Here is a 57671-nt window from a genome sequence, read left to right on the forward strand (position 1 = left end):
CGAAGTTGACCCGAAGAAACGTGCAGTCGTTCAAGCTCGCGGTAAGGCGAACCGCTCAGCCTCCGGCAAGCCCCTTAAGCTTCTGCATGAGTGGGCCGGTCGGGAAGGATTAGACGTGGCTATTTCAAAGTGATGCCGGATTGGTAACGGGAAGTCGGCGTCTCGTCAGTAAACCTCGTGGAAAACTGGGCGGCACTCCTTCGCTCCGATGGCGAGTTCGCACCGCTGTTCAGCAGCTAATCTTTGGATGGCAGGTTGGGGATGAGAGTCCGACATCGGACTGCCTCAGTCGGGGTCGTGCGCTATCCTCCCAAACAATTTGTGAAACCCGGTTCGGCGCTGGCCTCCCCTTGTGGAGAGGCCAGATATCCGTCTCCCGCTTCACTCCCGGCCGGCTTCAGTTCCAACTGAACACAATCATTCCCTGGCCGCCGTTGGCGCCGCCCGTGCCTCCGGCAGGAATTGGCGGTGCAAAATCGGCGCTGCCGCCACCCCCTCCCCCCGGCATCACACCGGAGGTTGCCGGCGTTTGCTGGAGTTTGGTCCCGGCGTTCTGTGAAAACGCTGTAGGGTTGGCGATAAAGAACTCCGCTCCCCCCGACCCGTGAGTGTGAGCGGCGTGGCCTGCTTCCCCCCCGTCCCCGCCCCTGCCCGAAACGTAGATCGTCCCCGCCGTCGGCGCTGGCGTGGCAGAAAGAATCCTGGCCGACGACCCGAATTGCCCATTCGCGCCGGTCACCGAGTAGGTGCCAAGCGCCAACTGCGCCGTCGTCAACGCATCGAAGGTCCCTGCGTAATTGTCGTTCACCGGCCCGTTGTTTCCCGCGCCACCATGCGCGGCGAACTGGAACAGCGTGTTGTTGTAGCTCACGCTGGTAGACGTCCCGGGCGAGCCCCCCGCGGCGCCCCCCGCTCCGCCCTGCCCGATGGTGTAGTTGATCTGCCGGATCACGCCCGGTGCAGCCGCTGGCATGGGGATCGTCACGCGGAAATAGCCGCCGCCCTGCCCGCCGCCCAGGCGACTGCCCCCACCGCCGCCGCCCCACGCCTCAATCGTCATTTGCGTCACGCCGGCAGGCACCGTCCAGGCGCCCGACACCACAAAGGTCAGATAGTTCGCGTGATCGCCCTGCGCAGACAGCGGCAGCGCGGTCAGGAAAGTAAGAACTGCAATTCGCTTCAGAGTCATATCGATATATCCTCCTGAGTCACTGTCAAACCCGATTCCCTACCTGCTCCAGGCCACCTTCATCTGCGCCAGAATGCCGTCCGCGTAATCTGCCTCGCCCTTTACGTTCGGGTGCGCGGTGGCGTCGATCCGGCACATCTCGCGCCCCTTCCAGTCCTTCGGCCACAGCGGCTTGCAATAGAGCCGGTCGCGCTCCATATACATTTCATCCTCATTCCGGTGAAACCAGAGGAAGCTCGTCGGTAGCTTCCAAAGGTGTGTCCCCCGGGTTCCGTAGGCGTTCTGCGGCAGGTCCGGAATCCCGGCCGCGAGGTAAACCCTGCTCGTCGCGGTCGCCCTTCCCGCAGGAACCGGCGTAACCTCCGGGCAGCTTTGCTCCACGCCCGGCGCAACCGGATCCAGCGGAGGCACGAGCCGGCCGTTTGCCCCCGCCGCCGCCCACTCGAAGCAGCGGTTCGTTTGCCGCAGGAACACGTCGGACAGCTCGCCCCAGTCCCCCAGGCTCTTCGGCTGCGCCAGCAGTGGCGAAACGCCATCCGCCTTGCCGTCTTCTGCAAATTTCGCACGCTCGCGGTTCAGCGCGTCGATCGCCTTCTGCTCTGTAAGTACCTGCCCGGGATCCATCACAGCCGGAAAGTGGCTCGCCGTCGAAATAATCCGGAAGTATGGAAGCAGCACTACAGTCGCGTACGGATACCGCGCTTTGGCGTTCGCCAGCAACTGCGCCACCGGGCCCGAGCACAGGGTATAGACACGCCGTTCAATTTCTTCCCTCGACGTCCAGTTCAGCGGAAAAGGCAAAGCGACTTGTTCCCCGTTGACATCGTTGATGCAGCCGTCCACCAGCACCAGCTCGACGTCCTGACTCCCCATCCCGGCTCCGGTCGACTGCTCCAGCACGTTTGGCCGGCCCGCATTCACATCCGCGACGGGCACGTTGTTTAATAGCGGATAGAAACAGCCTCCACAGCCGCCCGAGAGCAGTGCCCCCGAGTGTGCGTACGTCGTCAGCTCGACCGCGCGTCCGGTGGCGTCCGCCAGCCGGTGTGCGACCAGCGACACGAATTTATGTTCGTTGCGGTCGCCGTTACCCCACACCACGGAATCGCCGAACGCAATAATCTTCAGCGTGCCGGCCGGCGCTGGAGCCAGCGGGTTCACTAGCGAGACAGGAGTTCCGGAGGACGGCGGGAACGGGCCCAAAATACGTGTTTGCAGCACTTGCGCTCTAATCGAGCAGCAAGCGAGCAGGCACAACGCAACCGCGGCCCATGGCGAGACTCTCATCAGCATTGCTCCGTAAGTGGAAAATGCAGGGACCCGGGCCGGACTGTTCCTACGCTCTCACAAAAATCATGCCGTGTATTCAAGAAAAGATGGCAATTTATATTTATTCTTCACGGCAAAATGCGGACGGCAACCCCGCCTCGATCACCATCCGTTCGCCACAAACGAGGTGATGAAATCCCAGCCTGTGCGCGTGCAGAAAATAACCTCCATCGCCTGGCAGCCTGGGAAGATTCTTGAGTGGCCGCCCGATTGATCCGTAGAGAGGATCCCCCACCAATGGATGGCCTATCGATGCAAGGTGAATCCTGATCTGGTGCGGTCGCCAGGAGTATAGATCAACCTCAAACGTGGTCGTGTCGGCGTTGCTTACAAGCAGTTTCGCCCACATCCAAACATTTTCCTTAACATTCTCCGCTCATGAGCGGGGCGAACGGTCTGTTTACGCATAGAGCTAGAGAATGAAGTCGCTGCATTTGTCCCATAGGCCGGGTGTGCGCGTATTGCCGCCACCGGTGCGTCCCGATTCAACATGCCGTGCGAACTTGGCACCTGACCGTAACCTGAACCATTGGTCGAGTAGTGAGAAGTCGCAATAGCGGAAGTTCATATTCCGTGAGTAGGGCATGGGCATCAAGAGTTCCGCATGTCTGGTGATGAGTGCCGCGGCACATTACGATTATTATCGGACACAAAGCTTTTCTTTTGTTACAGTTAGTATAACACGTCCCCGCTCTATGAAAAGATCCCCTGATGTGCTGCTGGAGTGAAGAGCGTTTGGCGATACTCACTTTTCGGCGCGACCATAGGGAGTCATAAAAGAATGATTTGGGCCATCCTGTCCCAACACCTACCTCCCCTTCTGAGGTTGTATGTGCGGGATCGCTCCCGGATAGGATATGTTGGCGAGGCGAGGTCAAAGATTGGGAACGAATTGGATAGGTCTGGCTGCGAACGAACAACCCTGGCAAGACCATAGAAGCAGTCCCTGGTATATCCCGTTGGTATGCGTGCGGGACGATGACAAAACACCCTTTGCGGTCACTCCATGCACATTGATTTCTCTATCTCTTTGCAATCTCGGGTTTTTCTTTGACATTGCGACAAGCATCTTTCCTTCTCTTCTTTATTACATAGATCATGCATACCGTTTGAACCGGTATGCATTTGACCATCGGATGTCGCATTCGTTGCAGATATTGCAGAAGAGTGCCTTTCGCGGCCAAGACTTCGGTGATTTCGCTTCCTACCCGATGAAAGTCATCGTAATTCAAGGAGACGTCGACGAGGAATGCGTGTCCACCTGCGCGCAAATGGTCGTGAAACCGTTGGTCATCTGCGAAGCCGCTTATCAGAGTGCTGTTGAGCAAGCCGGCTGTCTCTGTCTGAACCTGGAAGGTCTTTCCGCGCCAAGCCTCAACGAGGCGATCGGACAACTTGTTAATACGGAGCCTATCAATCTGGAAGAACCGGGGGATTCAAATCCCTTTCTGCTCCCGTATCAGAGCGTGCGCAGCCACCCAGAGCGTCACCATTTTGCCTCTCAACAAGAGCCCTATCCAAGGAGCACTTTTCAAGCGGAAGAACCCAATGACAAGCTACTCAATCAGTTGGTGCGAGCTATACCCTCAGGGAACAAAACGCCTCATCGAGTGGAGGATAGGGTATCGCTGCTGATCTCAACGACCCAAGAGATCTTCAAGTGCAAGCTGCTAGATAGCATGTTGATGGCGGCTGAGAGCGGAAATGCGATGATTCCTGGGGAGCTACAGGAAGACTTGAACGAGCTTCTAAACACCGGTGATCGTGCGGCGCGACAGAGGCTCATGGCTGGAATCGAACCATACTTGCCATCAGCAGATCGAAGTTTAATCCTTTGCGTTCCCTGTCAGAACAAGACGATTCCTCAAGCGTATTTTGGAAAGCAATTTCCCACGAGAGTCATAGATATCCTTTACGCCGCAAAAGATAGAAACTATATCGTCCATTCCGATCCGAGACGTTGGCATGGTGAAGCCGAAACGGCGGCAGCTCTCGCTCTGACCCAGTTTCTTGCAATGGAATCGGAGTTCTTCACGAAGATGACTACTCTTTGGGGACTCGCCGAAAAGCGTCCTGTTATCCGCGTTCCGCAGATCTCTAGTGGTTTCTATGGAAAGTTGCGGGAGATTCGGCGGGTCTTCGACGGAGGAAATATCGTTGCTCTCAATAGAAGGGTGGAGGCGTTCGGCGTAGAGCTCGCCAGCGCTCTGCCGGAAGAGTTTATCGACCTTCTTCGGGACACACCAAGGGAACTCAGGATCATTTCAGACATGCCTCTGGAGTGGATGATGATCGATGGGGTGCCTTTAATGTATCGCTGTCAGGTATCACGGTTCCCCATGACACCGGGAAACTTCCTGTTGACTCATTACCTGCAGACCCAGAACGTCCTAATCCTAGATAAAAATGCAGGCAATCGCGTTCTGATTCTCAACTGCCTGGCGAAAACGGACAAACTGCACATTTACCCGCAGAAGTTGCACGAGGTGCTGCAGGAAACAGGTATCACTCATGAGTACGCGGTGGTTTCCAACCTCGAGGAGTACAAAGCGCAGCTTCGCGAAAAAAAGCCATTCATCTTGTTGCACTGCGGGCATGGATCCTATGACAGCGCCGAAGATCTCGGCTATCTCCATTTCGGCGCAGAGAAAGCAAAGGTCTGGGACCTCACCGATACAGCTATACCTCCTATCGTCATGCTCGGGGCTTGTGACACGGCAGCTCTAGCCGAAACACACAATACACCTTCCAACGCATTCTTGGGGCTCGGTGCACGGGCCGTTCTGGCAACATTCCTCGCTGTTCAAGCAGATCGCACGATTGAACTGTACGTCAGAGTCCTAGCCAACCTGGACGAAGCAATCTCCGGAGAGCTTGGACTGGAAAACTGGGCGCAGGTCGTTTCGAAGACGATCATCCTCAACCGTTATCTTGATTTCCTTCATGCCTTCACTCAAGATCAAATCAGACGCCGTCGGAAAGAGATCGACTCGAGGGTTTTTTTTGAATATCCACTGCGTTGGAAACGAGATGGATTCAAAGATTTTGCGGACGGATACAAACGCTGCCCTCAACTACTGGAAGACTCAATACGCCACTTCGATGCGGAGTGCGCTGATGACTTCCATCGGTTCGTGGCAACGAACAAGGTGCTGATGCACACCATGTTCTATACCCATTTGGGTTCTCCTGAAACAATACACATCGTTGGCGAAGAGGAGCGGAGAGACTCTGAAGGGGACTCAGTAGATTACTGGGAAACCCGAGAGCGAGAGCTCTCGGCATCATAGGTGCTCAAGATACCAGAGTGGATTGTTTCACCGCCTCCTGCTGAGTGAAGAACCACTCTGAAGCGCGGACTACTCCCGATATGTCGGCTTATCGTCAGCAACCGCCCAACACTACTCGCTATTCAGAGGCAGCCCAGGGATCGGCGTGGAACGCACAAGGATCTCAGGGCGGTTGTTCCGTGCATTGGTGTAGCTCCTCATCCTGAGGTCGCGTCCCTGACACGACTGCTCTAATGATTGGGACGGGGCGGTGGTGTCCGATCCGGGATGTGGCAGACGAGGGCGCCATTTACTCCCGGTTCATCCATCATCTTGCTAAGGTTTTTGCGGGTCCACTCGGCCATCAGTTCTCCCCGCGCATCTCTATCTGGTGTTTGATTCATCAGTAGCTTCCTCCGTGAAGCTGCATGGGAGAGTAACATAACCGGTTTCAACCCAAGGCTGAACCCCTTCTCCCAGGCCTAGCGGAAGAACCATTTGCTAAAGGCATGTACGCCCCACAGAGCGCTGAAGCCGAGCGCCCCCAGAAGTAGTGGTCTAGCAACTCTAGCTAAGTCATTCTTGAGGTTAGATGAGAAGGTTGCTGGCCCATGACTCTTTCGGGCAACCGGCAAGTCTCGTTTTTCCGTGCGGCTGCGATGCCAATCGACCAGTGAGTAAAGCGTCGGCCAAAACCCTATATACAGCGCGTTGATAATCGCGCCGAACATACACATCAAAATAAATATGACGAGTACCACGAATATCGTCTCAAGCACTTGTACCCCGGGCCATCTCGTCCTGATGTAGTGCCATGGGTCCACAAAGATCAGCGCGTTCACTGCTACAACAAGCACAAGGCCGAGGCCGAGGTCTCTTCCATCGGTCGAATGCTTCGGTATCGTTGGCTGCTCCTTGCGTCCCCACAACCTAGTTCACCTTGTCCTTCGCCACCTGATGAAACCCCGCCGCCAGTAATTCCTCCGGCTCGACCTCGGTAAGCCAGAACACGAGCATCCGGTCCCGCTGGTCGAAGTTGCTGGCCCGCACCTCATCGGCCTCGGTGATCGTGAGCAAGCCTAGCAGCGACAGCTCGGTGACGCACTCCTCGCGCGAGTTGTACAGGACGCTCCAGCCCTGCGCGGGCTCGATGATGAGGACCATCGCGTGATAGAAGTTGCTGGGGCGTGGCGTGATGATGAGCCGGGCGTCCATGGGGTGATAGTACGCCCGTCTGATCAACACCTCTGCCTGATCGAGGTAGCGGGCGTCCAACGTTGCTGACCCTCACTGAAGTATCTCCGCATACTTTCCGCCATCAAACTCATACAACTTTCGTCCATCCGTTCTAACCAACCCTTGGGCCGCAATCGCAGTCCCGGACTCTTGCACTGCGATGTCGAAGAAGCCTTGATGTATCGACTTCATGAAGCGAACAACCGACTTTGTCTGAGCACAGGGATCGTGTCCCACCTCAGTTTCAGTGTCCGTAGAGCCACAGCTCCCGAGATTGTCCGACTCCGTGGTGAGGGACAATACAGGCCGAAAGTGATCTGAAACAGGTGCGATGAACACCTCATTAGCATTGGTGATGCCTTGGCCTCCATCCTCAAGTGAGATTTCGAAGCCATGGACATCGGACCCATAGAGGACTGCGAGAGCCTTGCCCGCGCTCCCAAAAGCGCCGGTTTGTGCGATGTCATTGTCCACGATCTCAGCTGTCCACCCCCTCTGGGTCTGAGAGAATACGAACGCATCTACCTGAGCACCACACGCATGGCAGTCTTCACCATCGGCAGCAGCAGAAGTCACAAGCAGATGCTTGCGGATGCTCTTTTGCACGTAGGTGCTGTCCAGAATCACGATTGCATGGCCCGGTGATGACTCTCCGGACATGTTCTTAGTGTGAACCACCGATGATTTAGTCGCGGGGTCGTAGTTGCCATAGACGACGCTTAGGGCCTTTGACATCTTGAACTCGCCAGTGATGGCGTTAGGTGCATTTGGAGGACTCGTCAGGTAATGGCGACCGACTACAACACCGACCATGACTCCAGTGATTAGTAAACCGATGCCTGCAGCCTTCCTCATGAATGTGACGCCGCTAACCGGTGACGGCTCTTGCAGAGTTGGATGACCCGCAGGTGACAGTATTTTGGAAACAAGGATGACCGAAGCAAGCATGAGCGTTGCCGTCAGGACATAAAGACCCGCCCCCGGCTTCAGTTGCACAGCGTTCGCGGCGAGTGTTTCGAGTTGTTGAGTCAGACCAGAGAAAGGGTTGTCTGATGGCAGAGTTGCGGTAGCACTTAGTTGCTGGTGTAGCCAAGAATGCATGTCTGAGTTAGCGATGGTCAGATGCAGGGTAGCGGCTAATGCTGCTAGTCCTCCCACCACCGAGAGGACTCGGGTGGCGGCCTGAGATGGCGCAGAGACGCAGCAGATCAGAGCTAGCACTGCGCACCCGAAGGCTAGACCTATCTCGATGGCGACGAGCGAGACATAACGTATGGACGCCGGAATCTCCAAAGATGGGTTTGCAGCTATTGCGGATTTATCCTCGGTATGTTCGAGGTCCATGACCCTGGGTGTCTCCGCATTCCCGTTACCAAAAGACGAGACCGCCTGGTTGATCTCTCGACCTTTGTTCATGAGGTCATACCCACTGAAGTCCTGACTTCCGAGGATAGGAAGTTGGAGGCTTGCCAGCGGCAGAAAGAAAGTGAGAAGTGCGATCAGGAGAAGCGTCCCAACGATCCATCGGTCTGGGGTTCGGGCGTGTTGCAGACGCGCTATTGGCGTCGAATGTGCAGCGTGTGGATCTTGACTAGGCACAGCCCAGCCGCCATCAGGTGTAATGGACACGTTTACCTCATGCAGGCGTAACAAACTCGTTGATGCGCAATTCTACTCCGTAGTCTCAGAATTATCTTGCCGTTGTATCGCTCTGGCGAGAACATGACGTCATCTTTAGCCGGAGGGAGATTCCAAATTCAAGGCGAATGGACATGCTTGATGACGGCGATGAACCTGTATAGATTCGAAAACTACGCTGTGGTCTCTGTAATGGACTCCAGTGGCACAGAGCAATGCCACCTCATAAAGGACGATGAAGCGTGCGCAGAGGAGTGCGGCAGTCCTAACCAAATTATCCGGCTCTTATACGAACGAAAGGTCTCGTTGGACGGAGTCGAGAAGTGGTCAGCAGGACAGCGCGCTATGGCAGCCATTGTTGCCGAACGTCTTCTAGGCGACGGGACCGGGTCTGCCGCTCAATAGCGCCTAGGCGCCAGATTTGTAGTTGCCGAAAACGCGACCTCGCTGGAGCGTTGGTCGCCGGTGACGAGAAGGGCGTTTCTCGGTCCTTATTTCTCCATGATGAGAATCCTCCACACCGTAGCGGCGGTTGATCATGCTTGTTTCTGGATCGACTCGAGGTCGGCAGTGGCGAGACCATGCAACACCTGTTCATAGAACGCAACGGGCGACATAGCGTCTCGGTTCAGAAGGCCGTCTGCTCACAGACAACTTTCATAACGGAACCCATGGATCATTGGCCTGAAGAGGTTTCGCAGACAAGCCGAAAGCAACACGCTGGAACTCGGCATTATCCCCTGGAGAGAAAACGGACGTAATACTTGAGGGCTTTGCTCAAAAAGAGACAGCAGCCCATCGTGCAGAACTCTTGAATGTGACCGTTACACCTGAGTTTCAATTAGTAGTGCACTTAAGATTCGCTATTGAGGTGAATTACTTTCCAGCCTGCACGCGAAGCACCTGCACCGGGCCAATAAGTCCAGACGGAAACAGCGTCGAGTTGGCATTATATGGCGTGAAGTCAGTGTAGGTGTACTTAGTTGCGTTCGGCTGCTGATCGCCGATCAGCCGATTGACCCAAGAGTTAATGACCGTTATCGTGATCGAATTTGATCCAGGTTTTAGACTGGAGGTGACGTCGAATCGATAGGGGTTGTGCCAACCAACGCCGAGTTCCTCGCCATTGACAGTGAGTGTGGCTAGGTTTTTGACCTCTCCAAGATCCATGAAGATGTGTGAGCGTTTCGAGAACCAGCCTTTTGGAGCTTGAATTGCTTTAGAGTACGTGGCGGCTCCGGAGAAATACTTCACTCCGTTCACTGAACTCGTCGACCAAGAGGTGAGTTGAGCCAGCATAATCGACGTGGGGGCTCCTCTGTGTGGCTGGAAGTTCAACTTCCATGGACCTTCCAAGTTCGCCAACTTCGTTTGAACAGTGGAGGGTGCAGTGAAGGATTTTGCCGCCACTCGATGACGAAATACTAAGAAGACAGATTCCCACGCGCTAAGGCGCATTGGCACTGCCGTCTCGCCGTCGACCATACGGTAGGAAAGAGCTTCGGTAGAACCGCTCTCCGCGCGCCAGAGCTCAGGCTTTCGACCTGTAACGCGAAATCTAGCCTCGAAGCGTTCATCGTGATCGCTCCGATTGTCGACGAAATAAATATCTGCGTTAGACGAGGTGCGGTGTATGAATTCAATGCGAGAGTCCGACCGCGACTTCGTATAGGTAAAGTCCGGCACCGCGTGCAAGGCTTCCAGCGCAGACGAGGCATCGGAGCCTGCATAAACTTTACCCTTACCCACAGTGTGAACTCCGCGTCCATCACCAAAGAGGTCCGTGAGCAGGCGAGTGAATTCTGTTGAGCTATCAGCAAGGCTGGGGGTATCCACAGGCTTCGGTCCGGCCAGAATGGCGCCATCGCTGACGAGCGAGTAGATCGAGCGAAGAACAGGCAATGACATGTGACGCGTATAGGGGTCCAGAACGAGCAACCTGTATCGCATACCGGATCGCGTGGTGATTTGCCCAGCTGTCACGCTGACATCGTGGACTAATCCATCGGCATCGATGTAATCAAATCCGTATTCGGATGGAACGTTTGGAGCCCTATCGCGGAAGATAGCTGTGATGTTGGAATCCTCGCCATAGAAATAGAGGACGTCTGCTGCAAATCTTCCTTGCTGCAGCATGAAGGAGTTCCGCGCTAGATAGTCGATCCAGGGTCGCGCCTGCTCTGCCCACGTCTCGTTGCGGTTGAACCATTGACCGTAGATCCCTAGAGTGAGACCGGGGATTTTATCTGCGACCGGCTGGTGAGTAGACTCATGAATCACGATCCTGTTGATCCCGTTTAGAAACTCCTGGTCCACTGTAGGCTTGAGGGTTTCAGGGGAGTACGCCCAGGCTTCTACCTTCGCAGTCATCGACTCAGCAGCAGCGATATTCTGCCCGTATATGTGTGCAACCGATGCCGATTCGCGATCGTCCGCGTTATAACGGAAGGATTCAGTGTGGACTCCGATGGGCTGCGTCCACATAGCGCCCATGGGAACATCGGCTCGCTTCTTCACCTCCATGCCGTCGCCGATGAAGGCGCGATCTCCTTCGTGCGATTCGCCATAGTGCTGCAGATTGCGCTCTTTCAGCGACGCATGGATCTGGCCGTAGTGTTCGTCTGCGGTTAGATCAGCAATCGTCTTTCTAAAATCCCACAGGAACCGATCGCTCGCGCTCGCACTCTCCACGACGTGCCCAGCCAGGACCGGCAACCAAGGAGTCGGATCGTATCCACGAAGTTTCTGGAACTGGGTGAGCATATCGTCTGTCCAGTTTTGAGTGCCTGCCTCCCAACTGTCTGTAATCACTGCGCGAATGCCACGGCTTCCCATCTCTTGCGCGCCAACAGTATCGCGATAGCTGTTGAGATAGTTGTCCAGATAGTTCTTCACATAACGGTGATCGAGCTTATCCACTTCAAGGCCGGTGGCCTCGGCTGTTGCTGGATGGTTCGTCGTCCCAATGAGAGAGTAGCCGATGCGAAGGATAGTCCACTTGCCGGGTGGTGGTGACCAATCGAGTGTGCCATCTTCATGGAAGCGGGAAGTGAGATCGATGACTACTGATTTGGACACAGTACTGCTTAGGTCCACTGAAGGAGTGGCAAAGCTATAGAGATCAAGCATCTGCTGAAACGCCGCTTTTTCTTCGAAGTGATGCACGCGCGCGTCTGTATGCAATCGAAATTCGTTGATCTGGACATCTTCATGCGCTCGTCCGCGCTGATCAAAAGAGAGCCGGAAGAACCTTGCTGTGGTGGGTGCAAACGTGAGCGTCTGCTCTACCGCTCCACCCGCTGGAATAGGAGTGACGAGGCGATAGCTCAAACCATCGTCGCTGGCCTCGAGTGCCGCACCTGTTGGAGCGCCTCGTGCCTCTCTACCGACTGACAAGGTGATGGAACGGATTGTGATCGGAGCGGGATACTCCGCCTGCAGCCATGGCCCGTCATCTTTATCTCCGCTTTGGATCATGACGAAGGTAGCCGCATTGTCATCAGCGAGAAGATCTGGCGTCGCTATCCGGCCTCGGCCGGTCGACATCGTGGGCATCACGAAAGCGGCTTCGTCGATAGGTCTTTTGAATGCGACGACTTTCGCGTCTGCGTAGAGTGCGGGTTCCGTTATGTGAGGGTCGAAGGCAGGCGTGTTTTGGAATTTGCCCGTAATGGTTGGGGGGTGGATTAGCTTGCCGGTGTACGGCTTCCCTCCCTCGATCGAAGTCTCGCTCCACACATACTTCTTCATTGCCTCACTGGGAGGCACCCAAGGTCCACCTGTCTCGCTCCAACCTGGGCTCCCAGCGATCCCGAGTTCCATGCCGAAGCGATCGGTCAGACTTACCGCGTATCGAAAGTCGTCCTTCCATTCCGGAGTCATGTACTCGATGCGATGATCGACGATCTTCGGAGTTGCCAGTGCAGCATCAAAGACTTGCACACCACCCAAACCGATTCGATGCATCCACTCCAGGTCAGCGCGAATTCCTTCCTTTGAGATGTTGCCGTTCATCCAGTGCCACCAGACAAAGGGGCGCGCTTCAGGTGGTGGGTTCAAGAAGCCGTCGCGCAGCGGATCAGGCGGTGTTACTGCCGCCTGCTGAGCGAAAGCAGTGGCATTCAAGAGAGCAATCAGCAGCATCCTCATGGGCTCCGCCTTCCAATTCTTTCGGGACTAGCGCACTTCAAGGTCAACCTTGCCAGTCACATCTTGATCGAGGATCCACCAGTCTCCTTCATGGTGCGCCGGAACAACCTGATCACCCTTATAGACGCCGAGGGAGCCTTGTAGCATCGGGAGTTTGACTCTTGCTTTCAGTCCCAACGGAAGCTCCGCGGAGAGACTGAATGCGGAAGCACACTTCCATGCAACATGGATCGGACCTCTCGGAGTGGGCACCACACCTTCAGCAAACTTGAGGTCTCCCGTATGGGGAGCGATCTCGGCTTCTTCCCATCCAGGCTTGATTCGTTGTACACCAAGAACAAATCGAGGAAGCAGATTGGCAGGAGCTGCACCCCATGCGTGGTTCCAGTCCTGATTCGGCTTATAGCGCTGGTCCCACGCCTCCCAGGTGATTGTCGTTCCACTCTCCACCATATGTCTCCAGCTGCGATCGCCTGGTGCGATCATCTCGTCGAGAGCTGCCTGTGCTTGTCCGTTTTCGAAGAGTCCTTCCATCAAGAACTGCGCAGCATAGGGTGAGCCTCTCATGCCGCTTTGTGCAAGCCATTTCGCTATATGGGGGCGCTTCGCTGGCGGGACTAGCCCGAAGTCGAGTGGAAAGAGATTTGCGTGAAGTGCGCTGTGGCTCGTACCGATGCCATCGTGGTACAACCCAGTCTGATCGTCGAATAAGGTTTTCTGGAATGCGGCTAGCGACTCAATTTGCTGTTGAGATAGCTCTCGTGCGTCATCCTGCTTGTTCAGCGCGAGTGCTAGCTGGCGCATCTCGTCCATCGCCCGCAAGTGGAACGCATTGACCACTGTGTTCACGGAGGTGAACACATAACCGTCGCGTTCCCCGATTGGCCAGTCGACGATATCACCGTGCGCAATCTCCGCCGCAGTGCTGTGAACCAGTCCATCGGAACCAACGCGCTCCGTCAGCAACTTGGTCTTGAGCAAATCGTAGTTCTGAGCCAGCCACGCTCTGTCGGAGGTCTGCATCCAGTCGGCGTAGGCGATGAAGATCATTTGCGGAGCCCACTCCGTCGGCCAGGTTGGATACTGAATTAGTCTCTTGAATGTATCCCGCTCCATCTGCGAGCTTGGGTCGCCGGCGTAGTAGTCCAGCTGATTTTGATACGCATCCGCTTCATACGCCAGACGCTCGCGATCCCCGTCGACAAAGATGCCTGCGAAGGTTGTCGCTTTGATGGAATAGTGACTCAGATCCCAGACTCGATCCAGCATAGGGTTTGACGAGTGAAAGCTAGCGGCACTGTCATCCCAGGTACTGTCGAAGGAAGCTCGCCGCAGGACCTGATTCGTAGTCAACTCGCCGATCCATCCAGAAAGCTCGACCCAACGGAACGGCGTGAGTACTCCCATGGAGACTGGCGTTTGTACCGCGGGTGACTTTGTGTTGCGCGGATCGGGCCGCGGCGCAACGATCATCGCTTGTCCGTTCAAGACGAGCTTCACCTCGGAATATCGGACCGTGCCTGGAGGTGTACGGTCCACGCGCCCGTCCCGTATTGACTCACCAAATCGAACGGTAATTTGTTCTTTGTCTGTCGGCGTTGGAGTCAGAAGTAAGTTGCCAAATGCCACGCGCCCAAAGTCCAGAAGGTAATCGCCGTCGGACAGCTTCACAATGGAGACTGGTTTCTGTTCGTAGAAAGCGACTGGGGCTGCTCCCGCTATCTTCGTAAAGATGATGCCGACTAAGGGAAGAATCCCAGTCACGAGCTTCCTAGCTAACGCTCTGCGTCGCGCGAGGCACTGTCTAGCTTGATGGATCATATAAATTCTTTAGCACCCCGACGGTATAGCCTGCCATCTCACTTTACCTTCTACGGCGCACTCAGCCCCGCATGGGCTGCAGCGTGGCTGAGTGCAGATCCGTTAGAAGTTGAACCGAGCAGTCAGTTGTCCGATACGGGCATCATTCGCCTGGGTCGGAAGAGTTGTGCCTACCTTGACGGCGCCGTAGTTGGAAGCGCCGATGCTGGTTCCCGGTCCACCAAATTGTGGACGGTTGAGGACGTTGAAGAAGTCACCACGAATCTCGAAGCTCATGCTTTGGTGGAAGATAAACTTCTTGAAGACGTTCGCATCCATCGTGGGCCACAGCGTGGCGCGTGAGTCGATGTACTGCGGATTGGTGACATAGGTGTAGGAGTAGCGCTGGCGATATGCGGGATTGGTTGCTGGAGAGGTATTGTCACAACCAGCTGAAGAACTCGACGTTGCGACCGTCTGCCCCGCGTAGTTCTCATAGCAGGTGTTGAACTCTCGAGCCCAGTTGTGCGGTGCGAGTACTGGATTGCCGATTTGATAGACGTTGCCGGGTTCAGAGATGAGGCCACCGTTCTGCGCACGGAGGACAGTACTCACCTGCCATCCACCCAAAACGAGCCGTTCGGCATAGTTCAGCTTCTCGAACCTTGGCAGCTCGAGTGTACCGAAGAGGTTGCCGTTCAGGGATGCCCCCGGGTCAGTGAGGCGTGCCAAAGTCGATCCCGGTCCGAAGTTATTCAGATAGGTCGTCTGGTTGATTAGCTTGTCCCAGGTGAAGTTGCCCTGAAAGGAAACGTGATGTTTCATCGGCTTCGATACCTGAATCTGCAGGGCGTCGTAGCGTTGTCTTCCAAGAGACGAACCGAGCTCTGTAACGCCGCTGAATTCGGGATAGGGTACCAACAGTAGAGCTCGCGAGATCGTCGCCGCATTGAGTGTGTTGTTCGTTGGAACTTTGCCCGCCATCGGATTCGCTACAGCGCTGTTGAGGTACGTTTGGTTCGCGAGCGCTCCAGCGCCGTCAGTACCCGTGTAGTAGTACTGTTGCGGAAGGGCATCAAGGTTCTGCGAAACTTCCAGCTGGCGCGCACGCTGCCCGACATACGCGATCTGTACGGAAAGATTGCCGAGGAACTGCTGCTGCAGGTTGGCTGTATATTGCATGCTGCTTGGCTGAACGTGGTTGGGGTCGTAGAAACTTACGCTTGTACCGATGCCGGTAGCGAGTCCGGCGTTCGAACCAGTGGGCAGCAGGACGCCGTTCGGAAAGGGATTACTGGCGCTAGCCTGCGGCAAGGGAGAGCTGGTCGACGTTCCGTTGCTGGTTGTCGTTTGATTGAAACCGGCGCTGGTCGGGCTCTCCAGGGTATTAAAGTAGATGATGCCGTAGCCGCCGCGGACTACAGTAGTCGGCGTGACTTGGTAAGAGAAGCCCACTCGCGGCTGCCAGTTATTCAGATCCTTCTTATAGGGATAGGGATTGCTGCTCGAGGTATACAGCAGGCCGCCGTTTAGGGTCAGACTCGGAACGCTGCTTTGCAGAGGACTGGCGCAGGTAAGACAGAAACCCGCAACCTGCTTGTTGTAGCGTTCGCTGAACGGCGATTCATAATCCCAGCGGACGCCCAGGTTGACAGTGAGCTTGTCCGTCACACGCCAATCGTCCTGTGCGAACGGGGCGATATAGATCTGCTTGAGCGCGTAGGCGGGAGTGATGTTGTAGCCGACAGTGTTGAACGTACCAAGGAGCAGGCCAGCCATATCATCTCCAGAGTTTGCATCCGAGTTGATGTAGTTTTGCTGCGTAGAGGTCCGGTTCAGTGTGTAGCCGGTGAAGCCGCTCTGCGGGTTTTGCACGTTGTAGTGGATCAGATTGCCTTCGAATCCGAACCGGACCGAGTGGCGGCCCCAGGTCTTGGTAAGCGTCTCTTCCAGCGAGCCGGTGAGATTTGTGCTGACCTGCCCGCTCGCTCCTGGCGCCAGGCCAGAGTAGTTGTCCGTCGTTGTCGTGATACCTGGGAAGGAAAGATAGGGCATGTTGACGGTATTGATGCCCAGCCCCCCAAGGTTGAAGTTGGAGTTGCCTGGGTACGTCAAGCCGAAGGGGTGCCAGATGACGCCTAATCGGGAGTCAAGCACCATCGTTGAGCTGAACTGGTGAACGTCATCCAGACTGCCGCCACGGTTGTTGCGATACACGGAGTATCCGTAACCGCCGAGCGATGCACCGCTCGCGCTTGCCGAGAGATAGGGAGGAATGCCATTGGTGTAACCCTGGAAAGGATAGGATTGCGTGAGTCCACTGCGGAACAAAGTGATGTTCAATTTGTTCCTCGATCCGATTGCCTGGTCGAAGCGACCGATGATCGAGGGATAGCTGGAACGGTACGATGTCTGATTCGACGTGTAGTTCGTGATCGCAGTCGCACCTGCGCCAGCGATATTGGGCTGCGGATAGTAGTTCATCAGTGCAGCTCCCGTCGCGTTGATGCGCGCAGTGGGAATCTGATTGTTGGCGAAGTAAGCAGTACGAACGTTGCCGACCACCGGTGAGTTTGGATCGTAGATCTGGATGCCGTTGGTGCAGAGTCCTTGTGGGTTGAAGACCGAGCACAGGCCCGAGAAGTCGCCCATACGTTCTGCCGCCGTAGGTACCCGCGAGCTGAAGTTGAGAGCAGTATGAGTCTGGTAGAACTCGTAGGAGAGCATGAAGAAGCTCTTATTCTGGCCGTTGTAGAGTTTCGGAATCCAAACAGGGCCATCCACTACAAATCCTGTCTGGGCCACCTGATTGTTGTTGCGGTGGGTTGGTGCAGTTGGGTTGAGCGCACCGTTCTGGTTAGGCACGCGCTCGTAGTTGTTGGCATCCAGATAGGTATTCTGGAAGATATAGTAAGCCGCACCATGTAGCTGATTGGTGCCACCGCGTACAACGGTGTTGGTGACGGTTCCGTTACCGTGACCCACCTGGGCGTCGAAGATCGACGTCTGGACCTTGACCTCCTGGACAGCTTCAGGTGAAGGCACGAATCCAGTGTAGCTAGCGCCTGAGAACCGCTCCGCCGGATCATCGGGAATGCCGTTAAGCGTGAGCCGGTTATGGCCGCCATTACCGAGTGATGATATCTGCACGGCAACACCCGAATAAGGGTTGGTGTATTGGCTGGCTTTTACCTGAAAGTATTCGTTCGTCGAAATGCCTGCCGCCAACGTGGCCATCACGAAGGGATTTCGCCCGACATTGGGCAAGTCAGTCACTTCTTGCTGGCCGAGGGTTGTGGCGATGTTAGCTGAGCCTGTATCGATGAGAACGTTGGAATCGGCGCTGACTTCAACGCTTTCAGTACCTCCGCCGGCATTCAGGGTGATGTTCACTACCTGGAGTTCACCAGCCGTGAGAACGATGCCCATCCGTGATTCCACCTTGAAGGTGGGCGCGGTGGCTGTCACGGTGTAGGTGGACGGGTTTAGATTTTGAAGCACAAAAGCTCCATCAGCACTCGAGGAGACTGTTGTCTTGAAGTGAGTGGTGACGTCCTCAGCGGTCACGTGAACCCCCGGGATCTTTGCGCCGCTCGGATCGGAGATTTCACCTTGAATGCTGCCAAGATATTTTTGTGCCGTAGCGCGGGGCGTGAGGGCGGTCAGTGCCGCCGCAGTCGTGAATAGGAGTACGGCCGCTTTCCAGGCTCGTGGAACTAAGTTCATTTTGCGCCTCCAGTGGCGTTGGATCTGCTTCGGCCTGCCAAAGAGTCTGGTTTGGGACCCGGTTTCGGCGTGATAGTGAAGCGGGGCCATCCTCCTAGCTGCACATAACGATCGCCAAGTTAATTCACCGGAAGAAAACCGCTAGGCTTAACTGTTAAGGGGGATTAGGTCTTTTACTTGCAGCTAGTTAGTGCTTTGCGCATGGTCAAATGATTCGCGCTAAGCTCTCAGAGTTCATGACTTCTGCATGCCTTGCTTCGGCAGTGGTAGACTGTCGAACTGATCTGCAATGGCGTTAGAATCACTCACCCCCGAAGCTTCTGAAGTCATGACGTCGGTTCAGAAGGACGACCTGATCGCGCGTGTTGCTGCATCTGCAACCTTCCGCCGCGCTCTCCGGCTGCGCGAGTTTCTTCTCTATGTGGGTAAGGCTTCGATTCGGGATGGAGTATTGGAGCTTCGCGAGCAGGATATTGGCGTCAAGGTATTTGGTCGGTCACCGGACTACGATCGTAGTGCTGACAACATCGTGCGCGTAAACGCGACAGAACTGCGGAAGCGCATTGATCTCTACTTCACCGGAGAAGGCTCGGGCGAACCTTTTGTTTTTCAGATTCCGCGCGGCGCTTATAAGTTGGTCTTCAGCCGACGGCTCCTAAGGGAGCCAGCGCTTCCAACTGGAAATCAAATCGAACCGGAGGCCGTGCCGTCTCCAGTTCTCATTGCAGAGCCTGCGGCTTCCCCGGCGACCCGTGGCTGGATGTGGCTTTCGGTTGCTCTCGGTTTGCTTTCCTTGATCTTGGCCGTTGCGCTCATCCGTGTTCACCAGAGCTCGGTAATGGATGCAGATCGGCGGCCCGCCGTCATGCAATTCTGGCGGTCCTTCACGCGGGACAAGGAGCCTGGAACGCAGACTGACCTCGTTCTCTCCGATGAAAGCTTGAGCTTGATGCAGGATATCCTGCGGCGGCCTATTAGCTTGTCAGAATATGTGGACCGCAGGTACGCTGACACCATCGATGCCTCTGCGGTGAGCGAAGAGCGCAAGGCAGATGTTCGTGAACTCCTAGGCCATAATCTGGTCACCTTGGGGGAAGTTTTAGCGGCACGCCAGATCATAGTGCTTCCCGGACTTGCTCAGCACTTCCACGTCACGGTGCCCCGACTGTATCCGCCGGATCTCATGAAGCGCAATAATCTGTTGATTATTGGAGGAAAGAAGTCCAACCCCTGGGCTGGGTTCTTCGAAGATCAACTGAATTTCACCTTGGAATACAATCCGAAGACCGGCCAAAACTTCGTCCTCAACCGCCATCCGGCCAATGGTGAGGCAGCCAACTACTACGCAGACGGTAGTTCTGTCCTTCCAGGCGGGATCGCCGTTTTGTCCTACATCCCCAATCCGACGAATACGGGGGAAGTCCTGCTGCTTACGGGAAGTGATTCTGACGCTACCGCGGCCGCTGCGGAGTTCATCACATCAGAGAGTTCTATTCAGAATTTCCTAAAACGAATCGGACGTACGCAGCTCCCTCACTTCGAGTTGGTTCTTCGCACAACTCGATTGAATGGAACATCGTTCTCTTCGGAGATTGTCGCAGACCGAGTACGCTGAGACTATCTTTGCGGTTTTGATAGCGCATCGCTCTATGCAAGCTTCGCCACGGACATGGACAAACACGTAGTTACTGCGCATGATCGACAGCTCTAACATGGGTCTGAAGGAGATCGCTGATGGATGCGGGTCGCAGACCGCCGATGCGATGCGGCGCAGGTTCTTACGCGTCCTCTGGATCACACCTCGTTAATATCTGCAGCGGTTCAAGAGGGGAAGTGAGCCTTTGGAAGTTGTCGATGGTGTGGCACCCGAGAAAATTGAGAACAACAAGACCCCGATGATCAGTACAGATCGATTGGCATCTGTTTCCTGCCGCTCAACGAGCCAGAACAGGCCGATACGCGTTTCCAGCCGGAAGCGGCTCGAACGGATACTCGGCGATGATTCACTTGTTATGAATCATCCCTAACGGGATGCGAATCAAGAGATGCCCTTGTAAAGCGCTTCCCCCCGTGAGATGGACACTACGGATTCCGCTCCTCCAGCATCTGGATTCCACGCTTGATCATGCAGGCGCATCTCCAGCGCGCACCTCTTTTATCCGGCTTGCCTATTTCGTTGCACCTCGTCATCGTCATAGGAATTCCGACCACTTCAACGTTCGGTTAGTGCCATTGCGCTCGGTTGTAATCTTCGGTGGCGGCAGCCGCACAGGCCCAACCCCTTTCTTATTAGGTGGCGGGAAGCGAATTAGGTGGAAGATGATCTCCTGAGGTGACTCGCTTATTTCCGGTGATTGCTCCTTCAGCCTTGTGTAGAACGCGTGAAGCAGATTGAGGCGATTCAACTTTCTTGCGTATTGTTTGTGGTCGTCAGGGCTGTAGGCTTTCGCTTCTAGCAAAATAAGATGGGACGTTCTTTCTTCACGATCGTACGCAACTATAACCAGATCAACGTCCTGTTGGTTCCCCATGACGAGCCAAACTTCCGTTGCACCGTCGTTGGTCATGGGCATATTGCATTGGACCGGCTCACCCCCTACAAAGTCCAACAGCGCCCCGGCCAGCCAGTCGAAATGAAAGTCCGTAGCCCACCAAGCATCATATAGAGACTCCCTGCGAATATCAGCATGTTCGGCCAGCCAAGCACAAAAGTTTTCCCCTAAACTGGGAGATTTCTCGTAACAGTCGAGGATGTGGCGAATCAGGAGGTTGCGCTCTTTCCGATTGAACCTCTCAAGTGTGTCCACGAGCGTTTTCTTATCTTCCATGGATCAGAGCTTAAATCATGGATCAGACCACCGATCGCCCGGTCTTCGTCGGACACCTTGACTGAAAACGCCCATGCCGAGCCGGGGCCTTTGCCGTGCAGATGAATGCCAAGACTGATGCGCGACGTATCACCTTCCACTGCCAAGGGTGTATAGCAACGTTGCTTTCCATCTGCGGTGATACTGATCTTATCGCCCGGCAAGACTGCGGTTTTGAAAGGTGTATCGCACACAAGTTCAATGACACGAAAATGCTGCGACACCTGCTCCACCTTCACTACGGTCGCCTGGGTCACGGGCCTCTTGGTGACATATTTCTTCAGTATCGTCAGAACGGTCGACATAATCTGCTCCCCTTAGCGAACGACTGATTGCATGAGACGTTCCCAGTTTCCATGAGCGAAGAGTTCCTGATCCTGCGAAGAGAGGCTGGATTGCTCTAGGAAGGCACGTCCTTCTCCACCGGGCCGATATTGATAGGGGTAGTCGCTCGAAAACAGGATGCGTTCAGGCCCTACAGCAGTTATGGCGCGGTGCAGATAGTCGTGGCTCCACATGCCGCTCGGGGTGACGTACAGATTCTGTTTGAAGTAATCCTCGATGGGGCGTTCCAGCTTCGTCACACGCGCAAGCGACTTGAGTCGTTCGAGGTAGAAGAGGACGACCTCTCCCCAGTGGCCCAGGATCACCTGCAGATGGGGAAAGCGGTCGAAAGTGCCGGAGAGGATCAGCCGAACGAACTGGATGCCGGCTTCATAGTGCCAGCCGATGCCGAAGGTCGCGAAAGACATATCAACCCGCTCGTTAAAGCCTGAGTAGAGGGCCTCCCGAACAGAAGCCTGCGGAATCTGCGGATGGATGAACAGTGGTACACGAAGCTCCGCTGCGGTTTCGACCAAGGGAAGGAAGTCGGGATGATCCAGATTCTTGTCGCGCGTCCGGCCACACAGCATGGAGCCACAGAAACCCAACTGTTTTACACAGCGTTCCAACTCCCGTGCCGCTTCCTGCGGTGCGGCCATGGGAAGCACGGCAAAGCCCTGGAATCGGGTGGGATGCTTAGCGATTGTGGCCGCTACAAGATTGTTGGTTTCCTGTGCCAGTCCAACGCTCTCCTCTGGCTCAAGGTTGTGGAGAGCGGGTGTAGTGAGGGAGAGGACCTGCACATCGATCCCGCTCTCATCCATCAGAGCCAAACGTCCTTCGCCCAGATCCTTAATTCGTTCTCCTATTTTACCCTGCTCGAAGACCGCCGTTCCTTCCGAACCGATGGTCGATGCATCCCACGCAGCGATTATCTCTGGAGTTAGGAAATGTTCCTCAATGCTGACGATCTTCATAGAACCTCATTTCCGCGTAGCAGGGATCACTCGCTCATTTAGTCTTGCGAGAACCTTTCATACTGTTTGGGCTACTCACGTCTGAACTGTGGGTTTCGGCTAGGAGAAGCCAGGCGCTAAGCCCAAACTCGAAGCCGCTGGCTGGTTTGTTCTGGCCGTGCACCTTACCTGCCTCCAACGTCGCTGCTCCATGCAGTAGGGCCCAGAGTGCGACCGCGGCCTCTCCCGCATGTGTCTCTCCCGTGATGCGCTGCACTTGTTCGACAGTAAAGGTCCACAGGCTCTGGCGAGGCGAACCGACATGATCAGGCGTATGAAAACTCATGAAAACTTCGTAGAGATTACGATCGTTCTTTGCGAAATGCAGATAGGCGTCAGCCATCCTGCGGATGCTCTTGGCCGCATCCGCAGGGTGCGTCGCTTTTCGCAAAACCAACTCTAATCGGCGGGCGCATTCGTCCGCGAGAGCTCCCTCAAGTGCTGCCCGGTCGGAAAAGTAGCGGTAGATTGCGTTCGGCGCGAGGCCGAGAGTAGCCGCTATCTTTCGCAGAGACAGATTGCGAATGCCGTCGCTCGACAGCTCATCAAGGGCGGCTGAGAGGATGGCGTTTCGGTTTGTCTTGGAAGGAAACGGCATTGTGAGCAGTGTACACCTTTACCGGGAAGCGGATGAGGTGTACAGTGAACACCATGAAGATGGATGGTGTTCATCTTCGGCACGCGAATGGAGCAAGCATGGACAAGTCTAAGGATGTCGTGATTACAGGCGTATCAACCGGTATAGGCCGGGAGACAACAAGGTTGTTCCTTTCGAAGGGGTATCGAGTTTTCGGCACGGTGCGAAAGCAAACTGATGCTGACCGTCTTCAAAAGGAAATGGGGGATCGCTATGTGCCCCTCATCATGGATGTCACGGACGCGGATGCGATTCAACGAGCGAGGGAGAAAGTAGAAGCCATGCTCGGGTCCAACAGGTTGGCAGGACTGGTCAACAATGCCGGAATTGTTGTGAGCGGACCGCTTTTGTATCTGCGGCCAAGCGAGTTCAGACGCCAGCTTGAGGCCAACATGGTGGGCCCGCTGATGGTGACGCAAGCCTTTGCTCCGTTGCTTGGTACAGACGACAAGAAAACGGGGCCGGTAGGACGCATCGTAAATATCAGTTCGACGGTAGCGAAGGTTGTACCGCCTTTCCTAGGTGCGTATGCCGCCTCAAAATGGGGACTTGAGGGAATGTCGGAGGCTTTGCGCCGTGAACTTATGTTGTTCGGTATCGATCTTGTAATCATTGAACCTGGTGCGGTGAATACCGCGATGTATGACAAGGGTGAAACCGACGATCTTAGCGAGTTCAAGACGACACCTTATTGGGGAGCAATCGAGAACTTTCAGAAGTACATTGTGGCAGAGGGACGCAAAGGGCTCTCCCCCGAACGGCTGGCCAAGGCGGTGTATGTAGCACTGACCGCAGCAAAGCCAAAGACCAGATATGCGGTTGTGCCGCAACGCTTGAAGAACTGGACGCTGCCGAGGCTGCTTCCAGACCGGGCGGTCGATAAGGCAATCGCAAAGCAGATGGGATTCGTCAAAAAGTAAGCGCAGGCAAGTTGCCCACCACAACGGGGGAGATCAGTCAGCGTGGAGTATCCAAGATTCGGAAGATCTGCTACGGCGAGAACAGGCCAACGCACTCAATAATGCCGGTTGGCGATGAGCGCATTGGCGATAATGCGTTGACTGAAGATCATTTGAGCCGACCTGAGTATTCAGCCGGACCGAACCGCAAATCAACTTCGAGACAATGTGAGCACGAAAGGCAGCCTAACATTCTTGATGTTGGGGTCACCCGCAATGGCAAACACTCTGCCTAGCAGCCAATTCTCAACCGGAAGCAGTTTGACCTGAAGTGTCCTGGCCGCGGTTCTCACCGCATCCGGCGAATCGATATTCCCGGTACACAAGCCTGTAAACGCTTCACCCTCCGACCTCAACTCTGTGACTACCTCCGCCCGGCTGCTCCCTATTGCCAGAGTGGCCGCATTGTCCGACTGGATTCTCAGTTCTACCGGCATATTGGCACCACCGCCTTCGAGCGTTCCTTGCCAGCGTCCTCTCCATGCCATAGTCGCAACGAAGGGTCTGCTCGGATAGCCGCAGTCTTCTATAGGTCGACGCCAGTCCGGCAGGTAGTTCGTTAGCACTTCGTCGCACACGCTGCTGGCTAGCTCCCACCCGTTGGACCGATTCGTGACGACGACGCAGGCCAAGTCCTTCGATGGGACAAAGCACATCCTATTGGCGACTCCCGGATCCCCGCCGCTCTTGAAGAAGAAGGGAACGCCGGAGGTGGTGCGGCTCCTGAACCAGCCAAATGTTGTCGCTACACCCGAAGGCCCCGTGAAGACGGGCCGATGCAGTTCCTCGATGTTCTTCTCGCTGAGAATCCCCGCTTGTCCCATCGAACCTCGTCGCATATTGAATACAGCGAAACGGGCAAGATCGTGAGCGCTTGCATACAACTCGCCCGAAGCAGGCGTGGATGTGTTGTAGTGGGGAATAAGACGGCCATGCGCATCGTAACGTGCCGCACCACTCTTAACTCGGACCGTATCAGTTCCGAAAAAGCTGTTGTTTAGACCAAGGGGCGCCAGGACTCTTCGCTGCATAAGGGGACCCAACTCGGTCTGCGTGAGGGCCAAAATAATTGCATTGAGGGCCGCAAATCCGAGATTGCTGTACTCATAGCAGATTCCCGGAGGGTACGCGAGTCGGCCGTATGTTCGAAGAAGCGTCCTGGAACTGGGGACGAGTCTCTGTTCTTCCGGTCCGTAGCACTCAAAAATACCAGGCAAACCACTAGCGTGCGCACCGAGCAACCGCACATTCACCGCTTCCGCGTTGCGAGCGGTGCCGACGAGTTGGCATCCAGCGAGATATTTATTCGCGGGCTGGTCCAACGCTAGTTTGCCCTCAGCCACCAGCGTCATCATCGTGGTCGCCGTGAACGGCTTGGTGATGGAGGCCAGGCTGAACGGGGTATGAGGTGTCGCCTTGACGCCCGCTTCCCGATTCGCCCAACCAAAACCTTCCTCCCAAACGACCCGGCCGCCCTGTACCACTGAGACAGCAACTCCAGTCGCGGCCTCGTGGCTGATTGCCTCCTGAATCCGACTGCGTATCGGATCGAAACTTACCTCGCCAGCCTCATCATGGAAGATCGTTGTACCGGCGTTCTGCTTCTCTGCCGTCAGGGTCCCGAGCGACGCCGAAAGCATCCATCTCAATGCTTCGCGACGGCTTGGGTGCATGTTCATGCGCATCCTCTTCTGCGCATAGCTCGCTTCTGCGCAGGATCTTCTAGTTATATCTGGTTGAGTGTCAATCTGTTGCCTCGGGCTGCACTGGCGACCATACTTAGATTGGCAGCGCTACGCTGGCTAGGGTCTGTCAATCTGCCCTCGATTAACCTTCAGTTGGTGCCAACAGGCCGACACACGTTTCCAGCCGGAAGCAGCTCGAATGGATACTCGGCAATTTAGCGTGAATTGACTATGACAAGTTGGGATTTTCTAGTTGTTTCAAGATAGGAACCGTATCGGCTTTGTCTCCTGGCCCATCTATCGGGCCAATGTACCTGTTTGCAAAGTAGCAAACTCTTGTTTGGCCTGCTTGAGGTACGTTGCATAGGGATCGGCGTGGGCCCATAGAGCAAAGAAGTGTTGGTAAGCATCGATTGCCGCCGCGCGATCGCCTTCGGAGGCAAGAGTCTCGCCAAGGCCGAGCCACGAGAGCGTGTAGTCCACTGATTCTGATTCGATCTCGCGATGAGCGATGACCGCGCGATATTCCTTTTCTGCCAAAGAGAACTGGCCGGTGGATCGATACAGATCGCCGCGAAACTTACGTGTGTAAAGATCGCGGTCATCAAGCGGACGCGTTGCTTCCATGAGGGCAATTGCTTGCTGGGCATGATGATTAGCGAGTGCGCTGTTCGCCTCCACGAGTGGTCCAAAGTAATGCCGGGATAGTGTTCCTTGAGGATACTTAGAGCGCAACGCCTGCAGATCCGCCTCCGCGGTCTTGAAGTCGCCCGCCTCTGCCAACCCCACCAGATCGTCGCCGTCCTCGGGGTCGAGGGGCACGCTGCGAAAGACGCGGATGCCATTCTCTCTGTCGCCAGCCTCGATAAGATTCATGCCAATGCTTTTCGTGACAGCGTCCGCAAGTCCAGAAAGACCCTGCTGACGAAGTAGAGCTGTCAATTCTTCAAGCTGGCGACGGGCATCGTCGAAGCGGCCTTCTTCGATAGCCATGTAGGCCTGTTCCATGCGGCAATACGCAGCCTCCGGGTGGGCCTCGATCCACGTTTGCTGCGTACGTAGAAGTTCAGGATCCTGGAGCAAAACAGCGATCTTAAAATAGCCAGAGCGGATACGATCTCCATCCAGCTTGTGCGCAATGGCGCTGTCGAGCGTAGCGCGCGCGCCTTGTAAATCTCCAGAGGTCATCTGTCCGAAGGCAGCATCCTCATAAAGGGCCTGGTTTATCGGCATGAGCGCCAAAGCCTTCAGTCCAGAGGCCGCTGCATCGGCGTGGTGGCCAAGGTCCCGCTGCACAATATAGAGCCCATTCCATGCCTGGACGGAGTGAGGATAAAGCTCGGTCCAACTGCGGAAGTTTCTTGCAGCTGCGAAGAGATCCTGGGTGGAGTAGGTTTCGTAAAACGCGGTAATAGCCAAACGAACGGGCTCGCTCGCAGTGTCTTTTACCTCGTAGGCCTTCATGACCGCTTCACGACCGTTTACAAAGTCATTGGTGGAGAGGTAGTAGACGGCGAGACTGTAGCGCGCTGCGGCAAAGTTCGGATCGAGTTGGAGAGCGCTTTTCAGCAGCGTAATGGCGTCGGCAAACTTACCCTGGTTCGCAAGAAGAAGTGCCTGGGTATAGTCCTTGAGCGCCTCCAGAGACGCGGTGTTTCCTGGGAGGAGCGGCGTGTCGAAACGGGCGATGCTGCGGCGCGATTCACCCAGCTTTCGGCGGAGACTCGCAGCAATTCTGTCGATGCTGCGAGGCAAATCTTCCGGCTTGTCCGCTTCGTATTTGGCTGAGGCTACCGCTAAGCCATCGACGCAGTTACTGGCTTCCTCCGTGATAAGGAAGTGTTGCCCAACCTTCGCGATATTGCCTGACAACACACCCTGACTGTTCGTGCGCTCGCAGAGCTCGCGAGCCATCGCCGGCGTCATGACGTCACCAGGTTTGTGCATCATCTGCGTCAAGGTTGCTTGAACGGTTGAGTCCGGAACCACCGATACATAAGGACTCTGTGCCAGATCCATGCGGAGAGCCTGGGTCAAAGACTTATCGAGGATGGCGTCGCCTGTTGTGCCCTCTATGGGGACGAGTACGACCTGCACCGGCGCACCGCCCGACCGGTCGAGCCAATGTTCCCAGCCCAGCCAGCCAGCCGCGCAAACCGACAAGACGACGATCGATGCACCAGCGATCCAATAGATACGCCTCTTTACGGAAAGAGGGGCTAGCGGCGGTTGGGTGACGTTGCCGAACAGGAAAGCCGACTCCGGCGTGTCCATCTCTTCTTCGATGGTGATCCGGGTAACGGATTGCGTGGCTGTGACGACCGTCTGATTCGGAGTCGGCAGCTGCTCCTGAATCGCAGCTGCAAAGCGATAGCCGCGTCCAGCGACCGTCTCGATGATCTTTGTTCCGGATGTGTGCCGCGAGAGGGCTTTTCGCAACAGGAAGATGTGTTGGGTCAGGTTGCTCTCTTCGACGAACGACTCAGCCCAAAGCGTGCGCAGCAATTCGTCCTTCGACACTACCCGATCGGCATGATCTACCAGATACAGGAGCACGTCGAAGGTTTTCCGATTGAGCGGTATGGGCTCGTCACGCCAACTTAGCTGCCAGCGGGCGCGATCGATTTCATACCCCTCAAACTGGACTGAATTATTCCCTAAACGAGTCATGAGCAGACTGAGCGTTCACAGTGTGGCGATGATCCGGAGTTTCAAGGCGCCGTGGTGGACGCCTTGGAAAATTCGCCGAACTGAGCGAAGCGTATTTATATCGTTCGTGGAACCCGACACAGCCAGTATAGCAATGCCAAATCTGCACGATCGAAACCCGGATTCCTGCTTGACCAATCGATACTCTCTGCTGGGTTGTGTGTAGAAGCGAGGTCTACGTTGACCTTGACAGGCCAAGCCACTCTTCCGGCGTTATTCGGAAGGCTTATATCAGGTGGGTACTCATAAATGGGATGGGAGCTGGACTAACGAGTCTCTCCCTTTTTGCCAGCAGATATTGAAGTCACTGGTTTCGCAGTGCACCTGCAACCGGGCTCGGACCCAGGCCAGGATCTCTTGGCGTCGACCAGCAGACCTAGCCTGATGTCGTATTGCCTTCCACTGGCCAAGCGATGAGCCGCGTCGCGCCTCCGATCTGCCGTGGAGGCATGCTGCGGATCTTCCATGCAGGGGGCGTCGCCATGCATCCAGATAGCGTGGTTCGTGCCAACAAGCGACTGCTTACCCTGTGACTCTAGGATCTCTTTTGTTTTCGGTGTGCGTTGAAACCAAGCCATGGTGTTTCCCTGAATCTCTCTTCTGTTCATTCTTTCACTGCAAGCCGTAATGACCTAACCGCCGTTCATGCTCGTCTCCTGGTTTGGCCTGAGGGTGCCCGTACGGCTTTGTCTTCACTGAGTAGCCCCGCATGCCGCCCCATGGGGACCGAACCTTCACCTTCGACGCCGGGGTTCACCATATCCGGGTCAGAGAAGCAAACCCTGAAGACCGTGCCGTTAGAGCGTGACCGTATGGAGCTATAAACCTTTACGGAGCCGCCGTACTTCGCGACAAGCTGATATGTGACCCATAAACCAAGCCCGGTGCCGGCCTCTCCCTTGGTGGTGAAAAGCAGTTCTCCAAGGCGACCGATGGCCTCGCGAGAGATGCCGTTCCCGCGATCGGCCACAGTGACGGTGATCTTGCACCTTTTTGCATCACGGATACGGACGATGAGCTGTCCACCGCTCGGCATGGCGTCGATGGCATTGGCGATCAGGTTGGAGAAAGCCTGGCGCACTTCGCCTGGGTAAGCGAGAAGGGTTTGTGAGGATCGATACTGCCGAATCACCTCAATATGCCGCATGAGGAGGCGAGTCTTATACAGAACCAGAATGTTTTCCATCACCTCGGAGGGAAGAACCTCCCGTACGGTCTTCGAGTCCCGGTGATAGTGCAGCATCTGCTTGGTGATCTCACCGACGTGATGCAACTCTTCCTCCGCCATGCGGAAGCATTTGCGCGTCTCCTCTTCATCCGAAAGGTTGCGTTGACCGATATAGAGAAGGTTCGAGATTGCCTCTAAAGGATTGTTGATCTCATGGGCAATTGATCCCAGCAACCGCCCCACCGCGATGCTCTTCTGGCACGAGAGCAAGAGCCCTCTGGCCTGGGCCAGTTCGTCTTGAAGCCCCTTACGCTCCCGTGCGGTCTGCACGGCTCGCATCGAGGAGATTGGCAGCCGGTTCATCTCCTCCGGAGTAATCACATCCCAGACAGCCAAACCATGGTCCCGAACGAGACTCGCCCTTTCGCCTTCCGAGGCGAGAAGAATGATTTGAACCTCGGGATGGGTATCGCCAAGGATGCAGAGTGTGTCTTGGGACAGATCCGAGGCTGAACAAAGAAGCAGGTCTACATCCCCGCTCTCGATCTCCCGGAGCATGTCCTCGAAGGTTGCGATGTGAACGAGAGTGATATCGGCATATCGCCCGAGGGCGTTCTTGGCGGAGAGCGATCGCTCACTCTGAGCTTCGAGTTGAACGATCTTCATCTTCATGGAGCTGTTTCCCTTCCCAAAGATCTACGTCTAAGCGTCCATCCAGGAATTCGTTCAATTCCACCAAAATCCTGCGCGGCCCGGATCGATAGATCACCCGGTCCGCGAGCGTATGAGATGGGATGTCAAGTTCAGGGCTGACGAGCATCGCAACGCACTCGGAAGGGCGGAGGGTTTTCACAATACCGCAAAGCTTTTCGCCTTGTGCCAAGCCTACGTTGGTCGCATCGATCAAGACCAGATCTGCGGGATCCTTCAGCGTCTCGCGTACGGCCTCTTCCGAGCCACATGCAGTGAAGACAATGGCTCCGCTATCTTCGAGGAGCATGCGGCGCGTTTCGATCAAAACCCTGTCGTCATTGATGACCAGAATGCGAGGTTTGTTCATGAGTGTCTCAAGCGTTTGGATGCAAGACCGGACGACGAAGCTGCATGACGATGAGGTCGAAACCGACGGGGTATCTCAATCGAATACGTTGCGCGAACTTTCTTCTCCTTTCCCTGCTTAACGCCGTACCTAGCGGGCAGGGATCGCCAGACGCCCTTCGTCGATCAATACGACGAGATGTTCGGCCACGAAGAGCAGATCGCGTTTCATCAGCCTCACCGGAACGGCCTCACCGATGGCGGAGAGGACGCGGATACCGGTAGCATCCAGGGCGACTCTCGGCTGTGAAAGCATGGACCGGATGGCCCGGATGCGTGTTTCTACCCGGAGCGGATCTTAGACAGGTGGGCGTCTCCACAGTGACTTCCCACAAAACAGAAGATTGGGAATACGACGTCGACAGACGGCATGCGAGATGCAGGCACCGTCCGCATAGCGCTTGATACCTCTGATATGAACGCCGGTTGACCCGGGAAGGCAGGCGATGTAGCTCGTGTTCTCCGGCCCCGGGCAAAATCAGACAATGGAAATGACAGAGTGTGGAAAGCATGAAAAACCATGATTGGTCTCTCCTTGGCGGCAAGTCTGGACAGTTGCTCTCAATAAGCCGCTTTCAGAGAGAACTGTATCTGCCGTGAACTTCCTGCGGTGCGGTTGATAAGACCAAAGCCAGAACCTAGGATCGTGTTCGAAGGAAGCCCCATATTCACTACGTTAAAGATGTTGAAGAATTCAGCGCGAAACTGCACGTTCATCAGTTCGCTGACGGATCTACGTTTACCAAAAGGAGTATCTTTCACAAGCGATAGGTCGAAGTCGTAAAAGGCGGCCCCGCGGAAGGTGTTACGACCGAGAGTACCAAAGCGACCTTGGTTTGGGCCCGTTCCACCCGGAATGTTAACGGGGATCGAGAAAAAGGAAGCATTGCTATCGCCTCGGCCAAAGTAATCTTCACGCCTTTTGCGAGCCGTAGAGAGAGAGAGGGCGCTGAAATCTGGTCAGGCCGGTCGGCATTTGAAGAACCCGCCCCGGTCTGCTGGATGCCAGAGTAAACCGTGAACGGGGGGCCGCTACTAATAGTTGAAACGTTGACTAACTGCCACCCATCTGTGACCTTGCGGTTGAACCACCTGAGAGACTTCATGCGCCCAAAGGGAGCTCTTGCGCAAGACTCACCGTGAAGGTGTGCGTAATGTCAAAGGTCGAAGGTCCCCGCTCCGGATGGGTGTCGAACGGGTTCTGCGGCGCAGCCTGTGAGATGGCTCCAACACTGCTAGTCGCCGACGTTCCCGCAACGGTGCTCGTGTCGTCAATGGATTTGGACCAGGTATAGCTGGCCTGGATGCCTGGTCCCCCATGACCGGTTTGCCCGGCTGCCGAACGCTGTAGGGAGTGGTAGCTGGAGTGGGAGTTCGCGGTAATCTCTGTCTCGGTGCCAAAACCACCAATGGCTGTGCCCGCCGCGTTGAAGCGTGTGAAGTTTGCGAAAGCGGGGGTTGCCCCCGGGTAAGCGTTCGGAAAGCTTACTCTCGAGAGTTTGTAGGCGGATGTTCCAACGTAACCGACTGAGGTGGTGAGGCCGCCCAGTGTGCGTTCGAGACCTAAGCTCCAAGTTCCCAGCATCGCGTTTCCGAAGTTGCGATCGATGGCCTGAACGTTCTGAGGAGCCGACTGGCCGGAAAGCGTGTCCAGATCTCGCTCCAGTCGATCGATATCGAGGACAGTATTGGCGGGCACGTCCTTCGTCTTGCCGGAAGCGAAGAATTATCGCCTAGAAATCGATTCCATGGTTGATGGTCAGGTCCGTCGAACAATCCTGGGGAGTGTAACGACATTCATCTAGCGTCTCCCATCCTGGATGGGCGGTTTGCACACGGTTTGGCTTGATCGCAGCTCCCGAGACAACGGCCTTATCGGAAGGTTCGCTGCGTAGTTGCCGAAAATGCGGTCGGTGTTTCCCTGCCAGATTGAGTGTCCCATCGGCCAAAGCACCTGAGAATTGGTTTCGGTTCAGGGAGGGGTGCAGGGGGAGGAACGGCCTCTGCCGCTCCCGGGACAGCGGTACGGTAACCATCCAATACGGAAAATGCGGGAGCCTTCGGGCTCCCGCTCTTCTGTTAAGCAGCAACGTTCTTCTTAGTAGCCGTCTTCGCCGTTGCCGACTTGATGGGCGTATGTGGTTTGCGAGTCGACTTCGCGGACTTGCTGGCTGCTTTCTTGCTCGTCTTCTTCTTATCTGTCGGAGGGAAAAAGACTTTCTCCGCCTCGGTGAGCAGGGCAATTTCGTTCTCGCGAGGGATAGATGCATGCCCTGTGAAGGCGAGCCGAAGAGCGAAGCCTGTCAGCTTGTCGTCTGCGAGACTGGCGATGGTTGCCGCCAGAACTTCCTCATCGGTTCGCTGGTCATTCTCGTCCTCATCACGGTAGAACTCCGCGATGGCATCCAGCAGATCGTATGGATCGAGAGGGATGAGAGCGAGAAGGAAGGAACGCCACTGTGCAGCGGTGAAGCTAGATGGCATCTTTCGGCGCCGCGTTTGGTTACAGTCCGCTAAACAAGTCTGCGAGACTTACCTTCATTCCAAGCGCAATCACTTCAAGCATGTGAAGTGAGATCGACTTTTTACCACGTTCGACGTCAGATATGAAACTGCGATCGATGCCGAAATCTACAGCCATACGTAGTTGAGTCATATTGTGAGCTCGCCTGAGTTCACGAAGTCGCAAACCGAATCGTGAGCTAATGTCACGCGGGAGAGTGTCGACTTGGGCAGCTACGGGAACCAAAGGTAAAGACTGCGTTGACGCCATTGTGAAACTAGTGCGGTGCTCCACTGAGTTGAACCGGCGAGTGAATGACGGGGCAGAGTGGCGAAAATTTGTTACGTGAGTTGGCGCGAGAGCACCATAACAGTTGTGCATTTGGACGAACTCCGGGTGGGTTGTGGTTTGATCAAGCTCGACAATCTACCTTGCCATCCGGCAATGGTCGCTGCCACCTTTACTACTTTGGTACCTGATCTACTGATTGATACGTCAGGTAATGATCAGAAGATTGCAAAAACACGCTCGTCTTTGAATATCCTACATATACAACTAATTAACTGCGGATGTTGCGAAGCAACTAGCGTTCAAAGTCTCCAAGCACCGATTACGAAGGCATTAAGTCGGGTCGGTAGAACGGCAAGCGTAAGACCCGTTAAACAGAATATTCGCTTTCTCTTTGCTTACACTTCTCACAGGGGTAGCGAGCGATCCTACACACGCTAGCAGAGGATGGCAGGAAAGATCTGCTACTGGTGCAAGCGTCCGTTTGACAACGCACCGTGGCAGTGTGGGGGACCAGCCGGTGAAAACTGCCATCCTCGCCCGATCACAAGGTGTACGTGGCGTTCTTCCAGCGCTCAGAGGGCTGGGTCTATCACTTCCTAAAGGCAAACGTTCAGACATCCGTCGGTCGGATTCGCGCCTGCAGTAGCGCAGACCTGCTTAGGGACCTCATCGACCGAACACCAACGAAGCTGGGCCTCTCAGCTAAGCAATCGGTAGAGAGTGCTTTCAGGAATGGACGTGATGGACTCTGGCTGGAGTTGACCCAGGAACGATATGGCAAACTGAAATGAGCTCAGGCCTGATCCGTCGGGGGCGCAACCATCACATCCAAGGGGTTGCAGCGGTGGTTAGATTGAGCTTGTTCTAGCGTTTGCGTGAGATCAGATGTGATGCGGATCTTGCAGACTTTGCAGATCGACTCGTCAATTCGACCTACCACACGTTCAACTCTCGACATGTTCGAATCATAGACTCTTTATTCGGTACCTTTGTCGTCTGTCGAAGGCACCTTAGGAGCTGGACGCCTTTGACCTGCGAAGGTCGTGAGAAGATCGTCGGCGGAGATGAGCAGATAACTGCCATCAGAAAAGTGCACGACAAACTCGTGCCCAGACAGCGTCTCCAACCGCGTAATTGTTAGGTGTCGGTGGGGCATACGATAAAAGACGACGTGCCGTCCAGGGAAGACTCAGAAACGCGGCTTACATAGTGAGATGATCAGATCCCGCAGAATGAAGAGTCCATCTTGTGCGATAGACTTCTACCCATGTGCGGACGGTACGCCACCGGACGACAGAAGCAGCAGATAGCTGAGGCCTTCCAGGCTGGGAAGATCTCTATGGTCACGGGATACTGGCGCGGTCATTGGAGTGATAGCGAAGTGCGACGGCAGCTACAGGGCAGATGGCCTCACACCAGGGCGTTCCGCGATCGTAGAAGGCGGTCCGCATCATGCCACTCGCAAACTCGGGGTGGAAGCAGGAAAAGAAGCGCACGTAGACCTCGGAGCACCCACAACTGAGTCAATCCAGGCTTGCGAAGCGAAAATGATTCTGGCAATAGGCTCGTGGAGGGAGATGAATGTGTCTCCCTCCTCGGTTGCTTACGAGATCAAGACATGGCTTCGTAACGAAAGTTGGCTTCTCGGAAGTAATCCCTAGTGTTTCTCAACTGTGGTGAGATCAAGCCAATGCACTCACTAGGTGTCCCGGATCTTCTTGACAATCGAAACTCCTTGAAAACGGCGTTATCGGCAACTAAGCTCAACAGCCTCCTTACCCTTCAGTGGGAGCCAAAGGAGTTCGCCGTCAAACACCATCGGGTCTGCACCACCCTCGCCACAATCAGCACATCCCATCACATACTTAACGTAAGCCTTCCAGCCCATAGACCGCACAACGGTCGGAGGCGGGTCGATGAAGCGTCGCTGCCTCGCGATCTCGTAGGCTCACGGATACCGCCGAGCGAACTCAAACAGCACCTTTTTGTCGACCGAGCAGGCATCTCGTCTGGCAGCGGGAATTGGTCGAGGAAGTCGCGCAGGAATCCGGCATTTGCTGCCTTTTGGGGACTCTTCAGCCGGGTTTGCTACCGGGATGATCTCGCGGTCGCTCCTTGCCTATGATATGCGGCTGAAAATACTTGCGAGTCGTAGGCGGCACGGACAGCAGTCTGCGGTGAGTCAACCGGAGGAAGATGAAGAATCGTGATGTGCTTTTTGGAGCCGTCATTCCCACCGGGGGCGTGTGTCCACGCATAAGCTGTCTTCGCCTTCGTGTGGTTCGTGAGCATAAATACCTCAACGACCCCATCCCATACTTGCCCCTGCCCATACTTTTGTCTCACGGGAATACTCGACATGTGTATAGAACCCACGCCGTGCGATTCTAGGATTGCTTTACTCAGATCTTGAATGGAGTTCATCATCAGCCTCCTGCGCGATACGATGCAAACTCGAACGCGACAGTTGAACGTCGATTCTGAGGATGCTTTCGTATTACCGTAAGCGGTCGATTGGAGTCGATTCGTGTCCGGGGTCGATCCTTCCGATGCACTCTCAGGTACGTCTGTCGCCTTGCGGATGGTGGACCGAGTCATAAAGCTCTGCGTGTCTCGACATCCAAGCTAGATAGGTAGCAAGAATGTGCGTTCTCAGCTTGGGCGAGATCGGCCTCGTTGTGAATGATTTCAACGGAGGCAACCGTTAGGAAGCAGGAATTACAGATGGATATCCATGATCGATCAGGCATCTGTCTATGAAAGAACGAGCGCATTGTTCGGTCGTAGTGAAGGAGCATGTGGGACGTGCCGCTGTTGGGAGCCTCAGTTCAATGGTCATGACGAACGCTTGCGCAGTGCTTGCGCTTCGGGAAGAGTGGGGCTTCCGCCGGTCGCAGTCAGTTGCTTAGTGGTGAAACACCTAGCTTACCTCGCACGCGGTCAACCTGAGGCCAACCCAGTTCTTCTCCGCAACCACACTTTGAAGTTGCTGGATGATTCCTTGAACCTCCGTGACGATGGCTGCGTACTCTGCTCCACCTAGTCCCTTGACGAGATGTGACCGCCGCGATGCATTTTCGAGCAAGAAAATCAGATCCTCAACCCTGGAGAGCTGTTGCAACTGCGTACGAATGACGGGCATCAGGTGGCCTTTCGTGGTGCGATGGGCGGAGCCGAAAAATTGGTGTGGGTTGACACTAGCCCTTATTGGCAAAATCGTCTATCGGGTAGCCGACACTGTCCCTACACGTTCGTCTTTGCGAGCAGTACCCGGTCAGAGGCTATTAAGGGGAAGCCCGGGAATCGGCTGCGGACACTCCAGCATCTCCGGCCCGTTGTTCTTGACGTTCCCGACCAGTGGATTGCAGGGGTGCATCTCCATAAGGTCTGACTCGCAGGGTCGCAGCAGGTCGATGGGCGGCTGGTCTGTGATGGTTCGATCTAGCCACCTTGCCCAGTCCCTCTCGTGAAGGATGACCGGCATACGGGTATGAATCTCGCTCATAAGCTCGTTGGCTTCGGTGGTGACGATGCTGAAGGATTGCAGCCATGTATCGGGCGTGTGGATGGACTCGCTAGCTGGTTTCGGTTCCTTCCAAGCGTCCCAGAGGCCAGCGAAGGCGAACGGTTCGCCACTCCTGAGGCTTATTGCGTAAGGCTGCTTCACTGGCTTCTTCGCACCGGTATCGAGGGTCTTCCATTCATAGAACAGATCAGCGGGGACGATGCAACGGCGAGACTTGAATGGGCCTTTCCATGTGCCACTGCTGGTGATCGTTTCGGCTTTGGCATTGATCGTTGAGAAGCCCTTCCACTCCGCTAGCGACTTAGCGAAGAACGGAACCAAGCCCCAACGCAGCTTCACCATCTCCCGCTCGGTAGAGTCCCGCTCCTCACGGATGATGGGCTGGAACGTGGACGGGGCTATGTTGTAGTTCGGCGCGAACGGCTCCTCGAAGATCTTCCCTACGTGGAAGACCTCGGCTATTTCCTGCTTATGTCGTCGAGTTGCGTAGCGTCCGCACATGGAACCACCTCATAACGGGTCGGAGTTCAGTCCTGCTTCTCCGGGAACGATGCAACGACCGCGACTACTGGAAGGAATGCCATAAATAATCCGATCATCCAGCGAATCGGGGGAGTTGACCAAAACAGGGCGTAGAATTCGATGGATAGCACGATAAAGCCCAGAATCTCTGCACGTCTTCTCACGCGAACCATGATAGCGAACTAGCTGCGGAGCGTCTTCATAGACTGCTCCTCCTGAGCCTCGGTCAGCAGTGTCGGAGGATGTGGTCCCACACGTCCCTTCATGTGCGATACTCCGGCAAGTCGGATTCTCGGCGACTGCGACCAAACCTTAGGACAGTGCCGCTTTTTGGAAGCAACTGCATCGCTGCTTGTGAGCGACTCCGCGCCCCCTAGTTGGGAGTGGGCTCATGGAGACTATCGACGACAACAACCAGGACAGGGCCCTTCGACGACGTCAATCTTAAACCGAGTTGTTCGCGAACGGCTGTCAACAGGTCTGGGTCGTTACTATCCGTATTTGGAGGCGTGTTGGCTGGAAGGAAGTGCAGCTCAAAATCGAAATGACCATCCAAGCCAGTGTGATCGAGTACGCTACGCTGAAGTGGCACGCTTAGCACCATCGCTAGGAATGGTATCGGTATGCCGTCACCCTTCATCAGGCCGGCGTTCCAGTTGATGTTTCCATGTTTAGGGTCCGCCGCAGGCTTAAGCTTTGAGCCGCCTTTATCGATCACCAGTTCGTAGATCGGTTCCGTTCTTGTCTCATAGTGAACCTTCAGGCCGAAGCGCTCTTCGAGAAGGCTTCGCATCATCAGCATGTCGGGAGTCGGGTCATGACTCAGCAGATGCTGGATGGTTTCTTCCATGCTCATGTCGTCAATCTTTTTCCAGGCCGGAGCGTCTTCGTAACTTACCTTGGCCGCAACATCGTAGCGTGCGTCCTTTGCCCATCCGGGTAAGCCGATCAACTCGTCATCGCGCAGTTCCGGTGCGGTGAAGCCATAAGCCTGACTTATCAGTGTTCGGAGTGTAACCCCGGTGCCACCGAAGCCATCAGGGTTTGAACCCCAACGCATGTTCGTGTCATTCGGATCGTGCTTGTGGATCGAGATCGTGTCCCATTCCATAGGCGGCTTCGTTGGGACGGCCGAAGGTAAAAGGGCGAAGGTGTGCCCGGTTTGCGCTTGCACGTTCGACGTCGAGACCACCGTTGTCAGGAGCAGACCTGCAAAGCAAAGAAGCCGAATCATGCCGTTAGTCTACATTCTGAAAACCGCTCGACACATGGCCTGTTCATCTTCCATGAGTGTTCTTGGGGCTAGGATAGGCCGAAGTCCCGCGAAGTCGCATTTTCAACGTCAATGCCAACGAAGCCTGAACGGCGGCGGTTCCTAAAATTCAGATGTGTCTCAAACGAACGATCGCGTACCCAGTGAAAAGAACTGAGCCGCCATAAAAAGCGATCAGCATAGTTCCGTAGACATATCCAGGCTGTAGCCAATCCCATGTTTCGTCATGACCCCAGTTGAGGTAAGCATCAAGTATCTTGGTCGCCAAGAACTGGTAAAACGCTCCGGTTATGACGGCGAGAAGGAAACATATCCATACCGCAATCATCCAGTAGTTTGCTATGTTCTCAGTGGCGGGGAGATGCAAGATCTTATCGGTAAAAGTAAGCGTCAAGGCCAACGCCGCTCCGCTCAACTGAATGTATGTTTTCGCATTATCGCTGTACATCAACAAGACCTTCTGCTGACGGTCAAAGGTCGCGTTAATGTCTTCTGAGCTTGCGCTCTGGATTGGATTACCACGGATCTTTTCGCTCATGTGCGGCATGATAGCAGTTGGATATACTGAGGCTCTCGCAAGGCTGGTGAACGATGTGTTTTGTTCCCAAAGGTCGAAGCATCGGCAACATCGCTGAACCTTCCGATAATTCCGTTTCCAGGGCACCACCCCAACCCAGATTTTCCGGGATGAAAGATGCTCCTTATCTCTCAACCAAATCAAAAGATCACGGACTCAGCATCTGTCGCCTCATGCACGATCACCGGAAATCCTAAAGATGTTGACGTAATTACCAGCTTTCGCTTGCCATTGATCGTCCCGTTGCTCTTTGTCTTCAGGGCGAATACCTCGATGCGTAGGGAGGTCCACGACGGCCTGAAGCTGCCTTCGGGTTTTGGCCATCGAGACGGTGACGGCGCCATTAGCTGTGGCGCTGCATGTGAGGTGGTGGTGGAAGAAGCTGCCCTTGCGGAAGTCGTAGCTCAGTCCGTCGGCCTGGGAGAGGGGTGACTTCGCAGTGGTCGGCGGGGAAAACGCGGAGGGTGAGCGGGCCGACGGGGCTGCTTCACTTCTTGCGTGAGGTCGCCGAAGAAGCCAACGGGTCCCTCTGCTGACTTATGGGGAATCGGTCGAATCAGTTAGACGTACCTCGCCTAGATGGACTTGAGCAGAACGAGCTAACACATGCCACGCGGGAATGACGCTGCGAGGAACTTGTTGCTCGGCTTCGGGTCAATTGTGATCGGGCAGTCTTCCGAGTGCGACTTCTCTGGCATGCACATGTGTAAAGCGCCGCAATCCGAGCGCGATGAGGTCGTGGGGATAAATCGAACCCGACGTCGATCATACCGATCTTTAGCTAAAGACCGCAGGTACATCGGGCCGCTGACGCCTGAGCGGAATGCCTAGACGACTCACGCTTTACGGTCTAGCAATGGGGCGTTCCACGCGCTAGTACTCCCATTGAGAGGATATGCCATTTATGGAGCCGAGTAGAGGACTCGGATCCCACAGCTGGTCTTGCATGGAGTTGAAATATGGCATAGGCCAATTCCATTGTGGCTCGTCGTCTTTCTTGTCCGTGCTAAGCTGGCGTCACCTTAGAGCCGAGAATTCACCGAGGTGAACGACATGTCTAATGCACCACGCCCTTGTCAATTCTGGCGTCAGCCCGATCATCTCGAGGAAGCGAAGTTCACGTTCATTGCTCCCGATGGCACGCTGACGTACATTTGCGAGGAACACTCGGTGGAATACGCAACCAAATTTCCCGATTCAATCGTGAGACCGTTTATAGCGCGAGAGCAAACCTAAGCCGGGTGCTGCCAGCCCTCTTGGCGCATATGGGACGAACGGCGTTCGGTGCGACTTAGAATCTACCTTGTCACTAAATCTCCGACGAGATCGAGCAGGAACTTCAGGCCTTTTGCTCGGGAAACTAAGGACAAGATCATTCGCAACGACACCACGGTCCGGCCGCTTTGACCGATGAGCTTGCCAATATCTATTCGCGCCACTTCGACAGAAAAGACAGTTGTATCAATTCCTTCTAAGGTCTCCACAGCAATATTCTCGGCTCTTCGACCGGAGAGCGAACGAGCATATCAAAATGCAGGCAAACTTCTGCGGAAGATTTTGCGGCCAGACGGGTGTCGAAGTGAAAGTGGATGACACCGCTAATATATTCAGGTAGCTTGTTTGGATCGAGAGGGCACCGATGCGAATGAAAGTAATCACCTTACTCGGGCTTATCCTTCCTTTTCTCGTCGCGGCGCAGCAGCCGACGCCTCGCTCGTCGGGTTCGACGTCACCCCCGAGTGCTCCCTCGGTCGGCCCTTCCAATGGTCGTCATTACACAAACAGCTCAGGACAGCTTGTTCATTCTCCAATGGGGGCGCCCTCCGCTCCAGCTGGGGCAACTGCCAAGTGCGGCGATGGGACTTACAGCTTTAGCCAGCACGCTCGCGGGACATGCTCACATCACGGCAGCGTCGCCTTCTGGCTTATCCACTAGCGCGGTCAAACCCACTCTTCAAGATACGGCCAGCGAGTCGGGCGGAATGACAGGTATTGCGCCACACGCGGTCGAGCGGAAGTGTTCGGGCTGGCTCCATGAGGTAACGACTGGTGCCAGATCACCATGTCGCCACGCTGCGCTGCAATGGGCTTCATGCACAACGTAGCCAACGCATGCTTCCGCGCATCGACACCCTCGGGCAGTTCTTTCAGCCACGACTCCAACCGCTTGTGAAACCCCGGCACACAACTGAACGCGCCCTGGTTCTCGGCCACATCCGCAAGATACAGAATCCCCTGAACGCCGAAGTGATGCGGCGGTGCGAGCGTTGTGTCCCAATGCAGATGCGGTCCAGGAAACGGCCAGCCCGGTCGCACTGGCGGATTCAACCCACCTTGATCGACTGTCGCCCACAGATCCTCGCACCCCCACAGCTGTGCAAATGCCTTCACTATGCGTGGTGCATAGCGGTTCGCTACCAGCGCGGGATGCCGCAGCAACGGCACCCATATGCTGTGCCCAAGCTTTTCTGTGTACCAACTCTCGGAATCGTGCGCACTCATGCCGAGATATTCGTAGATCGCCAGTTCCGCGGCTTCTGCAGCCTGCGCAGTCACCGCGTTCTTCAGTACCACATAGCCATGCTCATCCCATTGCTCTAGGTCCGACTCGCTTAGCCCTTCCACCCCTTCGAGAAGGCCCACCTCGGATCCAATCGCCATACCCGCCATTGCACGTTGCAACCGTTCAAGCCGCGCCTCTTCTATTACCCCGCCGTTGCATTCGAGCACCCAGGCTTCGAACTGGTGCAGCGTCGGCCGCGATCCGTGCAGGTAGCGATTGACCTCCAGCACGTTCAGTCTCAGCCCAGCTAGAAGCGTCTGCTGGAGGTCCCATGGCATCGCGGCACCACGCTCCGATTGAAGTACCTGCTCCCAATACTGCGCAATTTCGCGGATGCATGAGAGCATATGAGTCAAACGCCACCTCCTCTGAACTAGTGCGGGGCAAGCCCACATCGGTTGGTCGCAGAGTTACACGCCCATCATAAGTACCCGCTCAGCGCCTTACCTCACCTGCCAGCCTTCGGATTTTGAGCTACCTCCTGGTTCGCCGCTCCCCATCTCCTACAAGCGCTCTGGATGATGATTGTCGGCAAAAGACCCCGAACTTGTGCGCTTCTTGGGAAAAATCTACCGAAAAAGGTCGAGCAACAAGAGACCCAGCTAGCAAAGCTAAGTAATATCTTCCCCGATATCGAGCGAGTACCGTTGTCTCTGGGTCTTCGAGATTGCGGACAAGATCGTTCTAAATGAACGCGAAGTGCGGCCACCAAGTCCAATCAGCTTACCTAACTCTTCGGGTGCGGCCCCGACCTTTAACACGACACTACCGTTCGGCATGGAGACTGATTTCACCGAGACGCACTCCGGCTTGTCCACCATTGCTCGAACCATCATGTCAAAAAGCAAGCATACTTGGGCGGAAGACTCTGCGGCCATAAGCTCAAACCTCTTCTTGAAGAATAGTGGATCTATCGTAAACGAGCCCCAGTCCAATGCCATATCCGGTAAGACTTCGATGTGGGCTTTTCTGCAGCGACCGGTTCCACTATGGGCTACGCAGCAACAACTAGCCTTACGCTGGGCATTCAAGCATCGCAGCCGATTCAATCTCTAATACTGGCGTTTCCAAAACCATTGGCGCCAGCACTCGTCGTCACACAAGACATCGAAGTCGTCTTGAACCATCTCCGCACGAACGCCAATTCTGCCACAGTTGCTGCACTCCGCCAATTCACGCCGCCGCGCCCACCAGTCTTTGAACAGAGACCACATGTACCTAATCGTATGCACTTCAGTCCTTTCATTTAGACGGGGTATCGGGGTTGCATAGCCAGTTCACATCCTTGGGGCTCAAAATAGCAATGTGATCACTGAATCGCTCTGGAGTGAGGTCAAGGTACTTGTCGGTAGCACCTAGACCGGATTGCCCCAAATACGTCGCCAAAGCCGGGAGCATTCGGTTCAAGCTCGCTCCCTCCAAAATCCAAGCGCGGATGCGATGAACAGCGAACGTTGGCTTGAAATCGAGCAAACGTGGTTGAGTTGCGTTCTTGTCCAGTGTTCCCACGTTAGCGATTTTTCGTAGTCTACCGAAGCTATAGGTCAATTGCGATGGCTCAATGAACTTGCCAGCCTTATCCGCAAAGAAGGGGTGGTCTTGCGCCTCGCCTGTCGACTTGTCATCGACAAAGTTGCTCAAGAGCGTGCGAAGCTCATCGCCAATCGGGACCTCTCTCGATCGGGAGAATCGACGATTCGAGATGGTGAGCAGACTCCTCTTCAGATCGACATCACCTTTCCTCAGATCGAGTACCTCACACGGTCTCGCCCCTGTGGCATAGAGAAGAATCAAATACGTCCGTAGCGTCCGTGCATCGACAAGACAGTTCGCCCTTGCCTGACTACTTTCGGTCGCCTCCAAGATCCGATGAATCTCATTCAGACTGTAGATGTAGGGGCAATAGGTAAGCCGACTGCGCTTCGGCCGTGGAGGCATCAGAAGAGACATCATTTCTCCCCGGCATGTCCAGTAGAAGAAGAACTTTTGTAGTCGCAAATAGTTCGCATGCCAGTTTGCTGAATTGTTTACAGGGTCTCGTAGATAGGAGGCGACCTGCTGAGTGGTGATCTCAGAAATCGTCGTATCTCCCACATGTTTGCTGAATCTCCAGAAGTGTCGCTCCGCTTGGTTATATCGGAGTCCGCCTGACTGCTTGTAAAGGACGTAAGCCGCGATGCTCTCCGCCAGTTTCATCGAAGACCACTTAGGCTAAAGTCAGCAACTTGGCGTAAGGAGGCTTTCGAAGACTTCGCGTAGATTCCGACGGATCTATTGTTCTGGTGCCCCAGAAAGTGAGCGATCTCATTCATCGGAACGTCTTTGTCGAGAAGCTCGGTGGCGCAAGAGTGCCTCAATGCGTGAGTACTGTACAGGGGTGACTTAATACGCAAGCGCCTCATACGATTCGCAACGATGCACCGCAGGGAAGCGTGCGCGGTAGAACGAAACGGCGGCCTCAAGGTGACGAAAAAATTGGGGCACTCGGACTTAGGCCTTCCTGTGACCAAGTAGTTATTCAGAGCAAAGGCTACTTCTGAGGAAATCGGAAATCGCTGTGTACGACCACCCTTTGCACGCCTGACTGTGAACGTTTCTTCGGTCCAATCGATGTCACTCAGCAAGAGCGATGAGACTTCTACGCTTCTCAAACCGTAAATCGCAAAGAAGAGAAGAACAGCATTTGCTCGCAGATCAGATGGCTTGTTTGATGTTCGAGCTGAGAGCATCCTTCTCACCTCACTCCAGGCCGGCCCCTTGGGATTCGGATCGGATCTTGGTGGATTCCGAAAGTGAATACCCGTTGAAATCAGCGATGGTGTCCATCCTCTTGACTCAGTAAAGCCAAATAAGCTTCGAAGAGTCCGACATACCGAAGTGATATATCCCGGCTTCATCCCAGCAAGACTGAGCGAAGCGATGTAGTCCAAAATGTCAGTTGAGCCGAGGTTTTCGAAGTACTCATGGCGATTAATTGCCCATCGTAGGAACCTCGAGGCTATGGATGTGTAGCCTCGAACAGTCGCCGGAGTCATTGATTTCGCATCAGCGACGAATCGAATGTATTCCGGAAGAACGTTACCATAGGGAGGAATCGGCGGCGCGTCTATAGCCAGCGCATGGTGGAAACGCAACCAAGCAATCGCAGTACTGGTAAATGCGGTTGATATTCCAGCCACGCTCGCCTTTCGATGACAACCAGGAACCTTTACCCATCGTTTACTAGCTTCTTGGACCGCAAGTCGATTCATCGGAGTGAGAGAGGAAATCTCAAGACACCCGACAACATTCAACAACATACCAGCGACCACGCGGACTCTGGCTAAGCTAGTTCCCTGCTTGTGAAGGTGTATGAGGTATTGTTCTCTTTCCTTGAAACAGACAGCGTTGCGATGACGAGCACGCGCAACCTGTTGCTTAAATAAGTCTTCGATCAATGGGCACCATTTTCCTAAGACGAGTCGAGAGACACAAGAGTACCGGTTCCGGTTCCCATTACGTCCCACACCGCGTCCCAGGACTACGGTGCCACGAAGTTGAGCAGAGGATGGAGGGCGAGCTTGTCATTCGAATCCAATGCCGTCCTTGCTCCGGCCAGCCACTATTCAAGAAGACTCAAATGGTTCGTACAAAGCTCATGACATCGTGCTCATCTTTCCAGTGCGTGCCCCCTTTGTTGGGGCAAAGCACATCGAGGTATTTCTTATATCGACTCGGCGTCAAGCGGAGGTAGTACTCGCTCGATAACAGATTAAGCGAACCCATATACGCAGACAGCAGAGGCAGCATAGAATTCAGATCCGCATCGTCTTGTATCCAGCCGGCGATGCGATGGACGGCAAAGGTATGACGGATATCGGTAAGCCTCAACGCCGAATCATATCCGTCCGAACGTACCAATGGGATCGTCTCGCAGAGGGCTTTGAATCGCAACCTCAAGGTTGATTGACGGATCGGTGCTCCCTTGACATCGACGAAGACATGCGCGTCAACTTCCTTTGGACATCGTTTGATGAAGCAGTTCAGGGCGGCCATGACTTGATCGTTTAGAGGAATGCTTCTGCTCCGCTTGTACTGGCTGTTGTAGAGGCACAGGAGCTTCTTTCGCAGGTCGACGTCTTTGTAACGCAAGGCAAGAACTTCCGCTGACGTGGCCCCAGTCCCATAGAGGACCAGAAAAATCATTTGAAGGGTATTCGGTGCGATCTTCGACCCGGCACGACGGGTAGGCTGTGCGGCGTGGGTGTAGATCGATGCGATTTCAGTATGGGTATACACGTAAGATATAAATCCATGTACGCCAGAGGCGTCTTTGCGACTCGGGCGCCCATTGACACTCCGAAGTCTTAGCTTCATGGCAGAAACTCTAGACTGAAAGCGGCCACCTGCCGCAGGGCTTTTGGGGAGCACTTCGCGTACGCGCTTACCGACTCAACGTCGCGATGTCCGAGGAAATCGGCGATCTCCCGTAGGGATGCTCCGATCCGTAGGAGTTGTGTGGCGCAAGAGTGGCGGAGTGCATGCGAGCCCGTTGTTTTTGAAGCAATTGACAGCTCTGACATTCGCCGCCGCACCATCATCCCTACAGTATTCGTCAAGATGGGACGGTAGGGTGGATAGAGAGTTACGAAGAGGCGTCTTTCGCTACACTTCGGGCGACCGAAGCGGAGGTACTGCAAGATCGCTCGCCCCACTTCAGACTGTAGTGGAAACCTCTGCACGGGGCCCCCTTTGCATCGGCGGAGTGTAAAAACCTCGCCCTTCCAGTCGAAATCGGTCAGCAGAAGCGTCGTAACCTCAGATCCCCGAAGGGCATAGACCGAGCATAGGTACAGTACAGCACGGGCCCTCAAATCCGGGTAACTCAATTTCGCTGGGTAGTTGAGCAGTTTTTTTACATCCTTCCAGGACGGCCCGCGAGGTTCGGGGTCATATCTGCGCGTTCGCGGGCTACGAACCTTCTCCGATAATCTAGTGGCAATGAGGCCCTCTCGTTCGCAATAGCGAAAAAATGAACGCAAACCTTGGCACTTCGAAGCGATAGTTCCGTTCACACATCCGGCCTGCCGATGTCGGTCTAGGAAGCGGCTAACGTCCTCAACATCAATCGATTCCAGAGAAGGATGCCGCGACTCGGTTGCGTTCAAGAAGTCTCGTACGATTTGCAGATAGTTCACAACAGTACCAGCCGCATATCGTTCTTTTATGAACATGCCGAACCGCAAGAAACCTTCGTCATAAGGCCCTAAGGCTGGGGGTGTAGTGCAGATCATGTTGCTAAATCGCAACCACCGAAACGCGGCCCGTTCGAACTTGACGGCGGATGCGTTCGTCACACCTGCATATCGACAAGCTATAGCTGCTTGCCATTGTTTGGCCGCAAGCTTGATCTCGGATGCGTCTACCAGTCTCAACTCCTTGAGCTTTAAAAACTCTATAACGTGCAGGGTCTCGCGGGCGACGATTTGAACGTTGGAAACGGAGGTTCCTTGCTGCAGGAGGTGCCAGAGGAAGAGTTCACGTTCTTTGAGCAAAGGCGCATTCAGATGAGCCTCAAGTCGGTGTGGGCGTCGCACGAGCATTTCAAGAGCTGATCGAGAACATTCAAAGCCATCGCCAGCAGAATGGGCGGCGTGCCGCGTAGGTTTCGCCATGCGAGCATGGTACGCCCCCGGACGGACTGCGCCTGCGTTCATGTGCGGATTCGTCAAAGCAGCTCCCGGTTGCGCAAAAGACGAGATTTTAGGCAACGTAGCGCACTTGCCGAAAATCCGCCTCTTACTGGAGCGGTGGCACTTGAAGCGCCAAAGGAACACGTAGCCGCTAACGCGCCAGCAGATCCCTACGTTTTAAACGTGGATCGCAATAAAGAGCGATGGCCTCCCTAGTGGCGAGGCTACTCAGGCAGTGCGTATGTGCTGGTCACGCTGAACTTGCCGGCTGCGCGAGGGCTCCCAGTTCCAGGCTGTCCGCCTCCTACGCTCACGCTGTAGTCCCCTCGGGCACTCCAGTAAAAATGCGCTCTTTTCGCTGCATCGTGGCAAGAATGACGTCATTTGGCAACTGGAAGTGACGCGTGTGGCCAAACTTAATCTTCAACGAATGAGCAAAACGGGAATCGCAACGATCCAGGCCTGCAGTCGCAACGCTCAACAAAATAAGTTTGGCCAACAGTCGCCAGAATCAACGTTATGTGCGTCTATGCGAGTAAACGTCACGGTCTGTCCGTGTGTCACGGCCACCAACAGCGCAGCTGTGGCTGGTAGATCTTCAGGTTGGAAACACCGTGCTCCACAACGGGGGATGGACAGCCTGCCATCGCTGGAATCATCATGGATTAGTTAATCATCAACTACTTCTTGCTCGTTTTGACACTTCGCGAGCTCAACGTTGTCTCTGTATGCGTCGCTCGCACCTCCGCTAGTCGAGTTCTATTGAGGAGATTGACTTCGCCGTGTATCGCCATGTACCTCGAGAACAAATCATTGCTGCGATTAATCATCTCAACGATCTCCGTAGGCAGATGCCGCGCACGAATGAGCGAGAAGCGCTTGCACACGAACGGCGAGAGGCTGCCACAAAAACGCTACTCACAAACATCACACGAACCAAGGCTCATCCCACGCTTCGAGCTCTTCGCGAAATCGCGGACATCTTTTCACTGACGATAGAGGGGGCACACCGACTCTTCGGCTACGATTTGTCCAAGATTCGCGAGCTGGACCGCCGCCTAAATGGCGGTCGAACTCACATCATCGAATCTTATGGGTTCGAACGCGATCTCTTGATAGAGCTCCCTTCGAGACTCGCTTCCGAAGATCTATATGCAGCGAATGGTATGTTGCGAAACCTTGTCGAAGACTGGCAGCGCGACATACCCTTTAGAGCTCTTGCTGATGGCACTTGGCAGCGGCCCGGAACTTTTTACGTGCATGTGGGTACCAAGGATAGCCTAGGCTCCAGCCTTCCTGCGGGCGCAACCGCTTTGGTCGAGCCAATATCTCCATCTGAACAAGCGAGACCGAACCCGAGCAAGATCTACCTTTTGCAGTTCGCCAATGGATATCGATGCAGCTATTGCGTGGTTTCACGCGGCAAGCTTCACCTCCTCAGTGGAGTCTGGCCGAATCGTGTCACGGAAGAAATCGATTATCCACGGGCCGTTCGCATCGCCGGCCACGTCAGGGCTTTCTCGTGAACCTGCCCTCACCCGAATACCCAGATCTATTTCAACTACCCTATAGGGACCGGGGAGCTGAACTGATTCTTCCCTGGGAACATAGAACACGGGACCGCTTGTTTGCCACTGGATACAGACGATTCGAGCGATCCACAGAGGAGCTGCGCACAGTTCGCGAGACACTCGAAGCTCAGCTAAACACGAAATTCAGTAAGCGAACCGAGCGGCGTTATAGATCTTCGACCTCATCGCAGCCGCACATCGATGCGCTGATCTATCTGACGGTGACGCACATGGCTCGGTATTCAGATGCGCTGACAACGAGTGGAGTCAGACTGGTCGATTCAAACCGCCATAGTTTGCAGACACTTCTTCAGGTCCAGCAACTATCACAGCTGCCGAAGTCGACAACTAGAGTTGCAACGCCGGAGCCCACAGACGTCTGGCAGCAAAGGCATAGAGAATTTCTGGAATGGCCTACTCTCTTATCTCTCAAACATCCTCAGTTGCAGTTGTTGCAGGATAGGGTTTTGCGGGTATCATCTGCAAATCCACTCCAAGGTCTCGCTCCTCCGATTGCTCCTGGCTCGTGGATGCTTCTAGAAGGACTCTCGGCTATACCCGACATAAAGGGCGATTGGAGCAAGCAGGGATGGTCTCGGCCGATTTATGTGCTGCGTCGACAGTTCGAGGCGACCTGGGGCCATCTCGACCGGATCGATAATCAATACGTCATCGTGTCGGATCGCCTTGAACGGCCTGCAAGGGCCACTTTCGGTGCCGAGGAACTCTCTTCTCTGAGTCGGGTGACCGCCATCGCAGTTCCAACCTAAGACCTCAGCGCACAATTGAGTAAATTTGGCCGCTTTGCGAGATCGGCCCATACAAATCTTGGCGATTTGTGCCGTAAACAGAAGGAATTTAGGGTACGGAGTAAGTTTGGCCAAATCGTACCTTTCTCCACCATCGGTCGACTTCTGAGGCTAATCTCTTTCTCACAAGAGGCGTCTATGACGCATTCGGAGAGGGACAAGCCCATGCCCAACATTCCAAGTCACCTGCGATCCATGGTTGACCAAGATGGCGCAGCCATCTTGGATGCCGCGCGCGGTTCCATTACGACTCTCAACCCAACGGGGGCATTTATCTGGAGTGGCCTGGAACAGGCGAAGCATCCCGACGTGATTGCAACGGAGCTAGCGGAGGCAACTGGCGAGTCGCTTGAAGTTGTCCAGCTCGAGGTCAACTCCTTCATCGAATCCTTACGGCAGCAGCAACTGGTTTCCCAAGGATAAAGAGGAGACCACATGACCCTTCATCTTGAGTCGATGACTTTCCGAGTCTTGATCGTGGAGAGCGATTCGCTGCGAGTATCTGCTGTCCGCACTGCAGCGGGCTATCAAATTCCACGCGTGGAGATCGCTCTGGGTCAGAGGAAGGTTCGACAGGCACAAGCTGCGGTTTTCTCAACTTGGGGGGCGAATGTCGTAGTTCTCGAGTTTGTGGGCAGGGATGATCCCTCCAGCGACCTTGTTTTGGCCGAACTACTTAGCCATGAGCGCTCCTCTTGCTTGGAGAGCGTTCCCATGCAACAGATCGCTCAAAATGAACTGTCAGAACGGGAGAAAGATCGCGTGATGCACCTCGGCACCGACCGGGACAAAGCCACCTTCTCCCGGATGGGTTGGTATCGCGAGGCGGCTGAATGGATTCGCTCGGCTACGGGCGATAGCGTCAGCCTCGACGAGAGGGTTGAGCAGTACAACGCGGCAGGACCTTTCGCTCTGATTAGATTCGGTACGAGTGATGGACGGCGCTATTGGCTCAAAGCGGTTGGTGAGCCAAACCTTCACGAGTTCCCTCTCACCTATCTGCTCAGCAGGGTCGCGGGTGTGCATGCGCCTACCATCGTATCGACGAAGCCTGAATGAAATGCATGGCTCATGTCGGAAGATGGGCATCCAGTCGGGGAGAGTGAACACGCGCCTCTCCCACTAAGTTTTCTTCAGTCGGCTGTGCGATCGTTGGCCGCTCTGCAAATCAGCACGATGGCAAGGCAACGGGAGTTTTTTCAAGCAGGCGTCTCGGACCACACTTCGAATGTTCTCGCAGCGCACGGCCGCGAACTCTTCGATTTTCTCGAAATGGCAATGGCTCTGCAAACGTCCGTGCGCGTGCCACGTGTCGACGTCTCGCGTCTTCGAGAAATACTCGAGATCCTGGGGAGGGTGAGTGACTATGCGGCGCGTATGCCAATCCCAGATAGTGTCTTGCACGGTGATCTTAATCTCGGGAATATTTTGCAGTGTGCAAGCCACTGCCAGTTCATTGACTGGAGTGATGCGTTCTTCGGCAACCCACTCATCACATTCGAACACTTGTTGCTTCTAAACAGGACCGCAAGTCCTGACGAACTCCGGCATCGCGAGCGGTCCCTTCGGGACTTATACGTGTCAACAATGTCCACAGTCTGTGATCCCGAGAGGATCCGCAAGGCTTTCGCCCTGTCACCGCTCCTCGCTGCGGCTTCGACGCTTTATGGACGAGGTAAATGGCTGTCGACTCCAGAGCGCAACGATCCCAGACGTCAAGCCTTCGGGAGAACCCTTGCACGGCACATGGATCGAGCTGCGAACGATCCTAGACTTTTGGCCCAGATCGCAAGCTAAGTATCAGCACGAGGTTTGAGCTGAGAGAGCACAAAGCAGAGAAGGAGAGTTTATGTTGCAGATCATCGAAAGCTGGTTCCTGTTGCTCTACTTCGATTACCTTATGCACTTTCATGATTTTCGAGCCATACAGTCCCGGCTCTCGGCGTCGCAATCTCGCACAGATGTTCAGAATCCATTGAGAGTGGAAACACTCTGCCACGCCATGGATTTGGCTTCTGTCTTCTACATCAAGCGCGTGCTTTGTCTCCAGCGCTCGGCAGCCACGGCAATTCTCCTTCGTCGCCATGGCTGGATGGCCGAGATGGTCATCGGGGCGCAGGTTTTGCCTCTTCAATCGCACGCATGGGTTGAAGTCGAGGGACGTGTCGTAAACGACAAGCCCTATGTCACAGATATTTATCGTGTATTGGATCGCTGCTAGCGAGGTTCATCATGAGCATCATTTGCGGAGTATTGAAAACGAACAGAACGAGCGCTTCTGAGAAAGACCTACACCATCTCACTCAAGCGACAAAACGATACGGACTGGGTGAGATTTCAATCAAAGTCCTGGGGCATGTCGCCATGGGCTTTCAGCCCTTCGAGACCCATGAGCGCTCGCATCTCGAAGTTGGGCCAACGTTGGGGCCAGCTGGAGATCTCGTATGTTTCGATGGAAGGCTGGACAATCATCATGAGCTTGCTCGCAAGCTTGACCTAACCAACCCGACGGTGTCCGATTCCGAGATCGTACTCGCGGCTTTTGCCCGGTGGGGAGCGGAATGCTTCTCCCGTTTCACCGGAGATTGGGCCGTCGCTCTCTGGTCGGAATTGGACGATCGTCTCTACCTTGCGCGCGATCACGCCGGTTCGAGAACACTCTACCTGGAACGCGCATCAGACGGCTTTCGCTGGTCCACCTATCTGGACAGCTTTGAGGGACAAGGACTCGATCACCTTTCCAAAGACTATGCGGCAAGTTATCTATCCTGCCTACCCGTTCAGGAGCGGACGCCGTACGAGAGCATCTCAAGCGTCCGCCCCGGTCACTACATTGCGATATGCGACCGCTTCGCTGTGCAGAGTAGCCATTGGAGTCCACTCATTCAGACATCGATCCAGTACGGATCCGATGCTGAATACGATGAGCATTTTCTTGATCTATTCGGACGATCGGTCGCACGACGCACTGGACCGGGAGCAAAGGTATTGGCGCAACTCAGCGGCGGTATGGATTCCACCGCGATCGTCTGCATGTCTGACCATCTTCGACTATCTCAAGATCCCGGTGCCGAACTCTTGGACACAATTTCCTACTACGACGACTCTGAATCGTCTCTCGATGAACGGTCATACTTCGAGATCACGGAAGCCCGGCGCGGCAAGGTTGGCATTCATCTGAACACAGCCATCTCTCAACGAGCGTTTGATCCTCCACAGGTAAAGGAGGGGATCTACCGTCTTCCCGGTGCCGACAGCTTTTCAATTTCTCAGGAGCGCCTGCTCAAGACGAATGCCTGGGACAGAGGCTATAGGGTCGTCTTATCTGGCATCGGTGGCGACGAGGTGCTGGGCGGGATTCCCGATCCACTTCCAGAGTTGGCAGGATACCTCGTCACCGGGAACGTATCAGGGCTCCTGAGTCGTAGTTTGGCTTGGTGCCTGACCGATCGCACGCCTTTGATCTTCTGCCTTCGCGACACACTCGGATTCGCGTTCCGACTCTACGGCCGTGGGAGATTGAGAACCCGAAAGGGTCCACCATGGCTATCTCCCGAGCTGCGTCGGTTGAGCGAGCACGCGGAACGGGCTTATGTGAAATTCCCCGAACGACTTGCGGCATTGCCTCACCAGTTAGACAACGCGCTGTCATGGTGGCAGGTCATGGAGACGCTTCCACACACAAGACCCCAGCTTTTGTTCAGGCCCGAATATCGATATCCAATGCTGGACAAGGATTTGGTGACCTACCTGTTCAGCATTCCTCGGGATCAGCTACTCAGACCGGGCCGACGCCGCACGCTCATGCGTCGAGCACTGCAAGGAATTGTGCCTCTAGAGATTTTGGAGCGGCGACGAAAGGCGTTCCAGCTTAGAGCTCCGCTGAATGCGATGCAGAGAGCACAGGAAAAACTTGACCGACTATGGGACGACTCTCACCTCGCCGAGGAAGGTTTTGTCGATATCGACAGATTACGGCACGAGCAGAAGCGCTGCTCCAATGGTGCTCCGGAGTGGAGTCAGGCACTGATGAAAACGATCGCATACGAGTTGTGGTTGAGAGCTAGCCACACGACTACTAGTGGTAGTGAAGTTTCCATGCATGGAAGCGCTGCATTCGAAAAACATTCGGCCTGAATCTAGCGGCCATCAAGCTCCGTGTGGAAAGGCTTCTAGCTTGCACCGCACGGAAATCCGAAACACAGAGAGGAACCACAATATGCGATACACACGTCCCCAAATCACTGGCAGCTTTCCCGCTGTCTCAACCATCAAGCTAACCAAAGGTCTCCCTCCCGTCGAAACTCAAGACCCGACCGAGATCTCCAGCAACGCTGCATACCAGGCTGACGAATAGTCCAGGCTGCCGTAATGCGATTACAATCAAGTCCAGTCTCTGCTCTAGAGCAGAGGCTGGACTTAGTCTTAGGTCTCTTGGAGAACCTGCACACTTCGCTTCACGTCGGATAGTAGTTTGCCCCCACCACTTGCCAATAAAACGAGTTTTTGTGAGCCCGCTGGAGGCTCTGTCCTTGTCAATGAGTGCCTTGGCGATTTAGCGCTCGTCGAGATCACCATTGAAGAGAAGAGCGTTAACGAGGAACGGACTGCCATCACGAGAGTCGCCCATTATGATGCGAGTGCGTACGCTATCCTACTTGGGCAAAAGGATCTTCGTAGTCAGGAGATCCGGCTTTCCGTTCCTTACCAGCGCAGCATACCTCTCCCCTCCATGGTAGGAAATCTTGTAAACATGTGTTTCATCATCCCTAGATGCCTCCAAAACAATGAAGTCATTATTTGTCAGCGAAGCGTGCACTGCTGCAGTAAGACTTTCTGCGCTATAAGGTTTGGCATTTACCTGGATCAGCTTGTCGCCTGGACCGAGCCCAGCCGCGTAGGCGGGGCTGTCGATCCAAACGTCTAGCAGAGTGCCGTCCGCCATGGCCTGCAGGCCAAGTGAGTGGTACATCTCAGCCATATGCGACGCCTTGATGAAGTCCGCTTCGGCCGGAATCATCGTGCTCTGATAGACGTAGCTGTAGCCGGCGGCTTCTAGTCCTCCGGTAAGTGACCTCAAATTAAGTGCGTTCAGGCGCTCTTGCCAAAATCCCTGCCAGTCAAAGGGAGCAATGGTATTCAGAGCCTGAAGAAGGTCTGCCAACGTGTACGGAAAAACCCCTGCCGCAGTGTCTCGTGAGGACAAATTCGCCACTGGCGGAGCAAAAAAGAGCGCTGCAAAATCATCCAGAGATTTTTTACCCCGTGTAACTTCCCGAATCTTTACGTCCGCTTCCAGCCAGAGAAGTGTTCCGGCGTAGTAGTAGTCTTGGCTGAGGCGCCAGCTTGCCCAGGCGGAATCGTTACCGCGGAGGATCGCAGAGGCATCGGCTGTGTCCTGGACAGAGCGCCATCGACGCCCCGGCTTATCGACCTGAAATGCTTCATAGTCGAATGCACCTACGGTTTGGTCAGGCGTACGGAAACCAGCGCGAGCGGCCAGCACGTTGCCGTAATATTGAGTGAAACCTTCATAAACCCAGATCAGGTCGTTTTGCATTGGCGTGTTGTCGTCCGCAGTCGCTTCGCCAGCCGGACGGCGATATTTTCCGCACCATGAGTGCGTGAACTCGTGCGGCAGCAGGGAGCCAACAACGCCAGCGTTTGCGATATCAGACATGTCAAGGCTACTCACAATGTAATCGGCTGACTGCGTGTGTTCCGCACTATCACCATGCAGGTGTGGCGACGCACCTACAAGGAAGTCGTAGTGCTCGTAATGATGACCTACGAACAGCTTCGTGGCCTGCTGAACCAAAGCTGTCATCCTGGCTAGAAAGGCAGGTTGTAGCTCCAGATCAGCGTCTTTGTCTGAGCAAACGTCAAGCGTATGGACCGGATGGATCTCGGGTGCCAGAGGGTATTGACGGCAGTGATCCCCGGCGAGGATGGGCGAATCGATCAGCTGTTCAATCGACACGGTCTGGAACGTGGTGTCTGGCCCATTGAGCGAAGGCGCGGTCGATCCACCGGTACGCAAAGCTGTTGCGGCCTTCCAACCGGCCGGCAAGTGAATCTCGGTCATGACGGGCGTGTCATGTAGCGATTTATCGGTGGGATACAGCACCACTTCGCTCGGCTCGATCATGACGACGTGAGAGCTCGTGTGATTGGTGCCGATAGTGTTTGCACGGCTGGAAACCTCAAGGATGTCGTAAGACGCGACAAGCGAAGAAGTGTTTTGGGGAACAACGACATGAAACTTGTAGGGGTCTGAAAGGTCGCGACGCCAAGGCACCAAATCGCCGCCCGCAAAACCAGAGCGAAAGACGATACCCACCAGATTATCGATTGGCCCTCCGGGGAGCTCCTGACTAGGAATCCATTCCGGATAGGCAAAAGTGTTCGGTCCAGGATGCACCGGAATCTGCTCTGTGACATGGATGATTCGGCGCGAAGCGTCGGTCAAGTCGATGCGGATATGCATCGGCGTTTGCGCCAAGCCGGCGAGGGGGATCGAGAAAAGAAGCTTTATAGCTAGGACAGAGCGTGCAGACATCTACATCCTCCTCATCTGGGCTACTAGTGAGAAGAAAAGTATATAAGCCGTCAAATGACGTACAGGCAGAAGCTTCTGCTGGTAAGCGGATCGGCTTGTGTCGCTAATGCCGATCTCAACTGACGATAAAAGGCCAATGCGCGTTTCTAACGCCCGCAACCTCGAAGAGCGCATGACGATTTGAGTACGCAAGCGGCTCACCTAAGAGAAGCGCGCGCATCTGGACCAAAGCCTTGCTTGCCCGCCAAATTTTCCTGGAGAATTCCTTTGCACATACCGCTGACGCTATAAGCATTGCGATTCAACTCATGAACGATATAGTCGCTCACGAATCGGCCACCTATGAGCTGACTGCTGTAGGGAGAAAACCGTTATCACAGGGGACAGAACATACTTGGAGAATGCAGAGAGCCAATGAGACGCGCTACCGTAATTGCGGATGCCAGAACCTCCAAAGAACACGAAGATGAGGTCGGTCGTCAATAGGATGAGAACTCCTTGCGAGACTGGCTCTTGTTGAAATAGAAACACCTTCGCGTCGGGCAGCATTCTGGTCAAGAAGTGCCAGATTGCTATAGCAAACGGTACCCCGAGCACGACCGCAATCATCCAGGCAGACACGCCAAATCCCTGAACCGTCGTCGCCAGGTCTGCGTGCGTCGCAAAGGTATGCACCGGCACATAGGACAGAAAGTTTCCCACACTCATTACACAAATCCAGAAGAAGAACATAGCCCACACGCGCGACTCCTTCATCTGTGCCCTTGCGTACAGCAAGCGGCTCAAAAGATACGAGAGTCCATTTCCGATGAGCACGCCAGCAACCGCTATCAGCGCCGCCAGATAGCCATGACCAGCTGCGAAAATCGGCCCGTAATCGACATTTTCATCAATATCCTCTTGAAAGAGAATGTTATCGAGGGTTATGTGACCGTAGTCGAGAGCGAGCGGATTGGCTTTGAAATGGAGAAGCCACGCCGTAAAACTATGCGCGTACTCATGCACC

The 57671-nt window shown here is 54.9% G+C and carries 45 protein-coding genes and 1 pseudogene (1 of these 46 running past the window's edge); 13 read left to right on the top strand and 33 right to left on the bottom strand.

Annotated features, from left to right (window positions below; genetic code table 11):
* Positions 1-397: 397 nt before the first annotated feature.
* A complete protein-coding gene (locus OHL14_RS01480; RefSeq protein WP_263377531.1) occupies positions 398-1189 on the bottom strand; it encodes a glycine-rich domain-containing protein in 792 nt (263 codons plus the stop codon).
* 39 nt (positions 1190-1228) lie between these two features.
* Positions 1229-2350: an SGNH/GDSL hydrolase family protein gene (locus tag OHL14_RS01485; RefSeq protein WP_263377532.1), complete on the bottom strand. Its 1122-nt coding sequence runs from the start codon at positions 2348-2350 to the stop codon at positions 1229-1231.
* Positions 2351-3627: 1277 nt separating this feature from the next.
* Between OHL14_RS01485 and OHL14_RS01490 the strand changes: the two genes are divergently transcribed.
* Positions 3628-5808, top strand: coding sequence for a hypothetical protein (locus OHL14_RS01490; protein WP_263377533.1), 2181 nt, complete (start codon positions 3628-3630; stop codon positions 5806-5808).
* A 461-nt stretch (positions 5809-6269) separates the two neighbouring features.
* Here OHL14_RS01490 and OHL14_RS01495 read toward each other — a convergent pair whose 3' ends face one another.
* From OHL14_RS01495 to OHL14_RS01520, 6 genes are all read right to left on the bottom strand, one after another.
* The gene (locus OHL14_RS01495) at positions 6270-6716 is read right to left on the bottom strand and encodes a hypothetical protein (protein WP_263377534.1); all 447 of its coding nucleotides are present in this window, start codon (positions 6714-6716) and stop codon (positions 6270-6272) included.
* A 1-nt stretch (position 6717) separates the two neighbouring features.
* The gene (locus OHL14_RS01500; RefSeq protein WP_263377535.1) at positions 6718-7032 is read right to left on the bottom strand and encodes a hypothetical protein; all 315 of its coding nucleotides are present in this window, start codon (positions 7030-7032) and stop codon (positions 6718-6720) included.
* A 42-nt stretch (positions 7033-7074) separates the two neighbouring features.
* Positions 7075-8652 carry a hypothetical protein gene (locus OHL14_RS01505; protein ID WP_263377536.1) on the bottom strand — a complete coding sequence of 526 codons (1578 nt, stop codon included), beginning with the start codon at positions 8650-8652 and terminating at the stop codon, positions 7075-7077.
* A gap of 885 nt (positions 8653-9537) precedes the next feature.
* Positions 9538-12810 (bottom strand): glycosyl hydrolase, encoded by a 3273-nt coding sequence (locus OHL14_RS01510; protein ID WP_263377537.1) that lies wholly within the window; start codon positions 12808-12810, stop codon positions 9538-9540.
* Positions 12811-12837: 27 nt separating this feature from the next.
* The gene (locus tag OHL14_RS01515; RefSeq protein ID WP_263377538.1) at positions 12838-14574 is read right to left on the bottom strand and encodes a family 78 glycoside hydrolase catalytic domain; all 1737 of its coding nucleotides are present in this window, start codon (positions 14572-14574) and stop codon (positions 12838-12840) included.
* 159 nt (positions 14575-14733) lie between these two features.
* Positions 14734-18336 carry a TonB-dependent receptor gene (locus OHL14_RS01520; protein WP_263377539.1) on the bottom strand — a complete coding sequence of 1201 codons (3603 nt, stop codon included), beginning with the start codon at positions 18334-18336 and terminating at the stop codon, positions 14734-14736.
* Between the two features lie 289 nt (positions 18337-18625).
* Here OHL14_RS01520 and OHL14_RS01525 point away from each other — a divergent pair, with 289 nt between their 5' ends.
* Positions 18626-19951 carry a hypothetical protein gene (locus OHL14_RS01525; RefSeq protein ID WP_263377540.1) on the top strand — a complete coding sequence of 442 codons (1326 nt, stop codon included), beginning with the start codon at positions 18626-18628 and terminating at the stop codon, positions 19949-19951.
* Positions 19952-20528: 577 nt separating this feature from the next.
* On the opposite strand, the gene OHL14_RS01530 is transcribed toward OHL14_RS01525, so the two are convergent.
* The 4 genes from OHL14_RS01530 to OHL14_RS01545 are packed head-to-tail and all read right to left on the bottom strand — an operon-like array spanning position 20529 to position 23141.
* Positions 20529-21164 carry a hypothetical protein gene (locus tag OHL14_RS01530; RefSeq protein ID WP_263377541.1) on the bottom strand — a complete coding sequence of 212 codons (636 nt, stop codon included), beginning with the start codon at positions 21162-21164 and terminating at the stop codon, positions 20529-20531.
* The gene (locus OHL14_RS01535) at positions 21098-21508 is read right to left on the bottom strand and encodes an SIP domain-containing protein (RefSeq protein ID WP_263377542.1); all 411 of its coding nucleotides are present in this window, start codon (positions 21506-21508) and stop codon (positions 21098-21100) included. The genes OHL14_RS01530 and OHL14_RS01535 overlap by 67 nt, the downstream gene beginning before the upstream one ends.
* A 12-nt stretch (positions 21509-21520) precedes the next feature.
* Positions 21521-22504 carry an amidohydrolase family protein gene (locus tag OHL14_RS01540; protein WP_263377543.1) on the bottom strand — a complete coding sequence of 328 codons (984 nt, stop codon included), beginning with the start codon at positions 22502-22504 and terminating at the stop codon, positions 21521-21523.
* A 34-nt stretch (positions 22505-22538) separates the two neighbouring features.
* Entirely contained in the window at positions 22539-23141 is a 603-nt protein-coding gene (locus OHL14_RS01545; protein ID WP_263377544.1) for a TetR/AcrR family transcriptional regulator, read from the bottom strand.
* A 53-nt stretch (positions 23142-23194) separates the two neighbouring features.
* Between OHL14_RS01545 and OHL14_RS01550 the strand changes: the two genes are divergently transcribed.
* Positions 23195-24100: an SDR family oxidoreductase gene (locus OHL14_RS01550; protein ID WP_263377545.1), complete on the top strand. Its 906-nt coding sequence runs from the start codon at positions 23195-23197 to the stop codon at positions 24098-24100.
* A gap of 191 nt (positions 24101-24291) precedes the next feature.
* Here OHL14_RS01550 and OHL14_RS01555 read toward each other — a convergent pair whose 3' ends face one another.
* The 12 genes and pseudogenes from OHL14_RS01555 to OHL14_RS01600 all read right to left on the bottom strand — a co-directional run bounded on the left by OHL14_RS01555 (position 24292) and on the right by OHL14_RS01600 (position 39452).
* Positions 24292-25818: a serine hydrolase domain-containing protein gene (locus OHL14_RS01555; protein ID WP_263377546.1), complete on the bottom strand. Its 1527-nt coding sequence runs from the start codon at positions 25816-25818 to the stop codon at positions 24292-24294.
* 303 nt (positions 25819-26121) lie between these two features.
* On the bottom strand, positions 26122-28494 hold the full coding sequence (locus OHL14_RS01560; protein ID WP_263377547.1) for a winged helix-turn-helix domain-containing protein: 2373 nt from the start codon (positions 28492-28494) through the stop codon (positions 26122-26124).
* A 682-nt stretch (positions 28495-29176) separates the two neighbouring features.
* Positions 29177-30373, bottom strand: coding sequence for a sensor histidine kinase (locus OHL14_RS01565; protein WP_263377548.1), 1197 nt, complete (start codon positions 30371-30373; stop codon positions 29177-29179).
* On the bottom strand, positions 30336-30761 hold the full coding sequence (locus OHL14_RS01570; protein WP_263377549.1) for a response regulator: 426 nt from the start codon (positions 30759-30761) through the stop codon (positions 30336-30338). Before OHL14_RS01570 ends, OHL14_RS01565 begins: the two co-directional genes overlap by 38 nt.
* A gap of 129 nt (positions 30762-30890) precedes the next feature.
* Complete coding sequence (locus OHL14_RS01575) at positions 30891-31055, bottom strand: hypothetical protein (RefSeq protein WP_263377550.1); 165 nt, start codon at positions 31053-31055, stop codon at positions 30891-30893.
* A gap of 305 nt (positions 31056-31360) precedes the next feature.
* Positions 31361-31669 (bottom strand): hypothetical protein, encoded by a 309-nt coding sequence (locus OHL14_RS20280; protein WP_449727807.1) that lies wholly within the window; start codon positions 31667-31669, stop codon positions 31361-31363.
* Positions 31558-32384, bottom strand: a pseudogene (locus OHL14_RS20285) (hypothetical protein). The gene OHL14_RS20280 and the pseudogene OHL14_RS20285 overlap by 112 nt, the downstream one beginning before the upstream one ends.
* 494 nt (positions 32385-32878) lie before the next feature.
* On the bottom strand, positions 32879-33283 hold the full coding sequence (locus tag OHL14_RS01585) for a hypothetical protein (protein WP_263377552.1): 405 nt from the start codon (positions 33281-33283) through the stop codon (positions 32879-32881).
* 19 nt (positions 33284-33302) lie between these two features.
* Complete coding sequence (locus tag OHL14_RS20095; RefSeq protein ID WP_396270678.1) at positions 33303-33683, bottom strand: helix-turn-helix domain-containing protein; 381 nt, start codon at positions 33681-33683, stop codon at positions 33303-33305.
* A 3184-nt stretch (positions 33684-36867) separates the two neighbouring features.
* Positions 36868-37620: an SOS response-associated peptidase gene (locus tag OHL14_RS01590; protein ID WP_263377553.1), complete on the bottom strand. Its 753-nt coding sequence runs from the start codon at positions 37618-37620 to the stop codon at positions 36868-36870.
* Positions 37621-38014: 394 nt separating this feature from the next.
* Positions 38015-38875 (bottom strand): TIGR03435 family protein, encoded by an 861-nt coding sequence (locus OHL14_RS01595; RefSeq protein WP_263377554.1) that lies wholly within the window; start codon positions 38873-38875, stop codon positions 38015-38017.
* A gap of 148 nt (positions 38876-39023) precedes the next feature.
* Positions 39024-39452, bottom strand: coding sequence for a hypothetical protein (locus tag OHL14_RS01600; RefSeq protein WP_263377555.1), 429 nt, complete (start codon positions 39450-39452; stop codon positions 39024-39026).
* 645 nt (positions 39453-40097) lie between these two features.
* Between OHL14_RS01600 and OHL14_RS20290 the strand changes: the two genes are divergently transcribed.
* Positions 40098-40322: a carbamoyl phosphate synthase preATP-grasp domain-containing protein gene (locus tag OHL14_RS20290; RefSeq protein WP_449727806.1), complete on the top strand. Its 225-nt coding sequence runs from the start codon at positions 40098-40100 to the stop codon at positions 40320-40322.
* Positions 40323-40789: 467 nt separating this feature from the next.
* Here the strand turns inward: OHL14_RS20290 and OHL14_RS01605 are convergent, their stop codons facing one another.
* Complete coding sequence (locus tag OHL14_RS01605; protein WP_263377597.1) at positions 40790-40981, bottom strand: KH domain-containing protein; 192 nt, start codon at positions 40979-40981, stop codon at positions 40790-40792.
* Between the two features lie 155 nt (positions 40982-41136).
* Here OHL14_RS01605 and OHL14_RS20100 point away from each other — a divergent pair, with 155 nt between their 5' ends.
* Complete coding sequence (locus tag OHL14_RS20100; protein WP_396270699.1) at positions 41137-41427, top strand: DUF3761 domain-containing protein; 291 nt, start codon at positions 41137-41139, stop codon at positions 41425-41427.
* 5 nt (positions 41428-41432) lie between these two features.
* Here OHL14_RS20100 and OHL14_RS01610 read toward each other — a convergent pair whose 3' ends face one another.
* The 6 genes from OHL14_RS01610 to OHL14_RS20110 all read right to left on the bottom strand — a co-directional run bounded on the left by OHL14_RS01610 (position 41433) and on the right by OHL14_RS20110 (position 47750).
* The gene (locus tag OHL14_RS01610) at positions 41433-42401 is read right to left on the bottom strand and encodes a phytanoyl-CoA dioxygenase family protein (protein WP_263377598.1); all 969 of its coding nucleotides are present in this window, start codon (positions 42399-42401) and stop codon (positions 41433-41435) included.
* Between the two features lie 264 nt (positions 42402-42665).
* Complete coding sequence (locus tag OHL14_RS20025; RefSeq protein WP_317890386.1) at positions 42666-42995, bottom strand: KH domain-containing protein; 330 nt, start codon at positions 42993-42995, stop codon at positions 42666-42668.
* A gap of 301 nt (positions 42996-43296) precedes the next feature.
* Positions 43297-44250, bottom strand: coding sequence for a tyrosine-type recombinase/integrase (locus tag OHL14_RS01620; RefSeq protein ID WP_263377556.1), 954 nt, complete (start codon positions 44248-44250; stop codon positions 43297-43299).
* Positions 44247-45353 (bottom strand): tyrosine-type recombinase/integrase, encoded by a 1107-nt coding sequence (locus OHL14_RS20105; protein ID WP_396270701.1) that lies wholly within the window; start codon positions 45351-45353, stop codon positions 44247-44249. The genes OHL14_RS01620 and OHL14_RS20105 overlap by 4 nt, the downstream gene beginning before the upstream one ends.
* Positions 45354-45669: 316 nt before the next feature.
* Positions 45670-46332 carry a tyrosine-type recombinase/integrase gene (locus OHL14_RS01625; protein WP_263377557.1) on the bottom strand — a complete coding sequence of 221 codons (663 nt, stop codon included), beginning with the start codon at positions 46330-46332 and terminating at the stop codon, positions 45670-45672.
* Positions 46333-46406: 74 nt separating this feature from the next.
* The gene (locus tag OHL14_RS20110) at positions 46407-47750 is read right to left on the bottom strand and encodes a tyrosine-type recombinase/integrase (RefSeq protein ID WP_396270682.1); all 1344 of its coding nucleotides are present in this window, start codon (positions 47748-47750) and stop codon (positions 46407-46409) included.
* Between the two features lie 758 nt (positions 47751-48508).
* Between OHL14_RS20110 and OHL14_RS01630 the strand changes: the two genes are divergently transcribed.
* The 8 genes from OHL14_RS01630 (at position 48509) to OHL14_RS01665 (ending at position 54463) form a co-directional block, all read left to right on the top strand.
* The gene (locus OHL14_RS01630; RefSeq protein WP_263377558.1) at positions 48509-49252 is read left to right on the top strand and encodes a hypothetical protein; all 744 of its coding nucleotides are present in this window, start codon (positions 48509-48511) and stop codon (positions 49250-49252) included.
* Between the two features lie 575 nt (positions 49253-49827).
* Positions 49828-50067 (top strand): hypothetical protein, encoded by a 240-nt coding sequence (locus OHL14_RS01635; protein ID WP_263377559.1) that lies wholly within the window; start codon positions 49828-49830, stop codon positions 50065-50067.
* A 204-nt stretch (positions 50068-50271) separates the two neighbouring features.
* Positions 50272-50529: a PqqD family protein gene (locus tag OHL14_RS01640; protein ID WP_263377560.1), complete on the top strand. Its 258-nt coding sequence runs from the start codon at positions 50272-50274 to the stop codon at positions 50527-50529.
* 291 nt (positions 50530-50820) lie between these two features.
* Complete coding sequence (locus OHL14_RS01645) at positions 50821-51165, top strand: hypothetical protein (RefSeq protein WP_263377561.1); 345 nt, start codon at positions 50821-50823, stop codon at positions 51163-51165.
* Positions 51166-51177: 12 nt separating this feature from the next.
* A complete protein-coding gene (locus tag OHL14_RS20115; RefSeq protein WP_396270685.1) occupies positions 51178-51903 on the top strand; it encodes a phosphotransferase in 726 nt (241 codons plus the stop codon).
* Positions 51904-51955: 52 nt separating this feature from the next.
* Complete coding sequence (locus OHL14_RS01655; protein ID WP_263377563.1) at positions 51956-52327, top strand: lasso peptide biosynthesis B2 protein; 372 nt, start codon at positions 51956-51958, stop codon at positions 52325-52327.
* Positions 52328-52338: 11 nt separating this feature from the next.
* Positions 52339-54243, top strand: a complete 1905-nt coding sequence (locus OHL14_RS01660) for an asparagine synthetase B family protein (protein WP_263377564.1) — start codon at positions 52339-52341, stop codon at positions 54241-54243.
* Positions 54244-54325: 82 nt separating this feature from the next.
* Positions 54326-54463, top strand: coding sequence for a hypothetical protein (locus OHL14_RS01665; RefSeq protein WP_263377565.1), 138 nt, complete (start codon positions 54326-54328; stop codon positions 54461-54463).
* Between the two features lie 297 nt (positions 54464-54760).
* Here the strand turns inward: OHL14_RS01665 and OHL14_RS01670 are convergent, their stop codons facing one another.
* Positions 54761-56665, bottom strand: a complete 1905-nt coding sequence (locus OHL14_RS01670; RefSeq protein ID WP_263377566.1) for a M61 family metallopeptidase — start codon at positions 56663-56665, stop codon at positions 54761-54763.
* A gap of 306 nt (positions 56666-56971) precedes the next feature.
* On the bottom strand, positions 56972-57671 hold the 3' portion of the coding sequence (locus OHL14_RS01675; protein ID WP_263377567.1) for a hypothetical protein. Its footprint extends 47 nt past the window's final position; only the last 700 of its 747 coding nucleotides appear in the window; its start codon lies off the right edge, out of view; the stop codon is at positions 56972-56974.

It is taken from the genome of Granulicella paludicola (assembly GCF_025685545.1).
In the GTDB taxonomy this organism is placed as follows: Bacteria; Acidobacteriota; Terriglobia; order Terriglobales; family Acidobacteriaceae; genus Granulicella; species Granulicella paludicola.

Excerpts from the sequence above, each read along its gene's own strand:
- OHL14_RS01480 (WP_263377531.1), bottom strand. The coding sequence starts at position 1,189 with ATGACTCTGAAGCGAATTGCAGTTCTTACTTTCCTGACCGCGCTGCCG.
- OHL14_RS01510 (WP_263377537.1), bottom strand. The coding sequence starts at position 12,810 with ATGAGGATGCTGCTGATTGCTCTCTTGAATGCCACTGCTTTCGCTCAG.
- OHL14_RS01520 (WP_263377539.1), bottom strand. The coding sequence starts at position 18,336 with ATGAACTTAGTTCCACGAGCCTGGAAAGCGGCCGTACTCCTATTCACG.
- OHL14_RS01525 (WP_263377540.1), top strand. The coding sequence starts at position 18,626 with ATGGCGTTAGAATCACTCACCCCCGAAGCTTCTGAAGTCATGACGTCG.
- OHL14_RS01530 (WP_263377541.1), bottom strand. The coding sequence starts at position 21,164 with ATGGAAGATAAGAAAACGCTCGTGGACACACTTGAGAGGTTCAATCGG.
- OHL14_RS01535 (WP_263377542.1), bottom strand. The coding sequence starts at position 21,508 with ATGTCGACCGTTCTGACGATACTGAAGAAATATGTCACCAAGAGGCCC.
- OHL14_RS01540 (WP_263377543.1), bottom strand. The coding sequence starts at position 22,504 with ATGAAGATCGTCAGCATTGAGGAACATTTCCTAACTCCAGAGATAATC.
- OHL14_RS01545 (WP_263377544.1), bottom strand. The coding sequence starts at position 23,141 with ATGCCGTTTCCTTCCAAGACAAACCGAAACGCCATCCTCTCAGCCGCC.
- OHL14_RS01550 (WP_263377545.1), top strand. The coding sequence starts at position 23,195 with ATGAAGATGGATGGTGTTCATCTTCGGCACGCGAATGGAGCAAGCATG.
- OHL14_RS01555 (WP_263377546.1), bottom strand. The coding sequence starts at position 25,818 with ATGAACATGCACCCAAGCCGTCGCGAAGCATTGAGATGGATGCTTTCG.
- OHL14_RS01560 (WP_263377547.1), bottom strand. The coding sequence starts at position 28,494 with ATGACTCGTTTAGGGAATAATTCAGTCCAGTTTGAGGGGTATGAAATC.
- OHL14_RS01565 (WP_263377548.1), bottom strand. The coding sequence starts at position 30,373 with ATGAAGATGAAGATCGTTCAACTCGAAGCTCAGAGTGAGCGATCGCTC.
- OHL14_RS01570 (WP_263377549.1), bottom strand. The coding sequence starts at position 30,761 with ATGAACAAACCTCGCATTCTGGTCATCAATGACGACAGGGTTTTGATC.
- OHL14_RS01575 (WP_263377550.1), bottom strand. The coding sequence starts at position 31,055 with ATGCTTTCACAGCCGAGAGTCGCCCTGGATGCTACCGGTATCCGCGTC.
- OHL14_RS01585 (WP_263377552.1), bottom strand. The coding sequence starts at position 33,283 with ATGCCATCTAGCTTCACCGCTGCACAGTGGCGTTCCTTCCTTCTCGCT.
- OHL14_RS20095 (WP_396270678.1), bottom strand. The coding sequence starts at position 33,683 with ATGCACAACTGTTATGGTGCTCTCGCGCCAACTCACGTAACAAATTTT.
- OHL14_RS01590 (WP_263377553.1), bottom strand. The coding sequence starts at position 37,620 with ATGTGCGGACGCTACGCAACTCGACGACATAAGCAGGAAATAGCCGAG.
- OHL14_RS01595 (WP_263377554.1), bottom strand. The coding sequence starts at position 38,875 with ATGATTCGGCTTCTTTGCTTTGCAGGTCTGCTCCTGACAACGGTGGTC.
- OHL14_RS01600 (WP_263377555.1), bottom strand. The coding sequence starts at position 39,452 with ATGAGCGAAAAGATCCGTGGTAATCCAATCCAGAGCGCAAGCTCAGAA.
- OHL14_RS20290 (WP_449727806.1), top strand. The coding sequence starts at position 40,098 with ATGCCACGCGGGAATGACGCTGCGAGGAACTTGTTGCTCGGCTTCGGG.
- OHL14_RS20100 (WP_396270699.1), top strand. The coding sequence starts at position 41,137 with ATGAAAGTAATCACCTTACTCGGGCTTATCCTTCCTTTTCTCGTCGCG.
- OHL14_RS01610 (WP_263377598.1), bottom strand. The coding sequence starts at position 42,401 with ATGCTCTCATGCATCCGCGAAATTGCGCAGTATTGGGAGCAGGTACTT.
- OHL14_RS20025 (WP_317890386.1), bottom strand. The coding sequence starts at position 42,995 with ATGGCATTGGACTGGGGCTCGTTTACGATAGATCCACTATTCTTCAAG.
- OHL14_RS01620 (WP_263377556.1), bottom strand. The coding sequence starts at position 44,250 with ATGAAACTGGCGGAGAGCATCGCGGCTTACGTCCTTTACAAGCAGTCA.
- OHL14_RS20105 (WP_396270701.1), bottom strand. The coding sequence starts at position 45,353 with ATGTTGTTGAATGTTGTCGGGTGTCTTGAGATTTCCTCTCTCACTCCG.
- OHL14_RS20110 (WP_396270682.1), bottom strand. The coding sequence starts at position 47,750 with ATGAACGCAGGCGCAGTCCGTCCGGGGGCGTACCATGCTCGCATGGCG.
- OHL14_RS01635 (WP_263377559.1), top strand. The coding sequence starts at position 49,828 with ATGCTTCTAGAAGGACTCTCGGCTATACCCGACATAAAGGGCGATTGG.
- OHL14_RS01640 (WP_263377560.1), top strand. The coding sequence starts at position 50,272 with ATGCCCAACATTCCAAGTCACCTGCGATCCATGGTTGACCAAGATGGC.
- OHL14_RS01645 (WP_263377561.1), top strand. The coding sequence starts at position 50,821 with ATGCAACAGATCGCTCAAAATGAACTGTCAGAACGGGAGAAAGATCGC.
- OHL14_RS20115 (WP_396270685.1), top strand. The coding sequence starts at position 51,178 with ATGTCGGAAGATGGGCATCCAGTCGGGGAGAGTGAACACGCGCCTCTC.
- OHL14_RS01655 (WP_263377563.1), top strand. The coding sequence starts at position 51,956 with ATGTTGCAGATCATCGAAAGCTGGTTCCTGTTGCTCTACTTCGATTAC.
- OHL14_RS01660 (WP_263377564.1), top strand. The coding sequence starts at position 52,339 with ATGAGCATCATTTGCGGAGTATTGAAAACGAACAGAACGAGCGCTTCT.
- OHL14_RS01665 (WP_263377565.1), top strand. The coding sequence starts at position 54,326 with ATGCGATACACACGTCCCCAAATCACTGGCAGCTTTCCCGCTGTCTCA.
- OHL14_RS01670 (WP_263377566.1), bottom strand. The coding sequence starts at position 56,665 with ATGTCTGCACGCTCTGTCCTAGCTATAAAGCTTCTTTTCTCGATCCCC.